This window comes from Massilia scottii, from assembly GCF_030846495.1.
In the GTDB taxonomy this organism is placed as follows: Bacteria; Pseudomonadota; Gammaproteobacteria; order Burkholderiales; family Burkholderiaceae_D; genus Telluria_A; species Telluria_A violaceinigra.
The window spans coordinates 1-57,160 of the sequence record NZ_JAVCWM010000033.1 but is presented as its reverse complement, the minus strand read 5'-3'; the positions used below and the strand labels follow the sequence as shown (position 1 = coordinate 57,160).

Here is a 57,160-nt window from a genome sequence, read left to right as displayed (position 1 = left end):
TGACGATGGATGAAGTCGTCGCCAGCGTCAAGCGCGTCACCGACATCATGGGCGAGATCGCCAACGCCAGCCAGGAACAGAGCGCCGGCATCGAGCAGGTGAACATGTCGATCATCGAGATGGACAGCATGACCCAGCAGAACGCGGCCCTGGTCGAACAGGCCGCCGCCGCCGCCCAGAGCCTGCAGGACCAGGCCAGCGAGCTGGCGCACGTGGTCAGCATCTTCAAGCTGATCGAAGGCGAGGCAACCCATGTCGCCGCGCCTGCCGCGCTGGCGGCGGCGGCGCCGGCCCGTCCGGCCAAGGCAGCGCCGCTGCGCGTGGCCAAGCCGGTCCTCAAGCGTCCGGCGCCGGCTGCATCGGCAGCGCCCGCCAAGCCGAAGAAGGCGGCTGCCGCGAGCGGCAGCGATGAATGGGAAGAATTCTGATCCGCTTCCCGGCCGGCCGCACAAGGCAGGGCAGGGCGGACGGACCGGTGCAGCGCAAGCTGCAGCGTTAGCGCCGACGTGATACAGGCGCGCGGTTGTACCTTATTTTCAGGGAAATTGTATGTTGACCTCTACGCGTTTGATGAGTGCGATTGGCGCCTTGCTGGTGTGCGGCGCCGCCGCGGCGGCCGAAGTACCGGCCAGTTTCGATGCCGGCAAGTGCAAGGCCGAGTATCCCAAGGCGTCGCTGATGAACGAGGAACAGGGCACGGTGTCGATGTCCTTCCTGGTCGGCGCGGACGGCTCGGTGGTCGAATCGAAGCTGGAAAAAACCAGCGGCTTCAAGAATCTCGACAAGGCCGCCATCAAGTCGATCAGCGCGTGCAAGTTCAAGCCGGGCACCAAGGATGGCGCCCCGGCCCAGACCTGGACCAAGGTCGACTACGCCTGGAAGCTCGACTGATCGCTTAGCCACCGTTCCACCCGGCCAGCCCGCCCTGGCCGGTCGCCGCGGCAGCGCGCCTGCGCTGGCGGCAAAACATGAACATTGCCGTTTACTTATTTCTGACGTGCATGTATGTTCGCGCGCATGCACATCAAACTCCTCATTGCCGCGGCCTGCTTGCTGGGGCTGTTCTCGACCATCGGCGCGGCGCTCCCGTATCCGATCCTGCCGCCCCTGTTCGCCTCGGGCGCCGGCAACGGCCTCAATTCCTTCCTCGGGCTGCCGCCCAAGATGCTGTTCGGTCTGGCCCTGACCATCAATCCGCTCGGCCTGCTGATCGGCAATACCTTGCTCGGCCCGCTGTCGGACCGCTACGGCCGCCGTCCGCTGCTGATGCTGACCACCTTCGGCGCCGCCCTCGGCCATGTGCTCACGGCGCTGGCGCTGCTGCTCGAATCGTATCCGCTGTTTATCCTGGCCCGCTTCGGTACCGGCCTGCTGGAAGGCAACGGCGCCGTGGTGCGCGCCATGCTGGCCGACCGCCTCGAGGGCGAGCTGCGCGTGCGCGCGCTGTCGTGGCTGAACGGCGCGTTCTACCTGGGCTGGCTGGCCGGGCCGCTGCTGGCCGGCGCCACCGTGGTGTGGGGCATCGCCGTGCCATTCTGGATCGCCGCCGGCGCGCTGGTGCTGACCACGGCGCTGGTGGCGGCGGTGCTGCCGCGCGAGACGGCCTCGCTGGCCACCACCTCGTGGTGGTACGTGGCGCGCCACCAGCACGCGTTTCACCTGCTGCGCCACGCCGACCTGCGCAAGCTGTTCATCGTCCAGTTCGCCTATACCTGCGGCGTGACGGCGTTTTACGAATTTTATCCCCTCTGGCTGGTGGAATTTCCCGGCTACGGCGCGCCCGGCATCGCCTGGATCACGGCCGGTTTGTGCGCGGTGATGACGTTTACGGCCGTGTTCGCCGGTCGTCCGAGCCGCATCGCGCCGCTGCAGCGGGCGGCCTGGAGCGCGTTCGGCGGCGCCGCCGCCATCGCCGCGCTGGCGCTGGGCAATGTGTGGCTGGGATTGGTGGCGATTGTGCTGTTCGGCATTCCGAATGCGTTTTATAACGCCATCGTGCCGGGCTGGTGCGCGGAGCGTTTCGGCGCCCTGGGGCAGGGCGCGGTGATGGGTTTGCTGTCGACTACGTTTTGCCTGGCCAATATCGTCATGGCGCTGGTCGGCTCGGTGCTGACCCTGGTCGATACGCGCCTGGTGCTGATGCTGGGCGCCGTGCTGTCGGCCTGGGCCGCGTGGCGCCTGCTGGGCTGGCGCGTGCAGATGGCCGGTCGCGCCGTGTCGGGCGCCGCCGGCGAAGGCTGAGCGGGGGATCAGCCCGCCGGTTGGGTCTTGACCAGGGCCGTCGGCAGCGGCTGCGTGACCGCGCTGGCGCCCGCCGGAGCGCGCACGATGGCCGGATCGAGGAAGCTGGCGGCGCGCCGGCTGTAGGCGGGACGCATGTGGATGGTGTCCGTGTACAGCGGCGAGCCGGTTTCGTCGAGCACCGGGCAGACATTGCCCTTGCACATGAACCGGGCCGGTTCGATGACGATGGCGCCGGTGTCGGCGGCAATCGCGGTCAGGCGGGCCAGCGGCGCGGCGTTGCGCTGGCGGTAGTCGGCCAGGTCGAACGCGGGCACCTTCGGCACCGGGGCGATGGCGCCGAAACGCGAGCCGGTATACATCGACTGCGGATCGAAGGCGGAACCGGACGGCGGCTGCAGCACCAGGAACACGCGCTTGCCGTTCTTGCGCAAGTTGGCGATGCTGGCGCGCAGCGACGCGTAGGCCAGTTCCTGCGCATCGGCCGCCGGGAAGGTTTTTTTGATCGCGCCTTTTTCATACAGCAATTCGTGCTGGCCGATGTTGAAGTAGCCGTACCAGGCCGCCCCCAGCACCACGGTGTCGACTTCCGGGCTGTTGGCCAGCGCGTAGGCCGCCTTGACCGTCTTGGGACACAGCGGGAAGCGGAACTGCGGCAGGCGCACCGTGTGCTCGATCGGCGGACAGCCGCCGGCCGTGGCGAAGATGACGCTGCTGAAACGCGCCGGATCGCCGGCCACGACGTGTTCGATGCGCGGGCTGTACTGCTGCACCACGGAGTCGCCCAGGAACACGGTCAGGCCCGGACCGCGGCTGGCGGCTTTCTGGAACACCACGCCGTCGTAGCGCATCGGCGCCAGGGTCGGGCCGGGGAACTGGCTGTCGTTCAGGGCCGCCAGGTAGGGCTCGGCGCCATGGGTATCGATGCGTTCGCGCAGCAGGCTGGTGCCGATCGTCAGGCCGAGCACGGCAATGGCGACCATGCCCAGGCCGAGCGACCAGGTCACGCGGCTGCGCTCGCGCCGCTCGCGCAGCGGGATTTCGACCAGGCGCCAGGTCAGGTAAGCGAGCACGAAGCCGGCGCCCACCAGCACCAGCTTGACGTCGAGCGGCGGCTTCTGGCCGTAGATGATGTGGCCGTAAGAGAGCAGCGGCCAGTGCCACAGGTACAGCGGATAGCTGATCAGCCCGATCGCAACGGGCAGGCGCCGTCCCAGCACCAGGCGGTTGAGCAGGGCGTTCTTGCCGGCCAGGATCAGCATGCAGGCGCCGCCGACCGGCAGCATGGCCCACCAGCCGGGAAACACCGACTGCGCATTGGTCAGCCAGAAGGCCAGGCCCAGCAGCAGCGCGCCGCCCAGCGACAGCGCCGTGCCGTGCCGCTCGAAGCGCTGCGGGTGATGCAGGTGCAGGTAGGCGACCACGCCGCCGGCCATCAGTTCCCAGAAGCGCGTGAGCGGCGAGAAAAACGCGGCCACCGGATGGTCGCTCACCAGCAGCAGGTTGGCGCTCATCGAGATCACGAAGATCACGCCGGCGACCCACAGGAAGCGCAGCTTGCGCGAGAACACCAGCCACAGGATCAGCGGCCACAGGATGTAGAACTGTTCTTCGACGCCGAGCGACCACAGGTGCAGGAACGGCTTGGTGATGCCGTCGTTGTCGAAGTAGCCCGCTTCATTCCACAGCACCAGGTTCGACACGAACAGCGTGCCGGCCACGGCGTGCTTGCCGATCTGCTGGAATTCGCCGCGCAGCAGGATCACCCAGCCGAAGGCGAGGGTGGCCAGCATGACCACGGTCAGGGCCGGGAAAATGCGGCGGATGCGGCGCACGTAAAAGTCGGCGATGCTGAACTTGCCCTTGTCGAGCTGCGAAATCAGGATCGAGGTAATCAGGAAGCCGGAAATGACGAAGAAAATGTCGACGCCCACGAAGCCGCCGGCGAACCAGGTCGGCCAGGCATGGAACACGATGACGGCGATGACCGCCAGCGCACGCATGCCATCGATATCGGGCCGGTAGGCGAGGGCGCTTGCGTGCGCGCCAGGCAGAGTGGGTTGAATGACCGTCTCCAGAGAAATTGAGTAAAAAACAATTCCAACAACACGCGCATTATAGTGGAAGCGCTACGAACAGTTGTGAATAGTTCAATGCATTATGCATCAAAACATTGTTTAAAACACCTTGTGGTTTGCCTTTATATCGGTTCGACAGCGCGCGTGCGGCGGCGTTCCCACGACAAGGCGCCGGGTACGCCGCGATCAAGGTCTGCTGCCCGTTCGGACTGGCTCAGCCGGGCGCATCGTCCTCGTGCGCGCTGCGGCCGATCCAGATGCGGTGCGGCCCCGGCCCCTTGCTGGCCAGCTTGTCGTGCGGATTGCGCAGCCGGCAGCGCTCCAGCGAAAGGCAGCCGCAGCCGATGCAATCATCCAGGGTGTCGCGCAGTTTCTTCAGTTGGCCTGGCACGGAAGACTCCTTGACTTCAACTTAACTTGATGTTTTAGACTGGCTTGCATGGATTCGGCAACCCTTCCAAAGGAGTATTTCGCATGGCAAGGAACACAGTCAGGAACCCGCCGGACGGGGTATTTCGCATCGATAAATTTGTGGTGCCGGCAGCGTCGCTGACGGCCTTCGTGGCGCAGATGCGCCAGATCCAGGCGATGTTCGAGCGCCTGCCCGGCTGGCGCCAGAAGCATCTACTGACGCAATATGGCGGCACCGGGGAATTTAATGTGGTGACCATGGTCGAATGGAAGACGGCCGCCGCGATGGCGGTGGCCCAGGAAATCGTGCAGCAGCAATTTACGCAGGAGGGGATCGCACCGGCCCAGGTGCTCGAGCGCCTCGGGATGCGCTCGGACCGCGGGTTTTATATCGCCGCTTGAGCGCGGCGGGCCTTGCGCTTGCGGTAGAGTTTGCGAAGCCACAGGAACAGAGGCAAGCCGACCAGCAGCCATGGCAGCACAGCGACGGTCACGGTAATCAGGGTAGCGAGGCTCGACATGAGCACGCGCCCCGATTCGCCGGCCGCTTCCACCACCGGCGCGGCCCAGCTGTCGGCGGCGGCCAGCGACTGGGGCACCAGGGTCACTTCGACGCGGGTGGTCTCGGTCTGTCCGGCCAGCGCCTTGCGCTTGCCCTGAATGCTGTCGAGCTCAGCCTGGATGGAGGAAAGCTGCTTTTCGGCGGCAAGCACTTCCTCCAGGTTGCCCGAGCGTTTGGCGAGCAGGTCCAGGATGCGTGTTTTCAGTGCCGTCAGGTTGGCGATCCGGGCATCGACATCGATCACTTCGCTGGTCAGGTCTTCACTTTCGCGCTGGTGCTGCCGCAGCTTGCCGTGTTTGAGCAAGATGGCGAGAAAGCCGTCGAACGCGTGCGGGGCAATCCGCGCGGTCAGCGTGGCCTGGGCCGGGCTGTACGGGCCGCCGCCCCGGTTCTGGTCGGCCCTGAGCACCACGCAGGCGAGCTTGACGCAGGCCGCCTGGATGGCGTCGAAATGCTTGTCCAGATCGGCCTCGGGTGCTTCGAGCAGCAGCTTGTGCCGCGTGGCGATGTAACGTCTGGCCGCTGGCGTGTCGAGCGCCGCATCGGCGGCCTTGCGTGAAAGCTGTTGCGTGCTGTCGGCACTTTTTCCGACGTTTTGCGAACAGGCGGACAGCAGAAGGATGACGGCGACACCGAAAAGAAATTTCATGGGAGGGGCGGGGAATGGATGTTGAGGGAATAATAACATCACACCCATGTCTGCCCTTTGCCAGCGCAAGCTGGTGCGTCCGCGGCGGCTGCGCGGGGCTGGGCCGCCTCGGATCAATCAGGTGGTCGCGGGCATGCCGGTGGCAGTCACCTGGCGACAATTGCGTACGGCCTGCCGGTGGAGCAGGCTAGCTGACGGCGGCGGCGCGCAAGCGGCGTGCGGCCTGGCGGCGGTCGTAGCTTTCGATCAGCGCATCCTGGGCGACTTCATCGCCAATGCCGCGCAGTTTGAGAAAGCGCTGGGCGGCATCGCTGCCGAAGGCGCGCTGCAATGCAATGGCTTCGTGCAATTGCGCTGCGGTTTCGAGGTCCTGGCGACGTTCTTCGTGACGGCGTTCTGCATCGTCCATGTTGTTCTCCTGGTTACTGTATTGAATTTATAGCACGCAGAGAAAATGCATGCTCGACATTTGCGTACCGAACGCGGGTCCTTACGCGAACGTCAGCAGGCCGGCGAAACGGATGGCGAGTGCATGCAGGGGCGAAGAGACCATGGGCGCCGGGCTGTGGGTGCTGTCGGTGCCGCAGTTGCCGCAATAGTGGCGCCGGTGTGGCGTTTGCGCAAAACTGCCCAGGTCCAGGTGCGGATGGCCGCAGCGCGCACAGTCGACGCAGCCGGGCGCCTGTCCGCCCGATGCCGCCTGCGTGTAGGCCAGCAGGGCGGGCGGGGTGATGTTGACCTGGACGATGCCGGTACCGGGAAACAGTGCGCGATCGCTCGTGCAAATCGCCACTGCCGCGCAGCGCCCGGACGGGGTTGCCTGCGCTCCGGCGGGCAGGGTGGCCACCTCCATGGCGCCGCCCGGGGCACGGGAGATCGTCACGCTGGCGCAGGCCGCCAGGTCGATCACGGGCGGATGCAGGGCGTAGCCCATTTTCTCCGCATGGCGGGCGCAGCGGCGCTGGCCGCCGTGCGCCAGCGCGGCCAGGTCCGCCTTCACTCCCCAGTATGTCTGGTGCGTGCGGCACCAGTGGCGCGCGGCGCCGTTGCGGTATTTGCCGGCCGCGACCAGCACGCAGGCAACCAGCGCGTCGTCGCCTTGATCGGCAGGAAAATGCCCTGACAGCTGGCTGGTCGCCACCGTGATGTGTCCGACCGTGGCCTCATGCGGCCAGCAGATGCCGGCAAGGTGCTGCAAGCTCAGTCGGAATGGGCGATATACAGGTCGCCCTTGCCGTCCGGCAGCCAGGTTTCGGCGATATCGGAACTGACGTCGAAAAAGCCCACGCCGTGTCTGGCGGCGAGCCGGGTGACGGTGGCGTGCGCTTCGTCGATCTGGTCCCACGAAAAGGTGATGTAGATGAGCGACTTGCCGATGGTGTAGTCGGTGCCGGAACTTTCCTCATCCTCGCCGGCCAGGTCTTCGAGCGCCACGGCCGGGAAGGTTTGCACGATCTCGGCGTAGAACGCTTGCAGCGCCGGGCTGGCGACCGCGGGGTCGGCGTAGGAATGGCCTTCACCCCATTCGGCTTGTTCGTCATACCAGGCCAGGAAAGCCTCGCGCTTCCTGGGCGCGGCTTCCGGGGCGAAAACCATCAGGTCGTAACTCATGCGTGTGGGCCTCTCAAGTGGACATGCGCCGGACGGCACGTTCGGTATTGTAGTCGAGCGGCCGCCGCCCGGTGCCGCTGGCGGCTCATCGACGCGCTGTAGCGCAGCATGTCCAGCGCCTGCGTGATGCCCAAATCACATCGCCGAACTATTTTCCATAAGTAATAGTGCATTTTTTCAATAACTACTTATTGGAAATATTAATTTTCTATAAAAATTGAATTTGACTCAATTTGCGGGTATCGTTCCGGGCCAGATTTGTCATTATTTCTGCCTCGGCAGCTCACTCGGAAGCGCAGTTTTTTATGAACCACAAAGAAATACAGGCAGACGCCTTTTTCTGGGCGTTGCAAGGTATTTGCGCGCTCCACCGACAGCCTTTTTCCCTCGAACTTGCACAGCAACAGCTGGCCGCCCCGCATACGGTCGCGTCATTGACGCAGGCCGCGGGCGTGTATGGCTTCGATGCGACGCTGCGCAAAGTAAAGACGGGCAAGCTGCAGCACGAAGCTTTTCCGCTCGTTGCATGGCTGCAAGCGCCGCCCGGCGACGACAGTGGCGCCGGCGCCATGCCGGCCCTGATCCTGCAGGCCGACGGCGCCAGCGTGCTGATCGTCGAAGCAGGCGACCCCGCTCCCAAGCAAATGAGCATGGCCGACTTGGCCGTGCGCTACCTGGGCCAGGTGACGCGCATCGCTCCGCGCGACGAGGGCGGCGCCGATCCGGACAGCGAAGCGGACGCCCTGAAGTCGCGCCGGTTCGGCTTTCGCTGGTTCATTCCGGAATTGATGAAGCACAAGCAGCTGTGGCGCGAAGTGCTGCTGGCCTCGCTGGTGATCCAGCTGATCGCCCTCGCCACCCCGCTGTTTACCCAGGCGATCATCGACAAGGTCGTGGTGCACCACACCCAGAGCACCCTGATCGTCATTGCCATCGGCATGGCGGTGTTCGTGCTGTTTTCGGCGGCCCTGTCGTGGGTCAGGCAATATCTGGTACTGCACACCGGCAACCGGGTCGATGCCGTGCTCGGCGCGACCGTCTTCGAGCGCCTGTTCAAGCTGCCGCCGATGTATTTCCAGCACCGCCCGACCGGCGTGATCGCCGCGCGCATGCAGGGCGTCGAAACGATCCGCGAATTTATCGCCGGCGCCGCCGTGACCCTGGTGCTGGACCTGCCGTTCTTGCTGATCTTCGTGGCGATCATGTTCTATTACAGCGTCACGCTGACCTTGCTCGTGCTGGCCATTCTCAGCGTGATCGTGGCGCTCAGCGCCATCGTCGCGCCCCTGTTCCAGACCCGCCTGCAAGAGCAATTCCAGCTCGGCGCGCGCAACCAGGCGTTTCTGACCGAATATATCGCCGGCATGGAAACGGTGAAATCGCTCCAGCTCGAGCCGCAACTGAACAGTAAATACAGCGGCTACCTGGCCAGTTACCTGGCGGCGGGCTTTTCCACGAAACAGCTGGCCAATACCTACAACTCGTCCGCCAATCTGCTCGAGCAACTGATGAGTTTGTTGATCCTCGCGATCGGCGCCTACACCGTCATGCACGACACCCACTTCACGATCGGCATGCTGGTGGCGTTCCAGATGTTTTCGGGCCGCCTGTCGCAGCCGATGATGCGCCTGGTGGGCTTGTGGCAGCAGTTTCAGCAGGCCAGCCTGTCGGTCGCGCGCCTGGGCGACCTGATGAACGCGCCCACCGAGCCGTATTCCGTGATTCCGTCGCGCGACGGCAGCCGCAAGGGCCAGGTACAGATCGATGGGCTGGCGTTCAAGTACGCCGAGCACCTGCCGCTGGTCTATGAAAATCTGTCCCTGTCGATCCTGCCCGGCCAGACCATCGGCATCATGGGGCCGTCGGGCTGCGGCAAGAGCACCCTGGCCAAGCTGCTGCAGGGGTTTTACCAGCCGAGCGCGGGGCGCATCGTCATCGACGGGGTCGATATCCGCTACCTGTCGGCCAACGAGCTGCGCAGCCACTTCGGGGTCGTGCCGCAGGAAACCGTGCTGTTCTCCGGCACCATCTACGACAACCTGCACATGGCCAGCCCCGACGCCAGCTTCGAGCAGATCGTCGCCGCCTGCAAGATGGCTGAAATTCACGGCGCGATCGAAGCGCTGCCGCAAGGCTACCAGACCCAGATCGGCGAGCGCGGATCGGGCTTGTCGGGCGGGCAGCGGCAACGCATCGCCATTGCGCGCGCGCTGCTCAAGCGCCCGACCATCCTGGTGTTCGACGAGGCCACCAGCGCCCTCGACGGTCCTACCGCCGAGCAATTCGCGCACACCATCAACGCGCTGCGCGGCAAGATCACGATGCTGTTCATCACCCACGGCTTGCCGAAGGGCTTGCAGGTCGACGCCATTTACCGCCTCGGCGCCCAGGGCGCCCAGCGCGTGGCGCTTGCGAGCGCACTGAACAACACTACCGCTGCCGCCGATGCGCGTCATCCCGCAGCCTGAGGATCCCATGACTGACACAACTTCCCCGATGGGCCCGTCGCTGGCCAAGCCTGACGGCGCGCGTCCGAGCGCCCAGGTCATCGCGCTGCGGGTGCCGAGCCGCTGGCACGATCCGCTCGGCCTGATCCAGGTCAACGCCCCGGACCGGAGCCGCCGCATCGTCTTGTGGATCGTCTCGGTGCTGGTGCTGGTGCTGATTGCCTGGGCCGCCTTCGGCAAGCTCGACATCATCGCCAGCGCCGACGGCAAGCTGGTTCCGCAAACGCTGGTCAAGATCGTGCAGCCGGCCGAGGCCGGCGTCGTCAAGCAATTGCTGGTGCGCGAAGGCGACAAGGTCAAGGCCGGACAGGTGCTCGCGCGCCTCGACACCACCCTGGCCAGCGCCGACAAGAGCGGCATTGCCAACGACCTGGCGGCGCAGCAGATGCAGACGCGCCGCATCGAGGCCGAGTTGAGCGGCAAGGCCATGCTGCCCAGGGCCGGCGACGATATGCGCCTGTATGCGCAGGTGCACGCCGAATACGCCGCGCGCCGCAAGGCCTTCGCCGACAGCCTGGAACACGAGAAAGCGCTGCTGGTGAAAGCGGCGCACGAAATGCGCAGCGCCCGCGAAACCCTGGCCAAGCTGGAGCAGACCCTGCCGTCGTACCAGGCCGCGGCGAAAAGCTTTTCGGAGTTGTCGGCGGACGGCTACGTGCCGGCGCTGCGCAGCGCCGACAAGCAGCGCGAAGCGACCGAAAAGGCCAGGGACCTGGACGCGCAAAAGTCCACCGTGGCCGCGCTCGGCGCCACCATCTCGGCCCAGGAGCAAAAGGTCAGCCAGCTGCACAGCAGCTACACCAGCGAGCTGGAAAAGGAACTGGCGGCGATCCGGGCCCGCATCGGCCAGTTGCAGCCGAACCTGGACAAGACCAGCTACCGCGAAGGCCAGATGGAATTGCGCGCGCCGCAGGATGGCGTGATCAAGGACCTGGCCACGACCACGGTCGGCGCCGTGGTGCAGCCCGGCTCGGTGGTGCTGACCCTGGTGCCGGAGGGCGAACAGCTGTTTGCCGACATTAACATCAAGAATGAGGACGTGGGTTTCGTGCGGGTCGGCCAGCGCGCGCAGATCAAGTTGTCGGCCTATCCCTTCCAGCGCTTCGGCATGCTCAAGGGCGAAGTGGTGCACGTCAGCGCCGACGCCAGCGAGCCGGCCCGGCAGGGCGGCGCCGAGGTGCAGGAAGGCGCTCCTGTGCCCGCCATGGCCAGCTACAAGGCGCGCATCCGGCTCGACCAGCAAAGCCTGAAGGACCCGCAGGGCACGGTGCTGCGGATTACCCCGGGCATGCAAGTCATGGCGGAGATTAACCAGGGCCAACGCACGGTGCTGGAATATCTGCTTTCTCCTGTACAAAAAGCGGTGTCCGAAGCGGCGCGCGAACGATGAGCATATTGGCGAGTTTTCGGACCGGTCCCGGCTGGTAAGATGCTCGATCTCCATCACGCAGGCGAGCGCACCACCCGACCTATGACACCCACACCAGTCCAGCCTTTACAATCCGGCGCGCCGCGCGCGCGCCGCATTCTGTTCATTCATCAAAACTTTCCCGGCCAGTTCAAGCGCATCGCGTCGCACCTGGCGCGCGACCCGGCGTACGACGTGCTGGCGATCGGCAAGGATGGCTGCCCCGGCTTGCCGGACGTGCGCACGCTGACCTACAAGCTGCACCGCGGCGCTGCCAAGGAAACCCACCACTACGCGCGGCCCTTCGAGGCCGGCATCCTGCATGGCCAGGCTTGCCTGCGTGTCTTGCTGGCGATGAAAGAGAAGGGCTTCGTGCCGGATGTGATCATCGCCCATCCGGGCTGGGGCGACACCATGTTCGTGCGCGAAGCGTTTCCGGATGCGCGGCTGGTGCATTTTTCCGAGTTCTACTATCACACGGACAGTGCCGATGTCGGCTTCGATCCGGAGTTTCCCAGCACGATCGATGACCGCGCGCGGGTACGCGCCAAGAACGCGCTGCAGCTGCTCAACCTGGAAGCGTGCGATATCGCCGTGGCGCCGACGCAATGGCAGAAAAGCCTGCACCCCAAGCCCTACCACGACAAGATCGCGCTGATTCACGAAGGGATCGACACCGCCTACCTGAGCCCGAATCCCGATGCGTCGTTCACGCTGCCGAACGGCAAAGTGCTGCGTCCGGGCGACCCGGTGGTGACGTATGTGTCGCGCAATCTCGAACCGTACCGCGGCTTTCATACGTTCATGCGCGCGCTGCCCAGGATACTGGCGGATAACCCGGACTGCGACATCGTGCTCGCCGGCGGCGCCGACGTGAGCTACGGTTCGCGTCCGGCCGACGGCCAGACCTGGCGCGCCAAAATGCTGGCCGAGGTCGCCATCGATCCCGATCGCGTGCATTTCCTCGACCGCATTGCCTACGCGCGCTACCGCGACCTGCTGCAAGTCTCGGCCGCGCATGTGTACCTGACGTATCCGTTTGTGCTGTCGTGGTCGATGCTCGAAGCGATGGCCTGCGGCTGCCTGGTGATCGGCTCGGACACCGCGCCGGTAACGGAGATCATCCGCGACGGCGAGAATGGCTTGCTGGTCGATTTTTTCGATACGGACGCGATTGCCGGCGCCGTCAGCCTGGCCTTGCGCACGCCCGCGCAGTTCGCGCCGCTGCGTGCGCGGGCCGTGGAGTCGATCAAGGCCGGGTATGCGGTCGAGGAGGGCATTGCCGGCTACCGGCGCCTGATCGACGCCGGGCCGGTGGCGTAACGCCAGCCGCCGGTGTCATGCCGCCAGCACGCGTCCGCTGAAGTTGGTCTCGGCGCACCACAAGGTACTGGCGCGCGCCAGCAGCACCGCTTCGGCATCGGCCAGCCAGCCATCGGCGTCGGCGATGCGCCACATGGCCTGCAGCAGTTGACGGCGCAAATCCGGATGGCGGATCTCGTCGAGCAAGCCGTCGAGCATGGCGCCATCGATGCGTACCTCGCCGTGGAATGCCGAGGTCAGCATGTCCTGGCAAAGCTCTTGCAGCAAGGCTTTGAAGCCGGGCTGGTCCAGGTCGATGTGTTGCAGGATCTTGCTGCTGTCGAGGGCGGCAAGTTCGCTTTGCGCCAGATTGCCATCGACCACCATCGCCAGGGCGAGAATGCGGCCGGCTGCTTGAGGGCTATCTGTTTCGTAACGACGCATTGTGCTACTCCATGTAGTGAAAAGGGGGCGTGGAACGTGTCCACCAAAAAATTATATGGGCGCACGATATAAAGAAAAACTCGATTAATACTAATTGATAGATCGAATATTTCGATGTTTACGGTCCCGAAGAGTCTTTTTCGCATGGGCAACGTTCACAATGAGGTTGCTCGTTCCACTGTCGTCGGAATGTTACAAAGCGACGCAACGCATACCATGGTCCGAAATTACTCGGAGGACAAGAACTCAAGCGTCGTATGGACGAGAGCCTCCTGACGCAGACCTTCGTTCTGAACCTTGGCGAGGTTGGGTTTCTGGGAGAGTTTGTGGGTATCGGCGCTTGGGTTCCCGGGCCGGTGTCGTCGACGACCACCGCGCAATGGACAGCCGAGAAACTGTCGAAGGAGCAGGCGCAAGGCGATGTCCGTGATAACTACCGGCATTTTGGCGGCGTCAATGTGACGTGTATCGCATGTGCCCCCTGACCACATCGCCGTCGTTGTGATGCGGTCCGCCCTGACTTATGCGTCACACGCACGACGACAACGCACCTGAAAACAAAAAAGCCGCTCTAGGCGGCTTAGTCGGCATGCTAAAACGATGGGGTGGCTGATGGGGCTCGAACCCACGACAACAGGAATCACAATCCTGGACTCTACCAACTGAGCTACAGCCACCATCGAATCTGCATTTTGTTCGTATGCTTCCCGAACAGAAAAAGATTATACAAACATCTGGGCGAACTGGCAAATCAAAATGCAGGGAAAGCGAAATATTTTCAAATTATCACTTCGCGAACGGGCGCGTCGACGCCCAGCAAGTTGGCAAATGCGACCGACAGCGCCGTTCCGCTGGCGCTGGTATAGCCTTGCAGGGTCGCTGCGGCGGCAATGCCGATGGCAGCCACCGCCACGGCCACGCTATCCGGCGCCGCTGCGTCATCGCTGCCCTGATTGAGCAGCCCGGCGCTACCCAGCAGACGCGCCAGTTGCCGCGCCACCGCGTCGCCGGTGTCGATCAGCACGATCTCGCGCGCTGTCGCCCCGGCGATGACCTTGCCGAGCGTCGCCAGCACGAACGGATAGTGCGTGCAGCCCAGCACCAGCGTATCGGCACCCTGATCGATCAAGGGCACCACATAGCGCTCCAGCAGCGTCCTGATCGCGTCCGACCCCAAGTCGCCCAGCTCGATCTGGTCGACCAGGCCAGGGCACCCCTGCAGCAGGAACTGGGCACTGCTGGCCGCGCTGATCTGGTCGCGCAGCAGCAGGAACTTGGCGCCGGCGATGGTCACGCTGGTCGCCAGCACGCCCACCTTGCCGTTGCGCGTGGCCGCCGCGGCCGGCTTGAGGCCCGGCTCCACCCCGACGATGGGCATGTCGGGATAGTGCGCGCGCAGCACCTTGATGGCGGCCACCGTCGCCGTATTGCATGCCACCACCAGCGCCTTGGCGCCGTTGGCTACCAGAAAACCCGCCACCGCCAGCGAGCGCTCGGCCACCACGCTTTCCGGCTTGTCGCCATACGGCGCAAAACCGGAATCGGCGAAGTACAGCAAATGCTCATGCGGAAGCTGCGCGCGGATATGGCGCAGGACCGACAAGCCACCCACGCCGGAATCGAACACGCCGATCGGCGCGGTAGCCGACGCGGTAGCCGACGCGGTAGCCGAGGCCGTGGCCACCATGGGGACGCTCGCGTTTGTCACTCGTTCGTCGCTCAGGCCACGCTGACAGGAATCTTGCCGACGCTCGACAAGGATTCAATCTTCGCTGCCCATTCCTTAGGACCGGTGTTGTGCACCGAAGTTCCGTTGGAATCGACCGCCACCGTGACCGGCATGTCGATCACGTCGAACTCGTAGATCGCTTCCATGCCCATGTCGTGAAAGCCGAGCACCTTGGCGCTCTTGATCGCCTTCGACACCAGGTAAGCGGCGCCGCCAACCGCCATCAGGTAGGCCGACTTGTGTTTCTGGATCGATTCGATCGCCGCCGGACCGCGCTCGGCCTTGCCGATCATGGCGATCAGGCCGGTTTTTTCGAGCATCATGTCGGTGAACTTGTCCATGCGGGTGGCGGTGGTCGGACCGGCCGGGCCGACCGCTTCATCGCGCACCGGATCGACCGGGCCCACGTAATAAATCACGCGGTTCTTGAAGTCGACCGGCAGTTCCTCGCCCTTGGCCAGCATGTCCTGGATGCGCTTGTGCGCGGCGTCGCGCCCGGTCAGCATCTTGCCGTTCAACAGCAGGGTCTGGCCCGGAGTCCACGAGGCGACTTCCTCTTTCGTCAAGGTATTCAGGTCGACGCGGCGCGATTTTTCGGTGTCCGGGGTCCAGTGCACGTCAGGCCAGGTCGACAGCGCCGGCGGCTCGATGTAGCTCGCGCCCGAGCCGTCCAGCACGAAGTGCGCGTGGCGCGTGGCGGCGCAGTTCGGAATCATTGCCACCGGCTTGGACGCCGCATGGGTCGGGTGCATCATGATCTTGACGTCGAGCACGGTCGTCAGGCCGCCAAGGCCCTGGGCGCCGATGCCCAGCGCATTGATCTTGTCGCACAGCTCGATACGCAGTTCTTCAGTCTTGTTCTGCGGGCCGCGCAGTTTCAGTTCGTACATGTCGATGTCGTCCATCAGCACTTCCTTGGCCATCAGCATGGCTTTCTCGGCGGTGCCGCCGATGCCGATCCCGAGCATGCCCGGCGGACACCAGCCCGCGCCCATGGTCGGCACGGTTTTCATGACCCAGTCGACCAGCGAGTCGGACGGGTTGAGCATGACGAACTTGGACTTGTTCTCGGAGCCGCCGCCCTTGGCCGCGACCTTGACGTCGACGGTGTTGCCTTCGACCAGTTCCATGTGGACCACGGCCGGCGTGTTGTCCTTGGTGTTCTTGCGCTCGAACTGCGGGTCGGCCACGATCGAGGCGCGCAGCTTGTTGTCGTCGAAGTTGTAGGCGCGGCGCACGCCTTCGTTGACGGCGTCGGTGACGGTGCCGGAAAACCCGTCGAAGCGCACGCCCATGCCGATCTTGAGGAACACGTTGACGATGCCGGTATCCTGGCAGATCGGACGCTTGCCCTCGGCGCACATGCGCGAATTGGTCAGGATCTGGGCGATCGCATCCTTGGCGGCGTCGCTTTTTTCCGACTCGTAGGCGCGCGCCAGGTGGGCGATGTAATCGGCCGGGTGGTAGTAGCTGATGTACTGGAGAGCGGCCGCAACCGATTCGATCAGGTCTTCCTGCTTGATGATAGTCATGAGATTCTCGTTGGCTTAGTGGGGTGTCTTGGACTGGTTCTGGGTGCCGATCATGATGCGGTCGGTATAGGCGATGGCCAGTGCCGAGAACAGGAACACGATGTGGATCACGGTCTGCGCGATCAGCACCTTGGGTTCGTACGCATTGGCGTTAATAAACGTCTTGAGCAGATGGATCGATGAAATGCCGATGATCGCCATGGCCAGCTTGGTCTTGAGCACCGACGCGTTCACGTGCGAGAGCCACTCCGGCTGGTCGGGATGGCCTTCCAGATGCATGCGCGAGACGAACGTTTCGTAGCCGCCCACGATGACCATGATCAGCAGGTTGGAGATCATCACCACGTCGATCAGGCCCAGCACCACCAGCATGATGGTCGCTTCGTTCAGCTTGGTCGCCTGCCTGGCGCCCGGCACGGTGACCGCTTCAAAAATATGCTGCAGCGCCGCCTCGTTGCCGAATACGGCACCGATCAGATCCTTGAGTTCAACCCAAAAATGGAAAACATACACGCACTGCGCCAGGATGAGCCCCAGATACAGCGGCAATTGCAGCCAGCGGCTCATGAAAATGAGGTTGTTCAAGGGCGTCAGTTTCTGACGCTCTTTGGGTAAAATCGGTTCAGACATAAATGCTTGGCTCCAGAATAAGGCAAAAATTTTCGCTGCGTCATTTTACCAGCGCTTGGCCCCGCTGCAGATACCTGCCGCGGTCTGACAATGTATTGATCTGGCGCAAACCACAGGCAATCGCCTCGGCGTGAATATTGATCTTGTCGTAAATGCAAGTGACCATACCGCTTCTCGGCGCTATCCATGTTTTAATGTCTCGTTGACCTTATTCGCTGATGTGCAACGTAAGGGCGCAGTAAGCGAGCGGGACTATGGTTTTAGCAAAACAACACCACCAATGGAGACCAGCATGGCAGCAACAGATTCCACCCAGCAGGACAATCAAGGCTTGCAAGAAAGCCGCGTGTTTGCGCCGCCGTCCGACTTCGTCGCCAACGCCGCCATTTCCGGGATGGATGCCTACAAGGCGCTGTGCGCGGAAGCGGGGGCCGATTACGAAGGTTTCTGGGCGCGCCTGGCGCGCGAGAATCTCGAGTGGCACAAGCCATTCACCTCGACCCTGAACGAAACCGATGCGCCGTTCTACAAATGGTTCGAGGACGGCGAGCTGAACGTGTCGTACAACTGCCTCGACCGCAACCTCAAGAACGGCAACGCCGACAAGACCGCAATCATCTTTGAAGCGGACGACGGCACCGTCACGCGCGCGACGTACCAGGAGCTGTACGAGCGCGTCTGCAAATTCGCCAACGGCCTCAAGGCGCGCGGCATCAAGAAGGGCGACCGCGTCATTATCTACATGTCGATGTCGATCGAAGGCGTGGCCGCCATGCAAGCCTGCGCGCGCATCGGCGCCACCCACTCGGTGGTGTTCGGCGGCTTTTCCGCCAAATCGCTGCAGGAGCGCATCATCGACGCCGGCGCGGTGGCCGTCATCACGGCCGACGAGCAACTGCGCGGCGGCAAGCACCTGCCGCTGAAAAGCATCGTCGACGAAGCGCTGGCGCTGGGCGGCTGCGAGAGCATCAAGAACGTGATCGTCTACAAGCGCACCGGCGGCAACATCGCCTTCACCGAAGGGCGCGACCTGTGGCTGCACGAGCTGGTGGCCGACCAGGCTGCCGAGTGCGAGCCGGAATGGGTGGGCGCCGAGCATCCGCTGTTCATCCTGTACACGTCCGGCTCGACCGGCACCCCGAAGGGCGTGCAGCATTCCAGCGGCGGCTACCTGCTGTGGGCCGCGCTGACCATGAAGTGGAGCTTCGACATCAAGCCGCAGGACGTGTTCTGGTGCACCGCCGATATCGGCTGGGTCACCGGTCACAGCTACATCGCCTACGGCCCGCTGGCGGTGGGCGCGACCCAGATCGTGTTCGAAGGCGTCCCCACTTATCCGAATGCCGGGCGCTTCTGGGCCAATATCGCCAAGCACAAGGTCAGCATCTTCTACACGGCGCCGACGGCGATCCGTTCGCTGATCAAGGCGGCCGATGTCGACCCGGGCGTGCATCCATCCAAGTACGACCTGAGCAGTCTGCGCCTGCTCGGTTCGGTGGGCGAGCCGATCAATCCGGAAGCCTGGATGTGGTACTACAAGAACGTGGGCGGCGAGCGCTGCCCGGTGGTCGATACCTTCTGGCAGACCGAAACGGGCGGCCACATGATCACCCCGCTGCCGGGCGCGACACCCATGGTGCCGGGTTCGTGCACCTTGCCGCTGCCGGGCATCATGACCGCGATTGTCGACGAGGCCGGCGCGGATGTGCCGAACGGGCAGGGCGGCATTCTGGTGGTCAAGCGGCCGTGGCCATCGATGATCCGCACCATCTGGGGCAATCCGGAACGCTTCAAGACCAGCTACTTCCCGGATGAACTGGGCGGCAAGATGTACCTGGCGGGCGATGGCGCGATCCGCAACAAGGATACCGGCTACTTCACGATCACGGGCCGCATCGATGACGTGCTCAACGTGTCGGGCCACCGAATGGGCACCATGGAAATCGAATCGGCGCTGGTGGCCAATCCGATGGTGGCCGAGGCGGCCGTGGTGGGCAAGCCGGACGATACGACCGGCGAATCGATCTGCGCTTTCGTGGTGCTCAAGCAGGCGCGCCCGACCGGGGAAGAAGCCAGGAAGCTGGCGCTGGAGCTGCGCAACTGGGTGGCCAAGGAAATCGGCCCGATCGCCAAGCCGAAGGAAATCCGCTTCGGCGACAACCTGCCCAAGACCCGCTCAGGCAAGATCATGCGGCGTTTGCTGAGGGTGCTGGCCAAGGGCGAGACCATCACGCAGGATGTCTCGACCTTGGAAAATCCGGCCATTCTGGAGCAGTTGAAGGAAGCCTCGTAAGGGGGATTGGCTGCGGCGCACGCAGGCGAATATGCGTGCGGCGCAAATTTCTTCATACTTCGCAGAATCTTTGCTATAATCTGCGGCTTCGCGAAGGCGGAGATGTAATGCAGGAGAGATGGATGAGTGGTTGAAGTCGCACGCCTGGAAAGCGTGTATAGGTTCATAGCCTATCCGGGGTTCGAATCCCCGTCTCTCCGCCAGGAATAAAAGAAAGCCGCCCTCGGGTGGCTTTTTTTGTATTCCTGGGGGGAGGAGGAGAGCCTCTGCGGGCTCTTTGGCAGGGATTCGAAGCCTTGCGCATATTTGCGCGAGGGCGGCCTGCGGGATGTAGGCGAATTCCCGTTTCTCCGCCAAGGACAAATTAGTTGGTTTCTGGAGATCCCAGGAAGTCTCAAAAAAACCGCCTTTAGTCTATGCTAAAGCGTTTTCTCATTTCAGGACGTCCCATGCTGTTGGATAAATGGAATAACGAAGGTATCAGCACAGGCACTCTCAAGAATCGTATGAGCGCACCGCGCTGGGGTTCTGGGAAGATCGGCAAGGACATTGTGATCCACGCTGGAACGCCGACTAAGGGCATGGTTGCTGCGTTGCCGGTGTGAGGGCCGGGCACGAAGTCTTGGCACTGTAGACTGTTGATCGCAGCTTCTACTGCTACGTGATGGCACTTCGTGAATTTATCACCCACTGATACAATTAAATTTTGCGTCCAAGACTCGCCTATCAATGAAGCATTGTGTGATCGGTATCCTCCTGTCCGACGCGTCCGAACCTGTCCGATCAGGGAGTGAAGTGCCCACGGTCTGGTTCGCTTCAATGGCGTCGCTAGCCGCCGTGCTGTCTGACGACAACCGTGCCCTGTTGCGCCTCATCCATGAACGGCAGCCGAAGTCGCTCACTGAGTTGGCGGCATGGGCCGGTCGCAAGGTACCCAACTTGTCGCGCACGCTGCGCACAATGGCCGGCCATGGGCTGGTCGAACTCAAAAAGAACGCCCGCGACGTGCAGCCCATCGCGCTCGCGATCAAATTTCTGGTGGTGGTGGACTGAGCCATCCCGCAACCAAGAACAGAGAAGTAGACTAAACGATGTCAGCTACCAAACTTACACTTTCCCGCCTTGAAAGCTTGCTGCTCACTGCCTGCGATGACCTGCGCGGCAACATGGATGCCAGCGAGTACAAGGAATACATTTTCGGCATGCTGTTCCTCAAGCGAGCCAGTGATCTGTTCGATCAGCGTCGTGACGAAATTCGACTGGAAGGCAAAGCTGCCGGTCTGTCTGATGCCGACATCGCGCTCAGCCTTGAAGACCCGGACCAATATTCCGGTAAATACTTCTACGTGCCGCCGCGCGCCCGCTGGAACGAACCATGGATCGATGACGCGGGCAATCAACAGCCGGCGCTCAAACACATTAAGGAAAACGTGGGCTCCATGCTCAACAAGGCGCTGGAAGCACTGGAAGAAGACAACGCCGACGCCTTGCAGGACGTGCTTAAGGGTACCATCAACTTCAACCGCAAGATCGGCCAAAATACGCTGGACGATGACACGCTGGTCGACTTCATCCAGAACTTCGAAAAAATCCCATTGCACGATGATGATTTTGAATTTCCCGATCTGCTCGGCGCCGCTTACGAATGGCTGATCAAACACTTTGCTGATTCGGCCGGCAAGAAAGCGGGTGAGTTCTATACCCCGGCTGAAGTGGTGCGCATCTGCGTCGAGATCTGCGACCCTAAGGAAGGCATGAGCGTATATGACCCCACCGTGGGTTCCGGGGGCATGCTGATCCAGGCACGCGACTACCTGCGCGAATGCGGCTCTGATGCGACGGAGCTGTCGCTCAACGGTCAGGAAAAGATGGGCACCACCTGGTCCATCTGCAAGATGAACATGCTGCTGCATGGCATCTCCCACGCGGACATCCGCAACGCAGACACCCTGGCCGACCCGCGGCACAAGGACGAGAGCAACGAGCTCAGGCGCTTCGACCGTGTGCTGGCCAACCCTCCATTCAGCCAGAACTACGCTCGCACGCAGTCCAAGGACGATGGCAGCGGCGCCAAGAAAAAAGTCACTATTGCTTACCCTGGCCGTTTCCATGTCTGGATGCCGGAAAAAGGCAAAAAGGCCGACCTGATGTTTGTACAGCACATGCTCGCCGTGCTCAAGAGCGACGGCCGCATGGCCACCGTCATGCCGCACGGCGTGCTGTTTCGTGGCGGTGAAGAACGCGAAGCCCGGCAATACTTCATAGACAAGGGATACCTGGAAGCCGTTATTGGCCTGCCCGGCAACCTGTTTTATGGCACCGGCATCCCTGCCTGTATTCTGGTGCTCAACAAGGCTGCCGCCGCGCAACGCGACCATGTGCTGTTCATCAACGCCGATCGCGAATACCGCGAAGGCAAGGCGCAAAATCACTTGCGCCCGGAGGACATCGACAAGATCGTGCACGCCTACCGCGCCGGGGACAACATCACCGCCTACGCCCGGCGCGTACCGGTGGCCGACATTCGGGCCGAGGACTACAACTGCAACATCCGCCGCTATGTGGACAATGCCCCGCCGCAGGAGCCGCACGACGTGCGCGCCCACCTGCACGGCGGCGTGCCGGTGAATGAGATCGACGGTTTTGCGCACTTTTGGCGGAACTATGCGGGCCTACGAGACAGTTGCTTCACGCCCCGCGCCATGCCGGTGCGGGGCTTAGCGTACGCCGACTTCAGCCCTGAGCTGCAAGACAAGCGCGCCATTGCCGGGCACGTCACCGCCCATTCAGGTGTGACCCAGCGACAAACGCAGTTCATGGGCGAGCTGCAAGCTTGGTGGAAACAACACTTGCCCGTCGTGGAGGCGCTGGCGCCGGATGTCGAGAATCAGCACGCGAGCACCCGCAACGTCTATGCCGTTCGCGCCACGCTACTCGACAGCATCGAGCGGACCTTTGCCGATCAGGATCTGTTGAACCGCTATCAGATTCGCGGAGCCTTCGCTAATTACTACAAGCAACTCGCCTCTGACTTCAAATCCATCGCCGCCAGCGGCTGGGGGCCGGAGCTGATACCTGATGAGGACATCCTGCAAAGCCAGTTTCCGCAGGTGCTTGCTGAACTCGAAGCGCAGCATTCTCGCCTGGCCGAACTGCAAGCGCTGTTTGCCGCCGCCGGCGAGGAAGATTTTGAAGATGCCGACGATACCGGGGTGTTACCCGCCGATGAGGTCAAAACCCTCAAGGCCAGCCTGAAGGAAGCCAAAGGCATGATGAAGCTGGCCAAGCGTGACAGCAGCTTCGGTGACTGGAATAGCTTCCAGCACGAGATCGTTCATATCGAAGCTCAACTGGCACGCCATAAGTTGCTGGAGGACGAAGCGAAGGTGCTGAAGGCAGCGATCAAATCCACCCAGGCCAAAAAGGATGAGCTGGTTGAGCAGGCGCGCCTCAAGATTAGTAAGGACGAGGCTCGCGTCGTCATCGTCGAGCGTCTGGGCCAAGTGCTGTTCGACAGCTACCGCCAATACCTTCGCGCCGATCAGCGCGCCTGCATTACCGCCATCGAATATCTGTCGGGAAAGTACGCAGTGACAGCCAAACAGATTGAGGCGGAACGCGAAAATGCCGCGCAGGCTCTGCAGGTGTTTTTGGTGGAGTTGGGGTATGAGTGAGATTGACGGAGACGGCTGGTCGGTGTCCAGTTTTGGGGCACTTTGCCTTCGTATTGTAAATGGCGGTACCCCTGATACCGGAATTGCTACGTATTGGAATGGTGAAACACCGTGGATCACCGGTGCGGATTTTACAGAAAACGGCATCGGGGAGTTCAGGCGCTATGTATCGGATGAGGGAATCCGCAGCAGCACAACGTCAGTTGTTAAACAAGGAAACCTGTTAGTTGTCACTCGCACCGGCGTAGGCAAACTTGCTATCGCGCCTTGTAATATTGCAATCAGCCAAGATATCACTGGCATCTACATCAACGCTGAAAAGGCAGGGGCAAATTTTGTTTACTATCTGCTCAGTCGGGAGCTTGATGAGCTAAAGAAACTAAATCAAGGCACTAGCATCAATGGAATTATTCGATCCGACCTCGAAAAGCATATCGTTCGACTTCCTGCATCGAAGACTGTCCAGAATAAAATTACCGCCATTCTGACCACTATCGATAGGGCCATCGAAAGAACCGAAGCCCTGATCGCCAAATACCAGCAGATCAAGGCTGGCCTGATGCGCGACCTGTTCACTCGTGGTGTTCTCCCCAACGGCAAACTGCGCCCTCCACGCAGCGAAGCTCCAGAGTTATATTATGAAGCAGCGATTGGGTGGATTCCGAGGGAGTGGACAGTTTCGGGTCTAGCTTCGAAAGGCCGTCCTGGCACGAGTTGGATACGAACAGGTCCATTCGGATCAGCATTGAAAGGCGAGCACTGGCGCAGCCACGGGCATCCTGTCATCACGATTGGTGCGCTAGGTGAAGGGGTATTCACCTCTGAGGAATTGTTATTTGTGACTGTGAAAGATGCTTCGCGGCTGCTCGACTTCCAATTGAAGCCTGATGACGTAGTTTTCTCTCGTGTTGCTGACGTTGGTAGATCGGTTGTTGTACGCGATGAACAGGCTGGTTGGATCATGTCGTCAAACCTGATGCGTATCGCAGTTGATAAAAGGAGCGCCCGGCCCGACTTTCTCCAGATGGCGTTGGCTGGCGATGAGCGAATCAAGGCGCAGATTCGTGAACGTGTAAATACCGGTGGACGCGATGTGGCAAATAGCGAGGTATTGAACCAACTTCGTTTTGTTTGGCCGGATATTAGTGAACAAGATCGAATCATTGCGCTTTCGAGTCATGCAAGCCGCAATTTAATTTTGGAACAGCAAAATGCAGCCAAATTCCGTCTCCAAAAACTCGGTCTGATGCAAGATTTGCTTACCGGCAAGGTGGCTGTGAAGGTGGGTAACCCGGAGGCCGACTGTGGGTGACAAGCTGACGATCAAGCTCGATGACCCCCCCTTCCTGCGGATGTTAGAGAGAAGGGGTTTCGAGTACACTGACGCAGGGATGCCGGAAGTTCGCGACAAGGAGGCAACGGCATGAGCGCTGCCTCCCCTGTGTCCCTGAGGCCACCGCCCAGCGGCTATGCCGAATGGCTGGTTGATCTCAAAGGCCGCATTCACACGGCGCAGCAGCGCGCCGCGCTGGCCGTCAATCGTGAACTGGTGGGACTGTATTGGCATATTGGCAGCGAGATTCTGGCGCGGCAGGCGAAACAGGGCTGGGGTGCACGGGTGATCGACCGGCTGGCGCAGGATCTGCGCAGCGCCTTCCCGGACATGAAGGGCTTTTCGCCACGCAACCTGAAATACATGCGCGCGTTTGCCCAGGCATGGCCCGAACCTGAATTTGTGCAGCAGGTTGCTGCACAATTGCCGTGGTTCCACCTGTGCACCCTACTTGACAAGCTGAAAACCCGCGCCGAGCGCGACTGGTATCTGGTGCAAGCTGTTGAACACAATTGGTCGCGCAATGTGCTCGCGATCCAGATTGAAACCCGATTGAAAGATCGTAGTGGTACGGCGCTAACCAATTTCGACGCGCGCTTGCCCAAGCCTCAGTCCGATCTGGCCAGGGAATCTCTCAAAGACCCCTATCGATTAGACTTTCTGGGGCTGGGCAAAGAAGCTGAAGAACGCGACATCGAATCGGCCCTGGTTCAACACATCACCCAATTTCTGCTGGAGCTGGGCGCAGGGTTTGCCTATGTGGGGCGGCAGGTGCATGTGGAAGTCGGCGGCGACGATTTTTTCATCGATCTGCTGTTCTACCATCTCAAGTTGCGCTGCTATGTGGTTGTCGAGATCAAGGCTGGCAAATTCAAGCCGGAACATCTGGGGCAGCTCGGCTTTTATCTGACCGCCGTGGATGCCCAAATCAAGTCGGAACACGACGGCGCCACGATCGGCTTGCTGCTGTGCAAAACCAAAAACAAGGTGGTGGCCGAATACGCCTTGCGCGACAGTAGCCGCCCCATGGGAATCGCCGAGTATCAGTTGATCGAGTCGCTGCCCACCACGCTGCAAACCAGCTTGCCCAGCATTGAACAGATTGAGCAAGAGTTGACGGATGGCGGTGAAGAGGAGCAGGAGTGAGCGAATATGCGGAAGTCGAGCTTCCCTTCCTGACGCAACTGGCTGGGCTGGGCTGGACGGTCATTGATCAGGGCGCCGGCATCCCGCAGGAGGCCGGGCCCAGCCTGCGCGCCAATTTTCGCCAGTGGCTGCTGCCGGAGGTGTTCGATGAGGCTGTGCGCGCCATCAACCGCGACGACGACGGGCGTGCGTGGCTGACGAACCGGCAGCTGGAAGACCTGCGCAGCCAACTGCAACGCCAGCCCAATCGCACCCTGCTGGAAGCCAATGAAGCCGTTCAAGCGTTGCTGTTCAAAGCCCAGGTCGATGCCAACGAGCTGACCGGGGAGGCCGACCCGATAGTGCGCCTGATCGATTTCCACGTCCCCGAAAACAACCGGTTCCACGCCATCAATCAGTTCCGTATCGACACGCCAGGCTGTGTGAAGGCGTTCATCATTCCCGATATCGTGCTCTTCGTGAACGGCATTCCGCTGGCCGTGGTGGAGTGCAAGAAAGGCTCAGAGACCTGCGCCAATCCGATGCAGGAAGCCTTTACGCAGTTGCAGCGCTATATGCGCCGGCGCCAGGAAACTGAACGCGCCGGCCTGAAGGAAGGCGAACCGCGCCTGTTCCACAGCAACCTGCTGCTGATCCGCAGCAGCGGGATGGAAGCCGACTATGGCACGATCACCTCGGGCGCGGAGCATTTTTACGCTTGGAAAACGCTGTATCCGCAGGATGATGCAGGTCGGGAAGGCTTGTGCGCGCAGCAGCAACTGATCGCGGGGATGCTGACCAAACCCAATTTGTTACAGATCTTGCGCACCTGCGCGGTGTTCATGGACACCGATGCCGGACCGCGCGTCAAGGTAGTCTGCCGTTACCAGCAGTTTCGCGCCGCCGGCAAGATCGCGCAGCGTCTGCGCGACGGCGGCACGGCCATGGAACGCAGCGGCGTGGTTTGGCACACACAGGGTTCGGGAAAATCGCTGACGATGGTGTTCCTGGCGCGCATGCTGCGTGCTAGCCGTGACCTTGCCGACTACAAGATCGTCCTGGTTAATGACCGGCAGGACCTGGAGGAACAACTAGCCGCCACGGCCACGTTGATCGGCGGACGGGTAAATGTGATCGAAAGCCGTGTGGGTTTGCGGCTGCATCTCGCCACCGACAGTTCCGACGTCAGCATGGTGATGGTGCACAAGTTTCAGGAACAGAAGCAAACGCTGAGCAATGTCGTGGCAGAGGCGCTGGGCACGTATCTGGCAATGCCGGCGGGCAAGGCCTTCGGAGTGGTCAACACCTCGGAGCGCATCATTCTGATGATCGATGAGGCACACCGCACGCAGAGTTCAGACCTAGGCGATAACCTGTTCGAAGCCTTTCCCAACGCCGCGCGCGTTGCCTTCACCGGCACACCGCTGATCACCGAGCGTCACGGCGAAAAGAAAACGCACAAGCGTTTCGGCGAGTGCATCGACATCTACCGCCTGATGGATGCGGTAAACGATGGCGCCACGCTGCAAATCCTCTACGAAGGCAAGACGGCCGACAGCGCACTGAATGAAAAGCATGCCTTCGACACGGCGTTTGAAGACCTGTTCAAGGACCGCAGCGATGAGGAGTTACTGGCGATTAAGAAGAAATACGGTGCCACTGGTGACATCCTGGAAGCCGAAAACCGCATCAACGCGATAGCCCGCGATCTGGTCGCGCACTATGTCGACAACATCTTGCCCAATGGTTTCAAGGCGCAGGTGGTATGCCATTCCAAGCTGGCCTGTGTGCGCTACCAAGTCGGTATCAACGCTGCGCTGAGTGAGCGCATTACCAGGGAGGTAGCGCAGGCCGCACCCGATGTGGCTCTGATCAAACGCCTGCGCTTCTTGAAAACCGCCGTCGTGATGTCCAGCGATGGCACCAACGAGGCCGCCTATATCACCCACGCCCGAAAGCAGGCGCAGCGGATGAATGCGGTGGAGAATTTCTGTCGTGGTTTTGATCCGGATGACCCCGACAAGGAGTACACCGGTATCGCGTTCCTGATCGTGTGCGACATGCTGTTAACCGGTTTCGATGCGCCCATCGAGCAGGTGATGTATATCGACAAGAAACTGCGCGAACATACCTTGCTGCAGGCGATAGCCCGTACCAACCGGGTCAAGACGGGTAAGCAGCGGGGGTACATCGTCGATTACATCGGCTTGGCCAACCACTTGACGGACGCGCTCACCTTATATGCGGCCAGCGACGAGTTGCAAGAACTGCGCGACGGGATGCAGAACATCAGCTCCGAACTGCCGGTGTTGGAGGAACGCTATCAACGTCTACTGCAGCATTTCACAGCTATGAGTGTCAAGAACATCAAAGGCTTCGTGAATGGCGAATTGCCTAATCTGGATGCTGATGCGGTCGCGGTACACGCGGCGGTCAAGGCCCTGAAGGACGACAGGAAACGGGCCGACTTCGAGGTATATTTCAAGAAATTCCTGATGAGTCTGGACATCATTCTGCCGCATAGTTCGGCTCAGCCCTATCGGGTGCCGGCTAAGCGCTTTGGCTACATTCTCCAAGTGTGCAAGGAGCGCTACAAGGACAGCAGTTTAGATTTAGGCAACGCTGGCGAAAAGGTGAAGGCGCTGATCAACGAGCATCTGATCAGCCTAGGCATCAACCCAAAGATACCGCCTGTGGAATTGTTGGCCGAGGATTTTCTGGATAAGCTTAACCGCCACGCCGGTCAGAATAGTGAGGCCAAGGCCAGCGAGATGGAACATGCCATTCGCAAACACTGCACTGTACACCACGATGAAGATCCTGCGTTCTACAAGAGCCTGTCTGAGAAGGTCGATGCACTGATCGAGAGGCATCATGACGAGTGGGAGTTACTCGCGGAGAAGCTCGCTGCATTGCGTCAGGAAGCTATCGTTGGTCGTCAGCAGGGCGAAGACGGCATGAGTCGCGAGGCCACGACATTCTTCGAACATCTTGTTCAGGTTGGCTTTGCCAGCGGTTCCGTCAATGAAGCGGACAAGCCGACTTTCAAGGCGTTGATGGAAACCACAGTGGAGATTCTTCAAGAAACCATCGCCAGCATCGACTTCTGGCACAATCCCGATAAACAAAAACGGGTACGTGGCTTGCTAAAAACAGAGATAGCCAAAGCTGGTATCGAAGAACTGAAACAGAACCGCGAGCGTGTCGCCGTCGAGATCATGAAACTTGCCAAAAACCGGCACGACGAGCTCGTCAAGGTAGTCCGGATGGGAGATGCATGATGCAATTACGACGGGTGCGTGACATCGAATATCAGCTTTTGCCGGGGGCTGACCGGCAGACCACCGACATCGTCATTGAACGCAATGGCATGATTACTGTGCGCCCACCCAAAAAAATGACTCCGGAGCAGGTCGATGAAACGGTACTCAGTAAGCGCATGTGGATTTATCGCAACCTGGTGGAGTGGCGTGACCTCAACGCCACGCGTGTTGCCCGTGAATGGGTCAGCGGCGAGTCCTTCCTCTACCTCGGAAGCCACTACCGCCTGCAGCTTGTTGTAGAACAAGATGAACCGCTCAAACTGAAAGATGGTCGATTCTGTTTATTGAGATCTGTTGTCGAGTCCGGCGGCCGCGAAGCCGCCCATCAGGCCTTTGAGGACTTCTACAGGGAAAAAGGGCTGCCTCGTATCAAGAAACGGGCAGCATACTTCGCCCCAAAGGTCGGCGTTGCAATGAACTCGGTGCAGCTCAAGGAGTTGGGGTATCGGTGGGGAGCGTGTCTGACAAATGGTGACCTGCATTTTCACTGGAAGTGCTTGATGGCACCTCTCACCATCATCGACTACATTATCGTTCACGAATTGTGCCATTTGCGTCACCGCAATCATTCGGATGCCTTTTGGAACGAAGTGGACAAAGTGCTACCGGACTATCGCGAACGCAAGGACTGGCTCAAAGTGCGCGGCGCGGAGTTGGATCTTTGATGATCCGCCGGGGCGAAATCGCATTGACTCTATTCTTTCCGCTGGTGTTTAAGTGGCGGGAAGAGGGGATTGGGGGGACATACAATGTTGGTGCGACTGAAATCAAGCATCCATTCGCCCTCCCATCCAAGATTTGAATCCCCCGGCTCTTCCGCCAAACTACAAGCGAACTCTCATTGCAAGGCTGCAGGTCCGCTTTTCCGATAGTAAAGAATTTTGTTGAGTCAGGGGGGCGCTAATATGCTGTTGAGGGACTGCCGCCTTACATGAATGTGCTGCATTGACGAATCCCGACAACGGCATTAGTCTCCTACGACGGACCAAGGTCCCCTCATACGGCTTTGGTTTTTCGCGGCAATGGATGCCCGGGTTCAACTCTTCAGGAGGCACGCAATGACCAGCAAAAACACGATCTGTCTTTGGTACGACGGTGACGCCGTCGATGCCGCAAACTTTTACGCAGAAACCTTTCCCGACAGCGCAGTCCATGCCATCCACCGCGCACCGGGCAACTATCCGGATGGCAAAGAGGGCGATATACTCACGGTCGAGTTCACCGTCGTCGGCATTCCATGCCTCGGGCTCAATGGCGGCCCGCATTTCAAGCACAGCGAAGCCTTCTCTTTCCTGATCGCGACCGATGACCAACCCGAAACTGACCGCTTGTGGAACGCCATCGTCAGCAATGGTGGCCAGGAAAGCGAATGCGGCTGGTGCAAGGACCGCTGGGGATTATCGTGGCAGATCGCTCCGCGCGTCCTGACCGACGCAGTATTCGGCACGGACCGCGCCGCGGCCAAGCGCGCGTTCGATGCGATGATGACGATGAAAAAGATCGATATCGCCACGATAGAACGGGCAGTGCGTGACCAGGATTGATTCGGCTTATTAAATGAATGCCGTGCGCGACGACGCTACCTCAGTGACGGATTGCATGGCGCGTCCCAAGGGAAGCTCCACGCACCGGTGAAATGCGGCGCCCGCCATCAGGCTGGCACCCCAGGCAACCAGCATGCCCAGCGCCTGATAGTGCGGCTCAGGCGGCACGAAACGGGTAAACGCGGCATTCATGACGAGGCATACCGGGAAATGGATCAGGAATACCGAATAAGAGATCTGCGCGAGACGATTCACCGCAGACATGCCCCAGTATGAATACGATCCGGTGCGCGCACGGCCGAACAGGAACAGTACGCACGCCACCACCAGCGCCACCGCAATGCGCAGACGGAAGTCCAGTGCCAGCGCGATCAGCGTTGGCAACACGATCATTGCCACCAGCAGCGCAACCGCGCGTGGCCGCCGTGCCGGATCGCTGGCCAGCCAGGCCATGATGCCGAGCCCATAGCTCCCGAAGAAATAGGGCGCCCATTCATCCCACTCGGGATCGCGATTGAAGTACAACAGCGACATGCTGATCCCGATGACAATCACGGCAGGCATCAGCCAGGGCCGCAATAGGCCGCCGGAAAAACGTCCGCACAGCCAGACCAGCAAGGCCACCACTGCATACAACTGGAAATCGATCGCGACGTACCACGCCCCTGCCGACAGGGAGTCGTAACCCAGCACGCCCTGCAGCAGCAGCGCATGCGCCGCCAGTTGCATGAAATCGGGCGGAGCGGAGATGGAATCGTGCGTCATCCATCGGTTGGCCAGGGCAGAAGCGGCAACGGCGAACAGGATTGCCACCATAAATGGCGGAACCAGCTTGGCATATCGTCGCCACACGGTTCCCAGGGGATTGATCAAGCCCGGCTGGCCTTTTGGGAACAAGGATTTGGCGACGAGAAATCCGCCGATCACGAGGAAGACCTGCACCGCGATGCGCGCGAATGAATCCAGCCAGTCGATTACGTCGGGCATCAGGGGCCGCGCGTAGTCCGCCATGGGGCCGTAGAAGGCCAGGTGGTGCAATACGATTAATTGTGCCGCGATGGCTTTTAACAGATTGATGAGTCCAAACTGACCCGGAGCGCGTGCCTTGGCACCGGATACTTTTTCTACTACGACAGCCATGCAAACCTCTTCCAAAACCTCGACCGCGCAAGCTGCGCATCGGTCGACACCGGCCAGTCATAAGCAATGACTGCTGTTAATCTTACTGTGTCACAAATTGAATTATGTGCGTATACTGTTGAACTGTCTATAACGGCAGGAGACGGGAATGGCGAATTTGGCTGAGCTGGATATGTATCTTGAGCGACTGTGCGGCGCGTTAGGCCACATGGATCGCAGGGCAAGTCTGAAAGACTACTGTCAAGGGCTGATGCTGCCGATCGCGCGCAAGAGCGTCGAGCCATTGGCTGCGCACATCAACCCGACGCAGGTACGCGCCAAACACCAGTCGCTTCACCATTTTGTGGCGAAATCGGCGTGGTCGGACAGCGCCGTGTTGGCATCGGTGTGCGATCACGTCAAACCGCTGCTTGCCACCGATACCGGACATTATTGGATCATCGACGACACTGGCTTCCCAAAGAAAGGCAAGCATTCGGTGGGCGTGGCGCGGCAGTACTGCGGGCAATTGGGCAAACAAGATAATTGCCAGGTGGCCGTCAGTTTGTCGCTGGCTACCGAGCTGGGTAGCATACCGATCGCCTATCAACTCTATCTCCCCAAGGACTGGGCAAGTGATCCGATCCGCCGAGGCGTGGCTGGCGTGCCGGAAGGGATCGCCTTTGCGACCAAGCCCGAAATCGCGCTTGAGCAACTGCGTGGCGCGCTCGCGTCTGGCACGCCGCCGGGCGTGGTGCTGGCCGACGCCGGCTACGGTGACGAGACAGCATTTCGCGATGGCATCACAGAACTGGGCATGCTGTATGCGGTTGGCATCCGGCCGGCGACCACGGTGTGGGCGCCAGGCACCGCGCCGCTGCCGCCCAAGGCATGGAGTGGGCGCGGCATACGACCGACGCGGCTGCGACGCGAGGCCGGCAATGAGCCGGTTTCCGTGAAAGCATTGGCGTTGTCGCTGCCGTCGCAAGGCTACCGCCCGGTCACATGGCGGGAAGGTTCCAATGCCAACCTGTCCTCTCGCTTCGCCGCCGTACGGGTGCGCCCCGCCCACCGGGACTACCTCGGCACCGAGATGCGCGCCGAGGAATGGCTGCTGATCGAATGGCCGGAGGGTGACGCGGAGCCGCTGAAGTACTTCCTCTCGACAGCGCCCTGCGATGCGACGCTTGAGCAAATCGTGTTCGTGACAAAAATGCGTTGGCGAATCGAGCGCGACTATCAGGAACTGAAGCAAGAGTTCGGACTCGGGCACTACGAGGGGCGCGGTTGGCGCGGGTTTCACCATCACGCCACGTTGTGCATCGCCGCTTACGGCTTTCTGACCTCGCAGCGCCTCAATCATCCTGGCGTCAAAAAAAACTCTGCAGGGCCAGAAGCACCTGGCTTACCCGACGATTACATCCCTCGAGGAAGCAGGACGAGCGCAACGTCATGTCCCTGACTCCATTACAACGCTGCGCGCGCTTATCGCCAGTGCAATCACAACACAACTACAGCGTTGCCCTTGCTGCTTTCAGATCAAGTTAATTTTGTGACACAGTAAGATTAACAATTTGTTAGCATAGCGTATGCTGTCAGACTGTGGCGTATGGATGAGTTACCGGATGTTACGCGGCTGCGCCCGAAATCCGGGCCGCGCTGCGCTTTACAGGGCCGCGCAGAAACGTCGTAGTCGGGCAGGAATGAGCTTCAATCTGGACTCGATGCGGGTTCTCCGGCAGTGTTCATCCAGATGTCGTCAGGCAGTGAGCGGTCGCGGTGGCACACCCGATCATGGTCGGGATAGGTGATCCTGTCGACGGGAGCGCGGGTGCCGACCACCAGGCAGCGCGTTGGCGATGCGCTGCGATTCCACAGAAAATGGCCGACCGCGTCGCCTGCGCGGAAAGTCGCCGCGTCGCCGGGCTTGAGGATTGTTTCAGCATCGCCTTCGACCAAGGTCACGTGGCCTTCCAGGACGTAGACCATTTCATCTTCCGCGCTGTGCCAGTGCTTGATCGACGAGCGCGTGCCCGGTTGCAGCACTTCCACGAAGGCGCCGAACTGCGTCAGTCCGCCGGCTTCTGAAATCCAGAGCGTCTGGTTAGGTTCGGCCAATCCCTCGACCAAGCCTTCTTCTTTGATAAAGCCATCAGGCGTTAGCGCGGTCATGCGTGTATTCCTTTCATCAGTGACAGGGACGAGACGGTGAGTCATTATTGAATGCGAGCGCGACAGAGCTTGCGCAGGGCCTGATTTTACGCTGAGCGCTATTTTTGTTGTCTTACGTTGGCGCGGCTGCGACACTGGGCGGTCGTGGGCATCAACCTTATTTGGAACCGTCATGCATTGGGTTATTCAACAAAGTATTTTCAAGCCGGGCAATTACCAGTTGCTGGTGAATGCGCTCGATACGCTCGGCATTTCCCATACGTCGGTCGCCATTGCGAACGGGACGTTCGACATGCATCCCGATGTGAATCCGGAAGGGAAGGTCTACGTCTGCGGCGCCATCAAGCTGGCCAGGATCGCCCGCGACAAGGGCTGGGTTCCCGGCAGTTTGTTGAATGAGAATTTCAAGTTCGATATCTGGCTGGAACAACTCGGCTCCGAGCTGCTCAATCACGACATCGCGACCGGCACGCTGGTGGACGTTCGCACCGGCCATCTGGCGAAGTTCTTTATCCGCCCGTGCGAAGATAACAAGGCGTTCGACGGCATGGTGATGGACAGCGAGATGCTCGCCGACTGGCGGCGCGATCCGGCCAAGGCGCAGCTGCAAAAGATCGACGTCATCGTCTCGCCGGTCAAGGAGATCTATCGCGAGTACCGCCTGTTTATCGTGAACCGCAAGGTGGTGACCGGCTCGCTGTACCGGATCGGTGGCCGCGCGGAGATATCGCCCGACGTGGAAGACGATGTCCTCGACTATGCCCGCGGCGTGATCGACACATGGACCCCGGCGCAGTCGTTCGTCATGGATGTCTGCCTGACGCAGGACGGACTGAAGGTGATCGAATTCAATAACATCAACAGCTCGGGTTTTTACGCGATCAATGTTCCCAAGTATGTCGAAGCGATTCAAACACACTACGGCTAGGGTCGACGTTGTCTGAATGCAGCGTAGCGTGGATCCGGCTTACGCGCAGACGCTGGCCAGGAAATCGGCCACGCTGGCTTTTTTCAGAATCAGGCCGGAGGCGGCCGCATACGGATCGAACTGGCGCTGCATTCCGCCAGGGAAGGGCACCCGCACGCTGATCCGCTCACCGTCGACCTGCACCGACGCATTTGCCGTATCGAGCAGATACTGCGAAATGAACGCGCCCACCAGACCCACGAAAAACCCCAGATCCTCGCGCGCCACCGTTTGCGCCTGCAGCCACTGGCTGAACGGCCCACGCAAGGCGTCCAGATCGAGCGGTTCGCCCGGCGCATGCAATCCGGTCTGGGTCAGCACTGCATCGAGCATCGGCCGGGCTTCTTCGAGAACTTTGTACGGGTCCATGTTTCTTATATGAGTGTGGGAGCGGGCCGGCGGCCGCGCATTCGGGGCGCCATCATACCATCGACGGGCAAGCGCGCCCGGGCGCGGCGAGCGGCGCAGGGCCTGCGCGCGCTGGTCGCCACGGCCGGATCGAAGCGGTAGAACGCGGCTGCTATTACCGGTTGCGATGGATCAGCTCCCGTGTATCATCGGCTTGTCTTTATGTAATCGTTATACTTTTCCCTGCACTGTCAGGCCGATCCCTTTTTTGTTCCACTGCCCGCCATGACCAAACAACGCAACGCCGCCCTTTGCCTGTCGATCTTGCTCGCCTTTGCCGTGACCGGATGCAAGCCGAAAGCACCGGTCGAATCCGTGCCGGCGCCCGTTCCGGCGCCCGTGGCAAACGCCCCCGCCCCTGCGCCGCCTGCCGTGGTGCCAGCGCCGGTGGCCGCCACGCCGCCGCTGGCGGCCGCCAGCGCCGACGTCGTCGACCTCGACCAGATCGCGGTCATCAGCAAGCCGATGCCGCCGTTCCCGTTTGTCGATTACCCGGAAAACATCGGCGAACAGAAACAGCAAACCAAGGCGTCCGACTTCGACCAGTTGCACGTGATCGTCGGTAACAAGGTGCAGGCCGTCGAAGGACGTTTCCGGCGGATGGTGTTTGAACTGGCCGATGCCAAGGTGTCGCGCTTCCAGGCGCTGCGCGATTACGCCAAGGCGGCAACCGACATGGGTGGTGTCAAGGTCAATACCAGCAAGCCGAAAGACGAGGCGTTCGAGAAGGTGAATGGCCCTTTCACCGATGCGATGGCCAAGAAGCTGGATTATCCGAATGAGAACTACAGCTACGAAACCTATTTTTTCCCGACGCCGACCGGCCGCAAATGGATGCTCATCATGGCCAACGATAACAGTGTGCGCGTCACGTCCATCGAAGAAAAACAGACAGCATCGATGGTGAAGATGGTGACCGCCGCCGTCATGAAGTCGGAACTCGACAGCAAGGGCCGGGTGGCCCTCTACATTAACTTCGACACCGACAAGGCGGCGATCCGGCCGGACGGCAAACCGGCGGTCGACGAAATCGCCGCGCTGATGAAAAAGGAAACCGCGCTGCACCTGTCCGTCGAAGGGCACACCGACAATGTGGGCGACAAGGCCCGTAATGCAATCCTGTCGCGCGAACGCGCGCAGGCGGTGGTACAGGCCCTGGTAAGCGACGGCATCGATGGCGCCCGCCTGAACGCCGCCGGCCACGGCTCGGACAAGCCGCTGGTGGACAACGGCAGCGAAGAGGGCCGCGCAAAGAACCGCCGCGTCGAACTGGTCAAGGTCGTCAAAGGCTGACCATTGGGGGCGCGCAGCGGCGCCGCTGGCGCTCCCCGCGCTGTCCCGCAGCACCGGCGGCATCCGGCGATGTGCCCGGTGCGCGCTTGCCGCCAAGGGAAAAGCGAACCGGTAAAACCCCGCCGCTATTACCGATTGCGATTGATTAACACCCGTGTATGATCGCCTTGTTTTTATGTAATCTTTATTTAAACCCCTGCACCGTCAGGCCCATCCTCTTTTCGCTCCGACTGCCCGCCATGACCAAACAACTCAACGCCGCTCTTTGCCTTTCGATCTCGCTTGCCTTCGCCGTGACCGGATGTAAGCCGAAACCGCCGGCCGCACCAGCCGAGGCGCCTGTCGCCAGCGCGCCGGCCGTGGTGGCGCCCGCGGCGCCTGCGCAAGCGCCAGCGCCAGTGGCCGCGGCCACGCCGACGCCGGCGGCCGACAGCACCGGCGCCGGCGCCGACCTCGATAAGATCGCGGTCATCACCAAGCCGTTGCCGCCATTCCCGTTTATCGATTATCCGGCGGCCATCGCCGAGGGAGACAGGAGAACCGAGCAATCCGACTTCGATCAAAAGCACCTGATCGTCGGTAACAAGGTGCACGCCGTCGAAGGGCGCTTCCGCTTGATCTCGTTCCATTTGTCGGCTGCGAAGATTTCAAAATTTCAGGCACAGCGCGATTACACCAAGGCGGCGGTGGACATGGGCGGCGTGAAGGTCAATACCGTCACCCCGGACGATGATAAATTCGTGGAGGCGCATGGCGGCGACAGCTATGCCCTGGACAAGAAATTGGATTTCCACGGCAACTCCAGCAGCTATGACGTGTACTTCGTTCCGACCCCCACGGGCCGCAAATGGATGCTCATCATGATCAACGACAGCGGCGTGCGGATCCTGTCCGTCGAAGAAAAACAGACTGGTTCGTCGGTGAATATGGTGACCGCCGCCGTGATGAAGTCGGAACTCGACAGCAAGGGCCACATTGCGCTGTACATTAACTTCGATACCGACAAGGCGACCCTGCGCCCCGACGGCAAACCGGCGGTCGACGAAATCGCCGCGCTGATGAAAAAGGAAACGGCGTTGAATCTGTCGGTCGAAGGCCATACCGATAACGTGGGCAACAAGGCCCGCAACGTGACCCTGTCGCGCGAACGCGCACAAGCCGTGGTGCAGGCCCTGGTGAGCGATGGCATCGACAGCACCCGCCTGAGCGCCGCCGGCCATGGTGCGGAAAAGCCGGTGATGGACAATGGCAGCGAAGACGGCCGTGCAAAAAACCGCCGCGTGGAGCTGGTCAAGGTCGTCAAAGGCTGATCGTTAGTCCGGGCGCGGCAATCGGCCGCGCTACCGGAGCGCCACGCTAAATCGCTGCGATGACCGTTGCGGTAGATCGGCCGCACGCCTTGCTTGATGTAGTTCTTTTACTTTTTCCTGCACCGCCAGGCCAATTCATTTCATTACGATTGCACGACATGACCAAACAATTCAACGCCGCTCTTTGCCTGTCGATCTCTCTTGCCTTTGCCCTCAGCGGATGCAAGCCGAAAGCCCCGGCCGACGCGCTGCAGGCGCCAGTGGCAAGTGCACCGGCGAGCGTGCCGGAAGCGGCCGCCGCACCGGCAGCGCCCCCGGCGCCGGCCGCGGCCAGCGCTGCCGCCGTTGTCGACCTCGACAAGATCGCCGTCATCGCCAAGCCGGTGCCACCGTTCCCGTTCATCGATTACCCGCCAGCCGTGGATAAACAGTATTACAGCACCAAGGAGTCCGATTTCGACCAGGTGCATCTGATCCTCGGCGATAAGGTGCATGCGGTCGAAGGGCGTGTCCGAGCCATCCACTTCACTTTGGACAAGGCCAAGATCTCGCAATTCCAGGCCCAGCGCGATTACACCAAGGCGGTGCTGGACATGGGGGGCATCAAGGTCAATACCGCCAAGCCGCACGACAGTGCGTTCGTTGCGGCCCATGGCGACGATAAAAGCGAACTCGATAAAAAGCTGCGCTATGAGTTTCATACCTATTCCTATGAGGCGTATTTCTTGCCGACCGCGACCGGCCGGAAATGGATTGTGCTGATGGTGAGCGACGAAGCTGTGGATGTCATTTCCGTCGAGGAAAAACAGACCGCGTCTTCGGTGAAGGTCGTGACCGCCGCCGCCATGAAGTCGGAACTCGACAGCAAGGGCCATGTCGCGCTGTACATCAACTTCGACACCGACAAGGCCGCCATCCGCCCGGACGGCAAGCCGGCGGTCGACGAAATCGCCGCGCTGATGAAGAAGGAAGCCGCGCTGCGCCTGGCGGTCGAAGGCCACACCGACAACGTGGGCGACAAGGCCCGCAACGTGACCTTGTCGCGCGAGCGCGCGCAAGCGGTGGTGCAGGCCCTGGTCAGCGACGGCATCGACAGCGCCCGCCTGAGCGCCGCCGGCCATGGTGCGGAAAAGCCGGTCACGGACAATGGCAGCGAAGAGGGCCGGGCAAAGAACCGCCGCGTCGAACTGGTCAAGGTTGCCAAGGGCTGACCGCTCCCATGGGCGTCGATGCGGTAGCGGGCGCGGACGGCGGCATCGATGAAAAAAAACATAGGCAGCGCGCCCGGTGCTGCCTCGGCCTCCAAAACGTGACTCCGGCATCATCTGTGTCGCTCCCGTAACGCGTGGCGCAAAGCGCGCGGCTGCGCTACCGTATTAGTGAACAAACGGCGTGGGCACCGCCACGCCGTCACATTTTTCGGGAGCCGTTGCATGACACGCACGCATCTTTCCATGGCGCTGGCAGCCCTGCTGCTGTCGATGTCCCCAATCCGGGCACAAGAAAAAGTGGCGCCCCCACAAACGCCGCCCGGGGCCGACAAGGCGCCCAAGACCATCGCCCTCGAAGCCGGCGCCAAACTCTTGCAAAGCAATAGCCCGGTTGCCGGTTTCGATATCTATCTGGTCGGTTTCCACCCCATGAAGGACCATCCCGAACACCAGATGGAAGCGCATCATTATTGCCACCAGATGAACGAGGATTTCGCCCAGTGCGTCCTGTTCGACAGCAACACCAAAAAAGCGAACATGCACGGCGTCGAGTACATCATTTCCGAGACCTTGTTCGAGACCTTGCCCGCCGAGGAAAAGAAATTCTGGCATCCGCACAACGGCGAAATCCTCAGCGGCCAGCTGATGGCGCCCGGCATCCCCAAGATCGCCGAAAAAGCGCTGATGAAGTCCAAGATGAACAGCTACGGCAAAACCTGGCACGTATGGAATACCGGCCACATGGGCCAGCCGAACGACAAGCTGCCGATGGGCGAACCCATGCTTGCGTGGTCCTTCAGCCGCGACGGTGAAGCCCAGCCCGGCCTGGCTGAAGAGCGCGACCGCCGCATGAAGCTCGACACCGCCAGAACCCGCAAGGAGCGCGCCGATCTCGTCAAACTGGCCAGGCCGCAAGCGGGCACGGACGACCTCAAGGGCAAGTTCGCGCGCCCGACGCGCGAGATTCCTGGCGTAACGAATAAGTAAGCGAACTGAATGGCGATCAGATAAAAGACGGACAACTCTTACATGCATGGGGCGAGTTGGCCGATGGGCCCGGGTGAGGCAGGGCGCTAGGATACGCATCACCGGCTGCACGCGCACGCGATCGGGCATGTGCGGCCGTCCACCATCCACCGTACCATGCAAAGGAGCTGCGACATGAACAAACTTCCTCTCGTAAAGAATTTGGCGTGTATGTTGCTGGCGGCAGTCTCGCTGGCGGCGTGTAAAAATGACGGGGCCGGGCCGGGCACCAACGGCGACACCGCCCCATCGGCAACCGTGGCCGGTAGCGGCGCCGGCAACACGACGACGGGCGCCACCGGCGGCACGGCAACCTCGACCACGCCCGGAGCGGAAGGGAACACCGCAGCCACGCCAGGCGTCAATGGGGGCGGGAACAGTGCGACCGGCACCAGCGGCACGGCCGGTTCAACCTCGATGAGCGGTAGCGATGGCAATACGGGCGCCACGGGGACAGCCAACGGCACCAGCGGCACCAGCGGCACCACCGGCACCACTGGCATGGGCACCGGTACCAATGGCGAAGCGGGTAGCGCCAAGCCGAACGGCCAATAGCCCGGGTAGCGGCGGGCGCATGCTGTCCGCCCGCACTTCGCCCGCACTTGGGCGTAGTCCTGTGACGTTGGCCGCCGATTGGAGGCGCAGCCGCCGTGCGGCGCGCGCCTGTGCGATGTGCGCATTTGCCGGCAAATAGCGCATCAGCGTATCGCCGGCATCAACCTGTTACGCCCGTCCCGCACAGCGCCAAGCGTTGCAGGCAGTCGTTTGCCGAACGCCTCCAGGCAGGCGGCCTACTGCCTACCGATGGGTAATAGTTACACCCCTGTTCAGACTGCTAGCTAGCAATGGTTTGCTTGAGCGATGTCAAGCCTCCAACAGCGTCGAAACGTAACCTTGGCATATGTCAGGCGCCCCGGTGCCGCTAACGCCAGCTTGTTTATGTCGTCGCAAAGGAAGAGCCATGAAACTGACCTCCCACCCCGTCGTTCCCGCAGGAGCCAGCCGCCGTCCAGCCACGCGGAGCCTGCCGCAATGAGGCGCTATACCATCACCCTCGGGGCCACCACGACCGCCGGCGGGCGCGTCATGTCGGCCAGCGGCAGCGGCTGCATCAACGGCGTGCCCATCGCACTCGAGGGCGACCTGGTAGCCTGTCCCGCATGCAAGGCGACCGGGCGCATCCTGTGCGTCGGACCGCGCATCCCCGAAATGTCCGACGGCAAGCACGTCGCGCTCGAAAACGATTTGTGCACCTGCCGCTGCTCGCCGCCGCCCAAGCTGCTGCCGGTGCAGATCATGCGCAGCCAGGTGCTCAAGGATACCGGGCGCGCCCTGTCCAATACCAACGACAGCGACCCGTCGTACCCATCCCGCGGCGCGCCGCGCGGCCCCAGTTTCAACGAGCGCTTCGTGCTGCTCGACGAAGAAACCGGCGACCCGCTGGTCCACAAGGAATACGCGGTGGTACGCGCCAGCGGGCAGCTCGAATTCGGCACCTCGGACCGCAACGGCTACACGCACTTGTTGTCGACGACTGCGGTGCCCGAGTCCGTCGAAATTTTTGTCTAGGAAGCAGCATGAGCGCGACCCTCATTTCGCCGTCCGGCGCCGTCCTGCACCACCGGGCGCGCGTGAGCACCACGCCGGCCGATGAAGCCGAAGCGAAGGCGGTGCGCATCCGGCTCGAAAAAGCATGCCGGCTTGAAGAAAATCGCGTCTACCTCAAGCAGCCCAACATCCGCGCCTTCCTGCGCGCGATGTGCCACAGCCTTGGCGGCGGCGTCGATTTTCTCGATGGCGCCATCCGCGGCCGGCGCAGCGACCCGTGGCGTTTCACCGATTTTTCCACCCATCCCGGCCCCGGTCACGACGGCAAGGGGACCGCCGCCGGCCTGTACCGCATCACGCGCGAGATATGGGAAGAGTACGGCGCGCGCATGGACCTGACCGACTTCTGTGCCGAAACGCAGGAACTGATTGCCGTGGAAGTGCTGCGGGGATTGGGTGTGCTGGGAAAAATCCAGGCCGGCGATATCGACGCCACGCTGGTGATGGTCTCGGCCTGCTGGCCGGGCTTGCCCAAAACGCCAGCCAGCCAGGCGCGCTTTGCGGCGCCGGACGCGGCGTACGAGAGCTTCCTGCACAAATACGGCGAGTGCGGCGGAACCATCAACCCGCCGGCCGGTGACGGCGCGCGCGGCCAGTCGGGCCCGTCGCGCCCGGACCTGCCGCCAGCGCGCCCTTAAGCCGCCGGCCGCCCGCGCCGCCGCGTCACTCCAGGCTGTCCCACGGCGCGCATCGCTGCATCATGATTGCGCTCCGGGCCTGCGTTTGCAGCGATGCCGGCATCCTCGCTACCTTGTTGCCAGCGCCACGGCATCGCCGCCATCGTTGTCGCCAGCGCCTGGCCGGTTTGGTGCTTACTGCGCCGCTTTGACGCCGCCGGCCTGGCGCTGCTGCCATTCCAGTCCCGGACGCGCCACGCGAAATTGCAGCAGCTGCCCGTTCTCCACCTCGGTCACGTACGCGGTGCGGCCATCCGGTCCGCCGAAACTGATATTGCTCGGCTTCTTGCCGGGCAGGGCAATCTCGGCCAGGATGCGTCCCCGCGGCGACATCTTGACCACCGTGCCTTTGCCGATGCGCGTCACGTACAGGTTGCCGTCGACATCGACGCGCATGCCATCGAGCCCGAAATCGGCAAAGCTGGCGATGCGCCGCTTGCCGCCGAGCGTGCCATCGGGCGCAATGGCGAACGCCCAGACATGGCGCTGCACGCTCTCGTTCACATACAGGGTGCGCCCGTCCGGGCTGACGTCGATGCCGTTGGCGGTGCCGAGCTGGTCGGCCGCGAGCGTGACCTTGCCGTCCGGATCGATGCGCCACACGCGACCCGTATTCTTCTTCCAGTCCGGATCGCTCGCATAGATGACGCCGGCCGCCGTGATGGCGAGGTCGTTCGGCTGGCTCATGGCGGCCTCGCGCGCATGGACGGCGATGGCGCCGCTGGCCGGGTCGATGCGGTAAATCGTGTGTTCCACATAGTCGGCCACGAACATCGCGCCATCCGGCCCGAAGCGGATGCCGTTGGCCACGCTGGTGCCGGGCAGGGTTGCGAACACCTCGGCCTCGCCGTTCGGCTTGACCTTGCCGATGGTTTGCTGGCGCGCGAAATTGACTGCGTACACATTTCCGGCGGCATCAACCGCCGGACCTTCCACGCCGGAGGTGAACGATTGGGACGCCGTCAGGGCGCTGGCCACGTGCAGGCGTTCTAGCGTGGCCGGAGGCGCGCCGGCGGCCACGGCGTGGCCCGCCTGGCAGGCGGCAAAGGCCAGCGCGCACGCCAGCCGGGTCGAGGTATCCATTGAACTCCGATCGGGAAAAATGCCGGTCATCCGGCCGGCACCTAGTGTACTTGATGATGAGGTAAGCTTCGTGTTTTGATAATGCTGAGCCAGGTGACAAGTTTGAATGGTAAATACACGAAGCCGCTGGTGATAGCGGCGGCCATCGGCGCCATTGGCGCGGGCGGCGCCTGGTACGCGCTGCAACCGGGCGGGCAGCCGGCGGTCCGCAAAGTGGCGGCCATGGTCGGCATCAAACCGCAGCCGACCGTGCTGGGCTGGCCGGTGAGCATCGGCACCGTGGCCGGCAGCAGCGGCAGCGCCGGATTCGCCGATGGCGCCGCCGCGCAGGCACGCTTTTCCGACCCCTTCGGCCTGGTGATCGACCGTGATGGCAACGTGTTCGTGGCCGATGCCGGCGACAACAACCGCATCCGCAAAATCACGCCCGAGGGCGTCGTCTCCACCCTGGCCGGCGGACGCGAAGGCTTTGCCGACGGCACTGGCGCCGCCGCCGGGTTTCACACGCCGTCCGGCATGGCCATCGATGGCGCCGGCAACCTGTACGTCGCCGATACCGGCAACAACGCGATCCGCAAGATCACGCCGTTTGGCGTGGTCAGCACCATCGGCGGCACCGGCGTGGCCGGCTACCGCGACGGCAAGGCGGGCGAGGCCCAGTTCAACGGACCGGTCGGCGTGGCGGTCGACAAGGCCGGCGTGGTGTACGTGGCCGACACCTACAACGACCGCATCCGCAAGATCGCGCCCGACGGCACGGTCAGCACGCTCGCCGGCGGCGCGCCCGGCTACGTCGACGGACCGGCGGCTGCCGCCCAGTTCGACACGCCCACCTCGGTCGTGGCCGACGCCACAGGCAACCTGTATGTGGCCGACACCAGCAACGGCGCGGTGCGCAAGCTGGCGCCGGACGGGCTGGTAAGCACCCTGGCCATTGCCCCGGAAGACGCCGAAAAACCGCTGCTGCGCCGCCCGGTCGGCCTGGCGCTCACGCATGACGGTTTTCTGTACGTGGGCGATATCTGGCGCGGACGCATCCTGCAGGTCGGCCCCGACGGCAGCTTGCGCGGCCTGACCGGGATTGGCGTGGACATCGACATCGGCGACGACAAGTCGCCGCGCTTGAGCCGGCCGAGTGCGATTGCGCTCGACCGCGTCGGTGCGCTGTACGTGGCCGATGCCGTGAAGCGGACCGTGCACCGGATCTCGCCGCGGCCCGACGGCGCGACCGCCGTGCTGGCGCCCAAGGCGCCGGCGCTGGTCGCCACGGGAAGCGCGCCGGTTGCGTCCCAGCCGGTTCCGGCGGCGGTGGCAGTGCCCGCAGCGCCGGCCGGGCGCTTTCCATGGCCGTTCAAGCCGCAGGACCAGCGCCACGAAGTGGTCGGCACCATCGGCGAAGTGCGCGGCAGTTACGGTGGCGAAAGCCGGCATCACTTTCACAGCGGCCTCGATGTCCAGGCCAACATGGGCGTGCCGGTGCTGGCGGTGGCCGACGAAAAGGTCAGCAGCCCGGTGCCCAACTGGGCCTTCGGCGACGTCGGCGAAGGCATGAGCGTCGACAGCATGGCCTACATCCACATGCGGGTCGGGCGCACGGTCAAGGATGCGCCGCTCGACCCGGCGCGCTTCATCATGCTCGACAACGAAAAGGGCAAGGCGGCGCGCATGCGCGTCAAGCGCGGTACGCGTTTCCATGTGGGCGAAGCGCTCGGCACGGTCAACCGCATGTTCCACGTGCACCTCGTGTACCAGCCTGGCGGGACGGAAGCCAATCCGCTGACCCTGCCGTTCACCGGTTTCAGCGACCAGGTGGCGCCGCGCATCGACAAGATCGGGCTGGTCGACGCGGCGGGTACGGCGCTGCCGCGCAAGCCGGGCAAGCGGGTGATGGTGGCGCGCGGCGCGGGGCCGCTGGGGATCGTGGTCGATGCCTATGACCAGGCCGACGGCAATGCCGCGCGGCGCAAGCTGGGTTTGTACAAGGTTGGGTACCAGGTGCTGCAGGCGGACGGCACGCCGGTTGCCGGATTCGACAAGCCGCTGATCAACATCGAATTCAACAAGCTGCCGCCGGACCCGGAAAGCGTCAAGCTGGCGTACGCCGACAACAGCGGCATCACGGTGTACGGCAGCGCGACCACGCGGTTCTTGTATGTGGTGACCAACACCGTGCGCGACGGCGTGGCCAAAACCGGGGGGTGGGACCCGGCCGCGCTGGCGCCGGGCGACTACCTGATCCGCATCTTCGCGGCCGATTACGTCGGCAACGAAGCGCTCAACGGACGCGATTTGCCGATCACGGTGGAGTGAGGGGCCGTGGAAGCCGAGATGAGACCGGCCTCCCGGCCGCTGCTCAGGCGTTGTTTTTTGCCGGCCGATCGCGGCGGCGGGTCATGAACCCCAGCATGGCCATGCCGGTCAGGAACATGGCATAGGTTTCCGGTTCCGGAACCGCGCTGACCAGATTGTCCGACGTGCTGAAGCTGGTGAATGTGCCGACTGGCGCCATGAACTGCGCTTGCTGGGCGCCATCGCAGCATCCCTCGAAGCCGTAGATGGTCAGTGTGTGGTTGCCCGCGCCCAGGTTCACCGTGGCACCGAAATACTGCGATGGATTCGTGTACTGGCCGTCCCACCACATATCGTGGCTTTTTGAGTCGAGCGCCACATCGTTCACGAACAGCGCGCCGCCGTAGCCGAAATCGACGCCTGCGCGGAATTGCCACAGGCCCGCATTGGCTTCGCTCACGCCGAAGCTGATGGTCGACTTGAGCGCGAAGTTACTGCCGCCACCGAACAGGCTGGCGTGAGTGATGTTGCTGTACGAATCGACCGTTTTCCTGGCGTAGGCAGGGCCCTGCAGCGCACCGTTGACGGCGCCCTGATAGGCCGCTGCGTCGGCCAGGATGCCGGACGGGGTGGCGGAAGCCGATTCGATCACGATCGTGCTTGCGCCGGCATTGCCGGCAAGCGCCAGGGAAACGGCAGCCAACATCCATGAGAGTTTCTTATTCATATTTTTTCCTGGACAAGGACCGCGCGCGCAAACGCTGCGCGGTCGGGATGAAAGAGAGTTTTCGCTCCGCACGAGCGTCCAAGGCATGCGATGGACGGTCAGTCTGGGTGCTGGCGCTGAATCACGGTGGACCGGATAGTCATCCGGTGCACGAACAGTAGTCAAAGAGTAACATAGATGCGCGGTGGAAAAACATTGCTCGCATGTGTGTTTACGTTTTACAACTGCCCAAACTCCTACGGCTGACCTCCAAACGCTTACAACCGGGGTCAGAGCTCCAATCAGCAACAAAAATATTGCTAATCAGAGCTCTGACCCCGGTTGTAGGTGCTTTTACTGCTGTAGTAGGGGTTTTGGTGTCAGGCGTTGGCGAGGTCGAGCCGCCCGTCGCTGCCGCGGCCGTGGTAGCGGCCGGCCGACAGGTCGTCGAAGCGGATCGCCGGGCGCTTGGCGGACATCAGGTCGGCCAGCATCTGCGCCGAACCGCACGACATGGTCCAGCCCAAGGTGCCGTGCCCGGTGTTGAGGAACAGATTGCCCAGCGCGGTGCGCCCGACGATCGGGGTGCCGTCCGGTGTCATCGGCCGCAGCCCGGTCCAGAACGTGGCGCGCGCGCTGTCGCCCGCGCCCGGAAACAGGTCGTTGACCACCATTTCGAGGGTGGCGCGGCGGCGCGGATTGAGGCGCTGGTCGAAGCCGGCAATCTCGGCCATGCCGCCGACGCGGATGCGGTCGTCGAAGCGGGTCACGGCAATCTTGTAGCTCTCGTCCAGAATGGTCGAGACCGGCGCCTTGCTGGCGTCCGTGATCGGCACGGTGATCGAGTAGCCTTTCATCGGGTACACCGGAATGTCGACGATCGATTTGAGCAGCGCCGTCGAGTGCGCTCCGAGCGCGACCACATAGGCGTCGCCCTGCACCAGTTCGTCGCCGCAGTGCACGCCGCTGATCGCGTTGCCTGTCACCGCCAGGCGGTCGATGGCGACGTTGTAGCGAAAGCGCACGCCCAGCGCTTCGGCCATCCCGGCCAGGCGCGTGGTGAACAGCTGGCAGTCACCGGTCTCGTCATTGGGCAGGCGCAGGGCGCCGACCAGCTTGTCCTTGACCAGCGCCAGCGCCGGTTCGGCCTGGCCGAGCTGGTCGCGCGCGAGCAGTTCGTAGGGCACGCCGGAATCCTGCAGCACCTTGATGTCTTTTTCCGCACTGGCAAACTGCTGTTCGGTGCGGAACAGTTGCATGGTGCCGCGCTGCCGGCTTTCGTAGCTGATGCCGGCTTCCTCGCGCAGGGTCTTGAAACAGTCGCGGCTGTACTCGGCCAGGCGCACCATGCGTTCCTTGTTGACCGCGTAACGGTCGGCCGTGCAGTTGCGCAACATGTCCCACATCCATTTGAGCTGGAAGCTGGTGCCGTCGGGCGTGATCGACAGCGGCGCGTGGCGCTGCAGCATCCATTTCATGGCCTTGAGGGGAATGCCGGGCGCCGCCCACGGGGAGGCGTAGCCGGGCGAAATCTGGCCCGCATTGGCGAAGCTCGTTTCCAGCGCCGGACCGGGCTGGCGGTCGAGCACGGTGACGTCGTGGCCGGCCTTGGCCAGGTAGTAGGCGGTGGTCACGCCGATAACGCCGCTGCCCAAAATGACGACACGCATGGTCTCTCCGGAGAAAAATAAAGGATTCAAGAATTTCCGCTATATTATTGCGATTCAACCAGTCTTTGTTCACGTATAACTGCATTTATTTAGTGGAATTTCATGCGAATCGTTAAAGAGTCGACCCGCAGCCTCGATAAGCTCGACCGCCACATCCTGCGCATCCTGCAAAACGAAGGCCGCATCTCGATGAAGGACCTGGGCGAGCGGGTCGGCTTGTCGGTCACGCCCTGCATCGAGCGCGTCAAGCGCATGGAGCGCGACGGCGTCATCAGCGGTTATTACGCGCGCGTCGACCCGGCCGCGCTGGGTGCCAAGCTGCTGGTGTTTGTGGAAATTACGCTGAACCAGAAATCGGCCTCGGCCTTCGAGCAGTTCCGGCGCGAAGTGCTGCGCATTCCCGAGGTGCAGGAATGCCATCTGGTGTCGGGCGACTTCGATTACCTGATCAAGGCGCGCATCCACGAGATGGCGGAGTACCGCAAGCTGCTCGGCGACATGCTGCTGCAGCTGCCGGGCGCGGCCCAGTCGAAGAGCTATGTGGTGATGGAGGAGATCAAGGAGACGCTGGTGCTGTCGACCGAGGCGCTCCTCCAGCCTTAGCGCAGGGCCTGGAAACGCCCGGCCTCGACGTCGGCGATGGCGGTCTGGATTTCCTCGCGCGTATTCATCACGAACGGTCCGTGCGACACCACCGGCTCGCCGAGCGGCGTGGCGTGGCCGAAAATCAGGAGGGCATCGGTCTCGGCGCTGATGGTAAGGGCGTCGCCTTCCTCGTTCAGTTCGGCCAGATGGCAGGCGTCGGCGCGGTCGCCGTTCACCTCGATGGTGCCGCGCACCACATACAGGAACACGTTGCGCGCGCGCAGGTCCGGCACGTGCAACTGGCCGCCGGCGCGCATCGCCACCGTGCTCATGAAGACGCCGGTCAGCGAATGCACCGGGCCCTGCTTGCCGTTCCACTCGCCGGCGATCAGGCGCAGGTCGACCTTGCCGGCGTCGAGTGCGATGCCCGGAATATCGCCTTGCTGCAGCCCGGTGTAGGCCGGCGCGGTCATCTTCAGGCGTCCCGGCAGGTTGATCCACAACTGCAGGATCTCGAGCTGCCCGCCTTGCTCGCGAAATTCGGGCGGCGATACTTCGGCATGCACGATGCCGCTGCCGGCGGTCATCCATTGCACGCCGCCGGCGCCGATGATGCTCTCGTGCCCGGCGCTATCCTTGTGCATCAGCGTGCCGTCGACGATGAAGGTGACGGTCTCGAAACCGCGGTGCGGATGCGGTCCGAACGGCAGGCCGCGGTTGCCCGGCGGGTAGTGCTGCGGTCCGTGATGATTGAGGAACAGGAAGGGATCGATCTGGTCGGCGTACGGGCCCGGCAGCGGGCGCTGGGTCAGCAGGTCGCCGATGTCGTCGCGTTGCGCCGGATGCAGGCGCTTGATGCTTTTTTCGCTCATGGGCTCACTCCTTCGATGGTGGTGTCGTCCCCCACCATACCTGAAGTGCCGCGCGCGCGGCGTCGGCCTGCACGATGGCGAAAACTTTATGCCCCGGTTTGCTGTCCTACCGGGACCCCACCATTCTGGTGGAGACCACAAGGAGGCAATAATGGCAACAATGAACGCACCCGCAAACGAACGCCGCCACATTCCGGAACGCCGTAACTCCGGCAGCGCGTTGCACTCGACTCACTTTTCCGTCACGGACTGGGTGGCGATGGTCTTGATGATCGTCGGCGGCATCAACTGGGGCCTGGTCGGGGCCTTCGAGTTCGATCTGGTGGCGGCGCTGTTCGGCGATCGCACCATCTGGTCGCGCCTGGTATATGCGCTGGTCGGCATCGCGTCGCTGTACGGTATTTACCTGCTGAGCAAGATGGCCGCGCGGCAGCATTAGCGTCCCCGCGCTTGCGTCCCCGCGCTTGCGCCCCGCGCTTGCGTCCCGCGCCTGCGCCGGACGGCCGGCGGTGATAGACTTTGACGTTACGCAAACTCAACGTCCAGGATCGTCACCATGCGCCACTCGTTCGTCCTCGCCAGCCTGCTGTGCTGCCTGAGCACCGCTGCCGGCGCCGCTCCCCCGCCACCGGGGGATGCGGCGTTGCGCGCGGCCGCCCATGCGGCGGCAACCTATCGCACCGCGGTCATCGACAGCCTGGCGAAGATGGTCAGCTTTAATACAGTCGCCGACAAGGCGGTGCCGTTCGAGCGCAATCCGCAGCATCTCGGTTTTAAAGGCTACCTCAAGAGCGAGGCGGAGCGCCTCGGCCTCGACTACACCGACCATGGCTATGTGATGGTCATCGGCCTGGGCAGCGGCAGCGAGCGGGTCGGCATCATCACGCATGGCGATATCCAGCCGGTCGATCCATCCAAGTGGAAAAAGTCGCCCTTCGAGCTGGACAAGACGAGCGAGGCCGGACGCCTGATCGGGCGCGGCACCGAGGACGACAAGGGACCGATCGCCACCGCCCTGTACGCGATGAAGGCGATCAAGGACAGCAAAGTGGCGCTGTCGAAACGGCTGGAACTGTATGTGTACATGGCCGAGGAGTCCGACTGGGGGCCGCTGACCGAGTTTCTCAAGACGCACCAGCCGCCCCAGGTGAATATCACGCTCGACGCCGAGTATCCGGTGGTGACGGCCGAGAAGGGCTACGGCACGATCAGCGTGACGGTGCCGGCGCAGGCAGCGGCGCCGGCGGGCACGGCATCGCTCGTCGCCTTCGGCGGCGGCTTTTTCGGCAGCCAGATTCCCGAAGACGCCAGCGCCGCCATCGAGGACGCCACGGCGGAACTGGAGGGGCGCATCCGCCAGCGCGCGACGGCCCAGGGCGGCATGCGCTACACCTTCAGCCGCCAGGGCAAGCAGCTGCTGGTCAAGGCGCAGGGCCTGTCGGCGCACTCGTCCAAGCCGGAAGACGGCGTCAATGCGATCAGCATGCTGGCCGACGCCCTCAATGTCCACCCGTGGCCGAACACCACGGCCGGCGCCATGGTCAATCTGCTCAACGACCTGATTGGGACCGGCATTTACGGTGACAAGTTCGGCAAGATCGCTTACCGCGATAAATTCATGGGGCCGATGACGGTGGCGCCGACCGTCATCAAGCAGGGCGATGCCGGGATCGCGCTGCACGTGAACCTGCGCCGTCCGCAAGGCAAGAGCACCGAACAGCTGACCGGCGAAGTGAACGAGGCGCTGACCCAGTGGCAGGCGCGGCGCATCGCGCTGGCCGATGTGAAGGTCGAGATCACGGAACCGTGGCTGCAGAAAAGCGCGCCCCAGGTGCCGACCTTGCTGTCCGTGTTTTCCTACTACACCGGCATCAAGAATCCGCGCCCGATTTCCATCGGCGGCGGCACCAATTCGCGCCTGTTCCCGAACGCGGTCAGCTTCGGCCCGACCATGCCGGGGACGGTGTATTCGGGGCACTCCGAACATGAATTCATCACCGTCAAGCAGCTGATGCTGAATCTGCAGATGTACACGGCTGTCATGGTCGAACTGGCCAAATAGCGCCGGCATCCAGGCGGGCGGCGCGGCGCGCATCAGGCCGCGCGCGCCGCGTCCGCGTCTCCGCTTGGTTCGCACCCGTAAAAACGCCGATTTGTGATGTAGGCAGCAGCCTACTTTGTGTAACCAGTTTTGCCATCTTCAAGTCCACGGCATCACTTCTCCCTCTCAGGTAAACCTTTGCGTTCAATATGATTGAACGCCACTGGTTACAAGCCATTTTCACCTAGAAATCTTGCCTTCGCAGGGCGTGGAAATGCGCAAAATTGACGTGCTAGCATCCGTTCCCTGTCCGCGATAACGGCGCTTGTTCGCGGCATGGAGCGGCGCGCCAGCTGCCCGCATAGTGCGTTCTGCAGCCTGGCGCCGCACCAGCGCGCAACGTCATTGCAAGCCCACGACGAGGAGCACCAATGCGTCAATTCGAGTACCCGCGACCGCAGCTTGTGCGTGAGCACTGGATCAGCCTGAACGGGCCGTGGAAATTCATGTTCGACGATGAACGGCGCTGCCGCATGCCCAATGGCGCGACCGAGTGGACGCACCAGATCGAGGTGCCGTTCGCGCCGGAATCGCGTGCCAGCGGTATCGGCGACACGGGCTTCCACACGGTGTGCTGGTACGAACGCACGTTTCATCTGGCCCCGCACGCGGGGCACACCCTTCTGCATTTCGGCGCGGTCGATTACCGCGCCCGGGTCTGGGTCAACCAGCACCAGGTGGCCGAGCACGAGGGCGGACACACGCCGTTTTCGGCCGATATCAGCGGCGTGCTCAGGGAGGAGGGCACGCAGGTCGTGACGCTGTGCGTCGAGGACGACCCGCACGACCTGGCCAAGCCGCGCGGCAAGCAGGACTGGCTGCTCGAAGCGCATTCGATCTGGTATCCGCGCACCACCGGCATCTGGCAGACGGTGTGGATCGAGCAGGTGGCGTCGACCTACATCCAGAGCCTGCGCTGGACGCCCATCTTCGAGACCTACGAAATCGGCTGCGAGATCTTTGCCACCGGCGACATCACGGAAGACCTGTTTGTCGAGGTCAAGATCTGGCACGGCGCCAATCTGCTGGCGGACGATCACTACAAGCTGCTCGGCAACGAAGCCAACCGCAAGATCGCCTTGTCCGACCCGGGCATCGACGACTCGCGCAACGAACTGCTGTGGAGTCCCGAGCGTCCCACCCTGCTCACTGCCGAGGTCAGCCTGCACTATCGGGGCAGGGTGCTCGACATGGTGCATTCCTACACGGCGCTGCGCTCGGTGGCGATCAACCGCGACCGCTTCATGCTCAATGGCCGCGCCTACGCGCTGCGGCTGGTGCTCGACCAGGGCTACTGGCCCGAATCGCTGCTCACGGCGCCGTCGGACGCGGCGCTCAAGCGCGACGTGGAGCTGGCCAAGGCCATGGGTTTCAATGGCGTGCGCAAGCACCAGAAGATCGAAGACCCGCGCTATCTGTACTGGGCCGACCGGCTCGGCCTGCTCGTGTGGGAAGAAATGCCGTCGGCCTACCGCTTCAGTCCCAAGGCCATCACGCGCATGGTGCGCGAGTGGACCGAAGCCATCGAACGCGACTACAGCCATCCCTGCATCATCGTCTGGGTTGCCTTCAACGAATCCTGGGGCGTGCCGAATCTGACCCTGACCCAGGCCCACCGCAACGCGGTCGAAGCCCTGTACCACCTGACGCGCACGCTCGACGCGACGCGGCCGGTGATCGGCAACGATGGCTGGGAAGCGTCGGCCACCGACATCCTCGGCATCCACGACTACGACTGCAATCCCGACCGGCTGGCCGCCCGCTACACCACCAGCGAACCGACGCGCACCCTGTTCGACCAGCGCCGTCCGGGCGGACGCATCCTCACCCTGGACGGCTTTCCGCACCGGGGCCAGCCGATCGTGCTGACCGAATTCGGCGGCGTCGCCTTCGACCGGCACAACGGCAGCGCGCGCACCTGGGGCTACTCGCGCGCCCATACCGAAGACAGTTTTCTCGACCTGTACCGGCGCCTGCTGGCGGTGGTCAACACCACGACCATGTTCAGCGGCTTTTGCTACACCCAGTTCAGCGACACCTTCCAGGAAGCGAACGGCCTGCTGTGCGCCGACCGCACGCCCAAGGTCCCGCTCGAACTGATCAGCGCGGCCACGCGCAACGACGATGAAAAGGAGGACTGCTACCCGGGAATTGCCTGACCAGCCGCTTACACCACCCGCGCGGGACGGCGCCGCGGGTCAGCCTGACGCACCACTTTTCCAACACACGCCCGGGATGGGCGAAAGGAGCCAGCATGTCTACAATCATCGTCTTTTGCCACCTGCGCTGGGATTTTGTTTATCAGCGGCCGCAGCAGTTGCTGTCGCGGCTGGCGCAACATTTCCGCATCCTCTTTGTCGAAGAGCCCGTGCACGATGATGGCGACAGCTTCATGGAGCAATCGATTCCGGTTCCCAATGTGACCGTGTGCCGGCCGCATACACCGGTGCATGCGCCCGGCTTCCACGACGACCAGATCCGCCTGCTGCAGCCGATGCTGGCCGGCCTGGTCGAGCCCGGAGAACAGCCGATCGTCTGGTTCTATACGCCGATGGCCCTGCCGCTGCTGCAGGAGCTGCATGCGGCGCTGGTCGTGTACGATTGCATGGACGAGCTGGCGGCGTTCAAGAATCCGCCGCGCCAGCTTCTGCAGCGCGAAACGGCCCTGCTCAACCTGGCCGACCTGGTGTTTGCCGGCGGGCCGAGCCTGTACCAGGCCAAGCGCGAGCGCCATCCCAACGCGCACTGCTTTCCCAGCAGCGTCGATGTGCGCCACTTCGCGCTCGCGCTCGGGCGCGACAGGAATCATCCGCTCCAGGCCGGCATTGCCGCGCCGCGCCTGGGCTTTTACGGGGTGATCGACGAGCGTTTCGACGCGCCGCTGATCGGCGCGCTGGCCGACGCCCATCCGGACTGGCAACTGGTGATGGTGGGGCCGGTCATGAAAATCGACCCCGCCAGCCTGCCGCAGCGCCCCAACATTCACTATCTTGGCCAGCAGCCTTACGAAGCACTGCCTGGCTTGCTGGGCGGCTGGGACGTGTGTCTGCTGCCGTTCGCCCTGAACGAGGCCACCCGGTTCATCAGCCCGACCAAGGTGCTCGAATACATGGCCGCCGAGCTGCCCATTGTCAGCACCGACATCGCCGACGTCGCCCGTCCGTACGGCCACGTGGTTGCGATCGCGCGCGATACGGACGGCTTCCTGGCAGCGTGCGAGGCGGCCATGGCGATGACGCCGGAGCGCCGTGCCGCCATGGGCGCCACCATGCGCGCCATCGTGGCCGGTACGTCGTGGGATGTCACGGCGCACGCCATGCGCCGCCTGCTGGCGCAGACCAGGCCCGGCCGCAGCACGACGGGGCGGTTCAGCAACGCGGGCAATGCAGGCATGGCCGCCAGCGGCTGCGGTGGCGCCACGGTCAACTCGCTGCGCTCCCAGAGCGGGGCGCAGAACGTGCAGGCTGTCATCGTCGGCGCCGGTCCCACGGGATTGTCGGCCGCGTACCACCTGGGCGAGGGCACTGTCCTGCTCGACAAGAATGCGAGCGTCGGTGGGTGGTGCCGGTCGATCCACGACCAGGGCTTTACGTTCGACCATGCCGGCCACATCATGTTCTCCAACGATCCTTACGTGCTGTCGCTGTACGAGATGCTGCTTGGCCCCAACCTGCACTGGCAAAACCGCGAAGCCTGGGTCTACAGCAAGCAGGTGTACACGCGCTATCCGTTCCAGGGGGCCCTGTACGGCTTGCCGCCGAAGGTCATCACCGAATGTATTATCGGCGCGGTCGAAGCGCGCTTCGGCAGCATCGACGGCGCGGCGGCGCCACCGTGTGCGGTCAAGCCGGTGGAGGACTGCTGTGCCGACGGCACCGTCGAGGTCGCGCACGGTACCGCCAGCATCACGCCGCGCAAGCGCGAGAGCCAGAATTTCGAGGAATTCATTTACAAAGTCTGGGGCCGCGGCATCGCCGAACATTTCGCCATTCCTTACAACAAGAAGCTGTGGACCGTTCCGCTCAGCGAGATGGAAACCTCCTGGCTGGGGGGCAGGGTGCCGCTGCCCGACCTCGAAGAAATCATCGAGGGCGCGCTGGAACCGGTCGCCAAACCGATGGGGCCGAATGCCCGCTTCGGCTATCCGCTTTCCGGTGGTTTCCAGGCGCTGATGTCCGGCTTCCTGCCGCATATCAAGGGCCGGATCGAAATGCAAGCCGAGGCGGCCCAGTTGCTGCCGCGCGAACATCTGCTGGTGATGGCCGACGGCAGCCGTTACCGCTACGACCACCTGATCAGCACCATGCCCTTGCCCGAGCTGATCAAACTGATCGGCAGCGAGGCACCGCAGGACGTGCGCGACGCTGCGGCGCTCTTGCGTCATCTGTCGGTCCGCTGCGTCAACCTTGGCGTGGCGCGCGAGAACATCACCGACAAGCATTGGATCTACTACCCGGAAGATACGATTTTCCACCGTATTTTCGTCCAGGGAAACGCCAGTCCCCATTGCAACCCGCCCGGGGGATTCGGGCTGACCTGCGAGATTTCCTATTCCCCATGGAAACCGCTGCCGCTCGATGGCCAGGCGCTGATCGACCGCTGCATCGAAGACTGCATCAAGGTCACGATGCTCAGGCCGGATGACCGCATCATCACCGCCAGCCTGGTCGACATGCCCTATGCGTATGTGGTCTACGACCACGCGCGTGCCGCCAACGTGGCGCGCGTCAAGGCGTGGCTGGCGCGCTACGACATCCTGCTGGCGGGGCGCTACAGCGAATGGGAGTACTACAACTCCGACCATGCTTTCATTGCTGGCAAGAAGGCAGCGGAGGCCGTGCTTCGGCAGCGCGCCGATGCGGCGCAGAATGTCGGATCGGAGTGAAAGATTGCGGCAAGCCTGACCAGGGAATGGAAGCTCCACAAGTTGAATTGGCGAAAGCGTTGACGGAGGCTCTGCCTCGACCCTGGTCGTGGCTTGCTTTTTACCTTGGCCGTGGCGCTTGTCGATGCACGGCCGCTGGAGTGTCTGACTTCACCTCCCACCAGACTTGCAGCAGTGAACATCGAAATCGGATTGGAATGGGAATCGGAGTTGGATGCGCGCGCAAACGGTGGCGGCAATGATCGCGACAGTGCGAGCGCGGGAAAGACGTCATTTCTGCAAGGGGAAGTTATTTCTTCAACAGCAATGACAGCGTTACGTTTCAACGCGTCAGTACGCGCAACGGCGCAATGAAACGGCACCAGTCAGCAGCACGTGGCAACGAGAGGTATTTCTGCAAGGCGCTAGCAAGAGGATACGCTGAGGCATTGGCAGGCGACAGTAAGAGGCAACGGCGCGCGGCACTAAGTAATTGCGCAAAAAATGCTGTCAAATCCTGCATGCGGAGCTTCATGGGGATTTGCAGTGATGAAACGGTTGAAATTGAGTAAGGAAGAGAAACAGACGCTATCGGACATGGGCATTTACCATCCGCATGCGCGTACGCGTAGGCGTGCCCAAGGCGTGCGGATGCTGGGCCAAGGCATGACGTTGCAGCAGGTGGCCGATGAATTCGCAGTTCATCTCAATAGTGTCGAGCACTGGAAGCAATGTTGGCTTCGTTTGGGCTTGGTCGGCTTGTACGAAGGTCGGCATACCGGTCGGCCGCCGTCGTTGCCGCT

Annotated in this window: 50 protein-coding genes, 2 tRNA genes and 1 pseudogene (1 of these 53 cut by a window edge); 35 read left to right on the top strand and 18 right to left on the bottom strand. The window is 62.3% G+C overall.

The genetic code is table 11. The annotated features are described in order from the left end of the window. The 3 genes from RBA41_RS29535 to RBA41_RS29525 form a co-directional block, all read left to right on the top strand. A protein-coding gene (locus RBA41_RS29535) for a methyl-accepting chemotaxis protein (RefSeq protein WP_306627943.1) crosses the window boundary here: on the top strand, positions 1–428 show its final stretch. Its footprint begins 1,324 nt before the window's first position; only the last 428 of its 1,752 coding nucleotides appear in the window; the start codon falls outside the window, past its left edge; it ends in the stop codon at positions 426–428. A 121-nt stretch (positions 429–549) separates the two neighbouring features. After that, positions 550–891: an energy transducer TonB gene (locus RBA41_RS29530; protein ID WP_306627942.1), complete on the top strand. Its 342-nt coding sequence runs from the start codon at positions 550–552 to the stop codon at positions 889–891. Positions 892–1,017: 126 nt separating this feature from the next. After that, positions 1,018–2,241: an MFS transporter gene (locus RBA41_RS29525; RefSeq protein WP_306627941.1), complete on the top strand. Its 1,224-nt coding sequence runs from the start codon at positions 1,018–1,020 to the stop codon at positions 2,239–2,241. Positions 2,242–2,249: 8 nt separating this feature from the next. On the opposite strand, the gene RBA41_RS29520 is transcribed toward RBA41_RS29525, so the two are convergent. Then, a complete protein-coding gene (locus RBA41_RS29520) occupies positions 2,250–4,244 on the bottom strand; it encodes an acyltransferase family protein (RefSeq protein WP_374709619.1) in 1,995 nt (664 codons plus the stop codon). Positions 4,245–4,533: 289 nt separating this feature from the next. After that, a pseudogene (locus RBA41_RS29515) lies at positions 4,534–4,701 on the bottom strand (redox-sensitive transcriptional activator SoxR); the annotation flags it as partial. Between the two features lie 92 nt (positions 4,702–4,793). Here RBA41_RS29515 and RBA41_RS29510 point away from each other — a divergent pair. After that, the gene (locus RBA41_RS29510; protein WP_306627940.1) at positions 4,794–5,132 is read left to right on the top strand and encodes an antibiotic biosynthesis monooxygenase; all 339 of its coding nucleotides are present in this window, start codon (positions 4,794–4,796) and stop codon (positions 5,130–5,132) included. Here RBA41_RS29510 and RBA41_RS29505 read toward each other — a convergent pair. The 4 genes from RBA41_RS29505 to RBA41_RS29490 form a co-directional block, all read right to left on the bottom strand. Then, positions 5,117–5,941: a DUF4349 domain-containing protein gene (locus RBA41_RS29505; RefSeq protein ID WP_306627939.1), complete on the bottom strand. Its 825-nt coding sequence runs from the start codon at positions 5,939–5,941 to the stop codon at positions 5,117–5,119. The two genes, RBA41_RS29510 and RBA41_RS29505, sit on opposite strands and share 16 nt — an antisense overlap. A gap of 187 nt (positions 5,942–6,128) precedes the next feature. Further along, on the bottom strand, positions 6,129–6,350 hold the full coding sequence (locus RBA41_RS29500; protein WP_306627938.1) for a hypothetical protein: 222 nt from the start codon (positions 6,348–6,350) through the stop codon (positions 6,129–6,131). A gap of 81 nt (positions 6,351–6,431) precedes the next feature. Then, positions 6,432–7,139 carry a hypothetical protein gene (locus RBA41_RS29495; RefSeq protein ID WP_306627937.1) on the bottom strand — a complete coding sequence of 236 codons (708 nt, stop codon included), beginning with the start codon at positions 7,137–7,139 and terminating at the stop codon, positions 6,432–6,434. 2 nt (positions 7,140–7,141) lie between these two features. Further along, positions 7,142–7,552 carry a hypothetical protein gene (locus RBA41_RS29490; RefSeq protein ID WP_099874663.1) on the bottom strand — a complete coding sequence of 137 codons (411 nt, stop codon included), beginning with the start codon at positions 7,550–7,552 and terminating at the stop codon, positions 7,142–7,144. Between the two features lie 434 nt (positions 7,553–7,986). Between RBA41_RS29490 and RBA41_RS29485 the strand changes: the two genes are divergently transcribed. The 3 genes from RBA41_RS29485 (at position 7,987) to RBA41_RS29475 (ending at position 12,790) form a co-directional block, all read left to right on the top strand. Beyond that, a complete protein-coding gene (locus tag RBA41_RS29485; protein WP_374709618.1) occupies positions 7,987–10,020 on the top strand; it encodes a peptidase domain-containing ABC transporter in 2,034 nt (677 codons plus the stop codon). Positions 10,021–10,027: 7 nt separating this feature from the next. Further along, a complete protein-coding gene (locus RBA41_RS29480) occupies positions 10,028–11,449 on the top strand; it encodes an HlyD family type I secretion periplasmic adaptor subunit (protein ID WP_306627935.1) in 1,422 nt (473 codons plus the stop codon). Between the two features lie 81 nt (positions 11,450–11,530). Continuing rightward, the gene (locus tag RBA41_RS29475; RefSeq protein ID WP_306627934.1) at positions 11,531–12,790 is read left to right on the top strand and encodes a glycosyltransferase family 4 protein; all 1,260 of its coding nucleotides are present in this window, start codon (positions 11,531–11,533) and stop codon (positions 12,788–12,790) included. A gap of 15 nt (positions 12,791–12,805) precedes the next feature. On the opposite strand, the gene RBA41_RS29470 is transcribed toward RBA41_RS29475, so the two are convergent. Beyond that, a complete protein-coding gene (locus RBA41_RS29470) occupies positions 12,806–13,213 on the bottom strand; it encodes a tellurite resistance TerB family protein (protein ID WP_306627933.1) in 408 nt (135 codons plus the stop codon). Positions 13,214–13,470: 257 nt separating this feature from the next. Here RBA41_RS29470 and RBA41_RS29465 point away from each other — a divergent pair, with 257 nt between their 5' ends. After that, positions 13,471–13,698, top strand: a complete 228-nt coding sequence (locus RBA41_RS29465) for a hypothetical protein (RefSeq protein ID WP_306627932.1) — start codon at positions 13,471–13,473, stop codon at positions 13,696–13,698. 116 nt (positions 13,699–13,814) lie between these two features. Here RBA41_RS29465 and RBA41_RS29460 read toward each other — a convergent pair. The 4 genes from RBA41_RS29460 to RBA41_RS29445 form a co-directional block, all read right to left on the bottom strand. Further along, a tRNA-His gene (locus RBA41_RS29460) sits at positions 13,815–13,890 on the bottom strand. A gap of 101 nt (positions 13,891–13,991) precedes the next feature. Continuing rightward, positions 13,992–14,900 carry a glutamate racemase gene (gene murI, locus RBA41_RS29455; RefSeq protein WP_306627962.1) on the bottom strand — a complete coding sequence of 303 codons (909 nt, stop codon included), beginning with the start codon at positions 14,898–14,900 and terminating at the stop codon, positions 13,992–13,994. 32 nt (positions 14,901–14,932) lie between these two features. Next, positions 14,933–16,474, bottom strand: coding sequence for a fumarate hydratase (locus RBA41_RS29450; RefSeq protein ID WP_306627931.1), 1,542 nt, complete (start codon positions 16,472–16,474; stop codon positions 14,933–14,935). A gap of 15 nt (positions 16,475–16,489) precedes the next feature. Beyond that, a complete protein-coding gene (locus RBA41_RS29445) occupies positions 16,490–17,104 on the bottom strand; it encodes a YqhA family protein (RefSeq protein ID WP_306627930.1) in 615 nt (204 codons plus the stop codon). 292 nt (positions 17,105–17,396) lie between these two features. Between RBA41_RS29445 and acs the strand changes: the two genes are divergently transcribed. The 10 genes from acs to RBA41_RS29395 all read left to right on the top strand — a co-directional run bounded on the left by acs (position 17,397) and on the right by RBA41_RS29395 (position 30,396). Continuing rightward, on the top strand, positions 17,397–19,397 hold the full coding sequence (gene acs, locus RBA41_RS29440; RefSeq protein ID WP_306627929.1) for an acetate--CoA ligase: 2,001 nt from the start codon (positions 17,397–17,399) through the stop codon (positions 19,395–19,397). A gap of 112 nt (positions 19,398–19,509) precedes the next feature. Continuing rightward, positions 19,510–19,600 (top strand) — tRNA-Ser (locus tag RBA41_RS29435). Between the two features lie 246 nt (positions 19,601–19,846). Continuing rightward, positions 19,847–20,002, top strand: coding sequence for a hypothetical protein (locus RBA41_RS29430; RefSeq protein WP_306627928.1), 156 nt, complete (start codon positions 19,847–19,849; stop codon positions 20,000–20,002). A gap of 124 nt (positions 20,003–20,126) precedes the next feature. Then, positions 20,127–20,450 (top strand): HVO_A0114 family putative DNA-binding protein, encoded by a 324-nt coding sequence (locus tag RBA41_RS29425; RefSeq protein ID WP_374709617.1) that lies wholly within the window; start codon positions 20,127–20,129, stop codon positions 20,448–20,450. A 77-nt stretch (positions 20,451–20,527) separates the two neighbouring features. Beyond that, positions 20,528–23,071, top strand: coding sequence for a type I restriction-modification system subunit M (locus RBA41_RS29420; protein WP_306627926.1), 2,544 nt, complete (start codon positions 20,528–20,530; stop codon positions 23,069–23,071). Next, complete coding sequence (locus tag RBA41_RS29415; RefSeq protein WP_306627925.1) at positions 23,064–24,383, top strand: restriction endonuclease subunit S; 1,320 nt, start codon at positions 23,064–23,066, stop codon at positions 24,381–24,383. The genes RBA41_RS29420 and RBA41_RS29415 overlap by 8 nt, the downstream gene beginning before the upstream one ends. Before the next feature lie 111 nt (positions 24,384–24,494). Beyond that, the gene (locus RBA41_RS29410) at positions 24,495–25,550 is read left to right on the top strand and encodes a PDDEXK nuclease domain-containing protein (protein ID WP_306627924.1); all 1,056 of its coding nucleotides are present in this window, start codon (positions 24,495–24,497) and stop codon (positions 25,548–25,550) included. Beyond that, positions 25,547–28,810 (top strand): type I restriction endonuclease subunit R, encoded by a 3,264-nt coding sequence (locus RBA41_RS29405; RefSeq protein ID WP_306627923.1) that lies wholly within the window; start codon positions 25,547–25,549, stop codon positions 28,808–28,810. The genes RBA41_RS29410 and RBA41_RS29405 overlap by 4 nt, the downstream gene beginning before the upstream one ends. Beyond that, entirely contained in the window at positions 28,807–29,517 is a 711-nt protein-coding gene (locus RBA41_RS29400) for a M48 family metallopeptidase (RefSeq protein WP_306627922.1), read from the top strand. The genes RBA41_RS29405 and RBA41_RS29400 overlap by 4 nt, the downstream gene beginning before the upstream one ends. 393 nt (positions 29,518–29,910) lie before the next feature. Continuing rightward, on the top strand, positions 29,911–30,396 hold the full coding sequence (locus RBA41_RS29395) for a VOC family protein (protein ID WP_306627921.1): 486 nt from the start codon (positions 29,911–29,913) through the stop codon (positions 30,394–30,396). A 9-nt stretch (positions 30,397–30,405) separates the two neighbouring features. Here the strand turns inward: RBA41_RS29395 and RBA41_RS29390 are convergent, their stop codons facing one another. Continuing rightward, positions 30,406–31,536, bottom strand: a complete 1,131-nt coding sequence (locus RBA41_RS29390; protein ID WP_306627920.1) for an acyltransferase family protein — start codon at positions 31,534–31,536, stop codon at positions 30,406–30,408. Positions 31,537–31,684: 148 nt separating this feature from the next. Between RBA41_RS29390 and RBA41_RS29385 the strand changes: the two genes are divergently transcribed. Then, positions 31,685–32,977, top strand: coding sequence for an IS701 family transposase (locus RBA41_RS29385; RefSeq protein WP_306627919.1), 1,293 nt, complete (start codon positions 31,685–31,687; stop codon positions 32,975–32,977). 248 nt (positions 32,978–33,225) lie between these two features. On the opposite strand, the gene RBA41_RS29380 is transcribed toward RBA41_RS29385, so the two are convergent. Further along, positions 33,226–33,687: a cupin domain-containing protein gene (locus tag RBA41_RS29380; protein WP_306627918.1), complete on the bottom strand. Its 462-nt coding sequence runs from the start codon at positions 33,685–33,687 to the stop codon at positions 33,226–33,228. Between the two features lie 172 nt (positions 33,688–33,859). Here RBA41_RS29380 and RBA41_RS29375 point away from each other — a divergent pair, with 172 nt between their 5' ends. Continuing rightward, a complete protein-coding gene (locus tag RBA41_RS29375) occupies positions 33,860–34,615 on the top strand; it encodes an ATP-grasp domain-containing protein (protein ID WP_306627917.1) in 756 nt (251 codons plus the stop codon). A 39-nt stretch (positions 34,616–34,654) separates the two neighbouring features. On the opposite strand, the gene RBA41_RS29370 is transcribed toward RBA41_RS29375, so the two are convergent. Further along, entirely contained in the window at positions 34,655–35,023 is a 369-nt protein-coding gene (locus tag RBA41_RS29370; protein WP_306627916.1) for a hypothetical protein, read from the bottom strand. A gap of 264 nt (positions 35,024–35,287) precedes the next feature. Between RBA41_RS29370 and RBA41_RS29365 the strand changes: the two genes are divergently transcribed. The 7 genes from RBA41_RS29365 to RBA41_RS29335 all read left to right on the top strand — a co-directional run bounded on the left by RBA41_RS29365 (position 35,288) and on the right by RBA41_RS29335 (position 42,148). Further along, positions 35,288–36,355 carry an OmpA family protein gene (locus RBA41_RS29365; RefSeq protein ID WP_306627915.1) on the top strand — a complete coding sequence of 356 codons (1,068 nt, stop codon included), beginning with the start codon at positions 35,288–35,290 and terminating at the stop codon, positions 36,353–36,355. A gap of 239 nt (positions 36,356–36,594) precedes the next feature. Next, positions 36,595–37,665, top strand: a complete 1,071-nt coding sequence (locus RBA41_RS29360; RefSeq protein WP_306627914.1) for an OmpA family protein — start codon at positions 36,595–36,597, stop codon at positions 37,663–37,665. 158 nt (positions 37,666–37,823) lie between these two features. Then, complete coding sequence (locus tag RBA41_RS29355; protein ID WP_306627913.1) at positions 37,824–38,876, top strand: OmpA family protein; 1,053 nt, start codon at positions 37,824–37,826, stop codon at positions 38,874–38,876. Positions 38,877–39,098: 222 nt separating this feature from the next. Further along, positions 39,099–39,863 carry an OBAP family protein gene (locus RBA41_RS29350; RefSeq protein WP_306627912.1) on the top strand — a complete coding sequence of 255 codons (765 nt, stop codon included), beginning with the start codon at positions 39,099–39,101 and terminating at the stop codon, positions 39,861–39,863. A 174-nt stretch (positions 39,864–40,037) separates the two neighbouring features. After that, positions 40,038–40,457 carry a hypothetical protein gene (locus RBA41_RS29345; RefSeq protein ID WP_306627911.1) on the top strand — a complete coding sequence of 140 codons (420 nt, stop codon included), beginning with the start codon at positions 40,038–40,040 and terminating at the stop codon, positions 40,455–40,457. Between the two features lie 477 nt (positions 40,458–40,934). Continuing rightward, the gene (locus RBA41_RS29340; protein WP_306627910.1) at positions 40,935–41,471 is read left to right on the top strand and encodes a PAAR domain-containing protein; all 537 of its coding nucleotides are present in this window, start codon (positions 40,935–40,937) and stop codon (positions 41,469–41,471) included. Between the two features lie 8 nt (positions 41,472–41,479). Further along, positions 41,480–42,148, top strand: coding sequence for a lysozyme family protein (locus RBA41_RS29335; RefSeq protein WP_306627909.1), 669 nt, complete (start codon positions 41,480–41,482; stop codon positions 42,146–42,148). Positions 42,149–42,322: 174 nt separating this feature from the next. Here the strand turns inward: RBA41_RS29335 and RBA41_RS29330 are convergent, their stop codons facing one another. Further along, complete coding sequence (locus RBA41_RS29330) at positions 42,323–43,270, bottom strand: SMP-30/gluconolactonase/LRE family protein (protein WP_306627908.1); 948 nt, start codon at positions 43,268–43,270, stop codon at positions 42,323–42,325. Positions 43,271–43,363: 93 nt separating this feature from the next. Between RBA41_RS29330 and RBA41_RS29325 the strand changes: the two genes are divergently transcribed. Further along, on the top strand, positions 43,364–45,580 hold the full coding sequence (locus RBA41_RS29325) for an NHL repeat-containing protein (RefSeq protein WP_306627907.1): 2,217 nt from the start codon (positions 43,364–43,366) through the stop codon (positions 45,578–45,580). A 43-nt stretch (positions 45,581–45,623) separates the two neighbouring features. Here the strand turns inward: RBA41_RS29325 and RBA41_RS29320 are convergent, their stop codons facing one another. Then, on the bottom strand, positions 45,624–46,286 hold the full coding sequence (locus RBA41_RS29320) for a CCXG family PEP-CTERM protein (protein WP_306627906.1): 663 nt from the start codon (positions 46,284–46,286) through the stop codon (positions 45,624–45,626). A gap of 359 nt (positions 46,287–46,645) precedes the next feature. Next, the gene (locus RBA41_RS29315; protein ID WP_306627905.1) at positions 46,646–47,935 is read right to left on the bottom strand and encodes a D-amino acid dehydrogenase; all 1,290 of its coding nucleotides are present in this window, start codon (positions 47,933–47,935) and stop codon (positions 46,646–46,648) included. A gap of 102 nt (positions 47,936–48,037) precedes the next feature. Here RBA41_RS29315 and RBA41_RS29310 point away from each other — a divergent pair, with 102 nt between their 5' ends. Further along, on the top strand, positions 48,038–48,538 hold the full coding sequence (locus RBA41_RS29310; RefSeq protein ID WP_306627904.1) for an Lrp/AsnC ligand binding domain-containing protein: 501 nt from the start codon (positions 48,038–48,040) through the stop codon (positions 48,536–48,538). Here RBA41_RS29310 and RBA41_RS29305 read toward each other — a convergent pair. Beyond that, complete coding sequence (locus tag RBA41_RS29305; RefSeq protein WP_306627903.1) at positions 48,535–49,392, bottom strand: pirin family protein; 858 nt, start codon at positions 49,390–49,392, stop codon at positions 48,535–48,537. The two genes, RBA41_RS29310 and RBA41_RS29305, sit on opposite strands and share 4 nt — an antisense overlap. Positions 49,393–49,543: 151 nt before the next feature. On the opposite strand from RBA41_RS29305, the gene RBA41_RS29300 reads away from it, so the two are divergent. The 6 genes from RBA41_RS29300 to RBA41_RS29275 all read left to right on the top strand — a co-directional run. Continuing rightward, positions 49,544–49,831, top strand: a complete 288-nt coding sequence (locus RBA41_RS29300) for a DUF378 domain-containing protein (protein WP_306627902.1) — start codon at positions 49,544–49,546, stop codon at positions 49,829–49,831. A 117-nt stretch (positions 49,832–49,948) separates the two neighbouring features. Beyond that, positions 49,949–51,454, top strand: a complete 1,506-nt coding sequence (locus RBA41_RS29295; protein ID WP_306627901.1) for a dipeptidase — start codon at positions 49,949–49,951, stop codon at positions 51,452–51,454. A gap of 410 nt (positions 51,455–51,864) precedes the next feature. After that, positions 51,865–53,652 (top strand): glycoside hydrolase family 2 TIM barrel-domain containing protein, encoded by a 1,788-nt coding sequence (locus RBA41_RS29290; protein WP_306627900.1) that lies wholly within the window; start codon positions 51,865–51,867, stop codon positions 53,650–53,652. Positions 53,653–53,747: 95 nt separating this feature from the next. Then, entirely contained in the window at positions 53,748–56,378 is a 2,631-nt protein-coding gene (locus RBA41_RS29285; RefSeq protein ID WP_306627899.1) for an NAD(P)-binding protein, read from the top strand. 174 nt (positions 56,379–56,552) lie between these two features. Beyond that, the gene (locus tag RBA41_RS29280; RefSeq protein WP_306627898.1) at positions 56,553–56,732 is read left to right on the top strand and encodes a hypothetical protein; all 180 of its coding nucleotides are present in this window, start codon (positions 56,553–56,555) and stop codon (positions 56,730–56,732) included. 174 nt (positions 56,733–56,906) lie between these two features. Then, positions 56,907–57,160, top strand: a 254-nt coding sequence (locus tag RBA41_RS29275) for a helix-turn-helix domain-containing protein (RefSeq protein ID WP_306627897.1), incomplete at its 3' end; no start/stop codon positions are given.

What these genes read in the sequence shown, in the direction of transcription:
- RBA41_RS29430 (WP_306627928.1), top strand. Translation starts at nt 19,847, where the DNA reads ATGCTGTTGGATAAATGGAATAACGAAGGTATCAGCACAGGCACTCTC.
- RBA41_RS29340 (WP_306627910.1), top strand. Translation starts at nt 40,935, where the DNA reads ATGAGGCGCTATACCATCACCCTCGGGGCCACCACGACCGCCGGCGGG.
- RBA41_RS29425 (WP_374709617.1), top strand. Translation starts at nt 20,127, where the DNA reads ATGAAGCATTGTGTGATCGGTATCCTCCTGTCCGACGCGTCCGAACCT.
- RBA41_RS29395 (WP_306627921.1), top strand. Translation starts at nt 29,911, where the DNA reads ATGACCAGCAAAAACACGATCTGTCTTTGGTACGACGGTGACGCCGTC.
- RBA41_RS29295 (WP_306627901.1), top strand. Translation starts at nt 49,949, where the DNA reads ATGCGCCACTCGTTCGTCCTCGCCAGCCTGCTGTGCTGCCTGAGCACC.
- RBA41_RS29465 (WP_306627932.1), top strand. Translation starts at nt 13,471, where the DNA reads ATGGACGAGAGCCTCCTGACGCAGACCTTCGTTCTGAACCTTGGCGAG.
- RBA41_RS29350 (WP_306627912.1), top strand. Translation starts at nt 39,099, where the DNA reads ATGACACGCACGCATCTTTCCATGGCGCTGGCAGCCCTGCTGCTGTCG.
- RBA41_RS29335 (WP_306627909.1), top strand. Translation starts at nt 41,480, where the DNA reads ATGAGCGCGACCCTCATTTCGCCGTCCGGCGCCGTCCTGCACCACCGG.
- acs (WP_306627929.1), top strand. Translation starts at nt 17,397, where the DNA reads ATGGCAGCAACAGATTCCACCCAGCAGGACAATCAAGGCTTGCAAGAA.
- RBA41_RS29490 (WP_099874663.1), bottom strand. Translation starts at nt 7,552, where the DNA reads ATGAGTTACGACCTGATGGTTTTCGCCCCGGAAGCCGCGCCCAGGAAG.
- RBA41_RS29360 (WP_306627914.1), top strand. Translation starts at nt 36,595, where the DNA reads ATGACCAAACAACTCAACGCCGCTCTTTGCCTTTCGATCTCGCTTGCC.
- RBA41_RS29365 (WP_306627915.1), top strand. Translation starts at nt 35,288, where the DNA reads ATGACCAAACAACGCAACGCCGCCCTTTGCCTGTCGATCTTGCTCGCC.
- RBA41_RS29445 (WP_306627930.1), bottom strand. Translation starts at nt 17,104, where the DNA reads ATGTCTGAACCGATTTTACCCAAAGAGCGTCAGAAACTGACGCCCTTG.
- RBA41_RS29415 (WP_306627925.1), top strand. Translation starts at nt 23,064, where the DNA reads ATGAGTGAGATTGACGGAGACGGCTGGTCGGTGTCCAGTTTTGGGGCA.
- RBA41_RS29510 (WP_306627940.1), top strand. Translation starts at nt 4,794, where the DNA reads ATGGCAAGGAACACAGTCAGGAACCCGCCGGACGGGGTATTTCGCATC.
- RBA41_RS29375 (WP_306627917.1), top strand. Translation starts at nt 33,860, where the DNA reads ATGCATTGGGTTATTCAACAAAGTATTTTCAAGCCGGGCAATTACCAG.
- RBA41_RS29505 (WP_306627939.1), bottom strand. Translation starts at nt 5,941, where the DNA reads ATGAAATTTCTTTTCGGTGTCGCCGTCATCCTTCTGCTGTCCGCCTGT.
- RBA41_RS29320 (WP_306627906.1), bottom strand. Translation starts at nt 46,286, where the DNA reads ATGAATAAGAAACTCTCATGGATGTTGGCTGCCGTTTCCCTGGCGCTT.
- RBA41_RS29330 (WP_306627908.1), bottom strand. Translation starts at nt 43,270, where the DNA reads ATGGATACCTCGACCCGGCTGGCGTGCGCGCTGGCCTTTGCCGCCTGC.
- RBA41_RS29310 (WP_306627904.1), top strand. Translation starts at nt 48,038, where the DNA reads ATGCGAATCGTTAAAGAGTCGACCCGCAGCCTCGATAAGCTCGACCGC.
- RBA41_RS29345 (WP_306627911.1), top strand. Translation starts at nt 40,038, where the DNA reads ATGAACAAACTTCCTCTCGTAAAGAATTTGGCGTGTATGTTGCTGGCG.
- RBA41_RS29530 (WP_306627942.1), top strand. Translation starts at nt 550, where the DNA reads ATGTTGACCTCTACGCGTTTGATGAGTGCGATTGGCGCCTTGCTGGTG.
- RBA41_RS29475 (WP_306627934.1), top strand. Translation starts at nt 11,531, where the DNA reads ATGACACCCACACCAGTCCAGCCTTTACAATCCGGCGCGCCGCGCGCG.
- RBA41_RS29370 (WP_306627916.1), bottom strand. Translation starts at nt 35,023, where the DNA reads ATGGACCCGTACAAAGTTCTCGAAGAAGCCCGGCCGATGCTCGATGCA.
- RBA41_RS29285 (WP_306627899.1), top strand. Translation starts at nt 53,748, where the DNA reads ATGTCTACAATCATCGTCTTTTGCCACCTGCGCTGGGATTTTGTTTAT.
- RBA41_RS29400 (WP_306627922.1), top strand. Translation starts at nt 28,807, where the DNA reads ATGATGCAATTACGACGGGTGCGTGACATCGAATATCAGCTTTTGCCG.
- RBA41_RS29500 (WP_306627938.1), bottom strand. Translation starts at nt 6,350, where the DNA reads ATGGACGATGCAGAACGCCGTCACGAAGAACGTCGCCAGGACCTCGAA.
- RBA41_RS29305 (WP_306627903.1), bottom strand. Translation starts at nt 49,392, where the DNA reads ATGAGCGAAAAAAGCATCAAGCGCCTGCATCCGGCGCAACGCGACGAC.
- RBA41_RS29380 (WP_306627918.1), bottom strand. Translation starts at nt 33,687, where the DNA reads ATGACCGCGCTAACGCCTGATGGCTTTATCAAAGAAGAAGGCTTGGTC.
- murI (WP_306627962.1), bottom strand. Translation starts at nt 14,900, where the DNA reads ATGGTGGCCACGGCCTCGGCTACCGCGTCGGCTACCGCGTCGGCTACC.
- RBA41_RS29355 (WP_306627913.1), top strand. Translation starts at nt 37,824, where the DNA reads ATGACCAAACAATTCAACGCCGCTCTTTGCCTGTCGATCTCTCTTGCC.
- RBA41_RS29450 (WP_306627931.1), bottom strand. Translation starts at nt 16,474, where the DNA reads ATGACTATCATCAAGCAGGAAGACCTGATCGAATCGGTTGCGGCCGCT.
- RBA41_RS29315 (WP_306627905.1), bottom strand. Translation starts at nt 47,935, where the DNA reads ATGCGTGTCGTCATTTTGGGCAGCGGCGTTATCGGCGTGACCACCGCC.
- RBA41_RS29480 (WP_306627935.1), top strand. Translation starts at nt 10,028, where the DNA reads ATGACTGACACAACTTCCCCGATGGGCCCGTCGCTGGCCAAGCCTGAC.
- RBA41_RS29385 (WP_306627919.1), top strand. Translation starts at nt 31,685, where the DNA reads ATGGCGAATTTGGCTGAGCTGGATATGTATCTTGAGCGACTGTGCGGC.
- RBA41_RS29520 (WP_374709619.1), bottom strand. Translation starts at nt 4,244, where the DNA reads ATGCGTGCGCTGGCGGTCATCGCCGTCATCGTGTTCCATGCCTGGCCG.
- RBA41_RS29390 (WP_306627920.1), bottom strand. Translation starts at nt 31,536, where the DNA reads ATGGCTGTCGTAGTAGAAAAAGTATCCGGTGCCAAGGCACGCGCTCCG.
- RBA41_RS29410 (WP_306627924.1), top strand. Translation starts at nt 24,495, where the DNA reads ATGAGCGCTGCCTCCCCTGTGTCCCTGAGGCCACCGCCCAGCGGCTAT.
- RBA41_RS29300 (WP_306627902.1), top strand. Translation starts at nt 49,544, where the DNA reads ATGGCAACAATGAACGCACCCGCAAACGAACGCCGCCACATTCCGGAA.
- RBA41_RS29470 (WP_306627933.1), bottom strand. Translation starts at nt 13,213, where the DNA reads ATGCGTCGTTACGAAACAGATAGCCCTCAAGCAGCCGGCCGCATTCTC.
- RBA41_RS29525 (WP_306627941.1), top strand. Translation starts at nt 1,018, where the DNA reads ATGCACATCAAACTCCTCATTGCCGCGGCCTGCTTGCTGGGGCTGTTC.
- RBA41_RS29290 (WP_306627900.1), top strand. Translation starts at nt 51,865, where the DNA reads ATGCGTCAATTCGAGTACCCGCGACCGCAGCTTGTGCGTGAGCACTGG.